53 protein-coding genes, 4 tRNA genes and 1 other RNA gene (1 of these 58 cut by a window edge) are annotated in these 56,416 nt (G+C 61.3%); 36 read left to right on the top strand and 22 right to left on the bottom strand.

The window, feature by feature from the left end:
- The 4 genes from DWB85_RS08095 to DWB85_RS08080 all read right to left on the bottom strand — a co-directional run.
- A protein-coding gene (locus DWB85_RS08095) for a circularly permuted type 2 ATP-grasp protein (protein ID WP_117953714.1) crosses the window boundary here: on the bottom strand, positions 1-1,380 show its 5' portion. The gene continues 1,191 nt to the left of window position 1, outside the view; the window shows 1,380 of its 2,571 coding nt (coding positions 1-1,380); the start codon lies at positions 1,378-1,380; its stop codon lies beyond the left edge, outside the window.
- Between the two features lie 66 nt (positions 1,381-1,446).
- A complete protein-coding gene (locus tag DWB85_RS08090) occupies positions 1,447-4,800 on the bottom strand; it encodes a transglutaminase family protein (RefSeq protein WP_117953713.1) in 3,354 nt (1,117 codons plus the stop codon).
- Between the two features lie 44 nt (positions 4,801-4,844).
- Positions 4,845-5,783: an alpha-E domain-containing protein gene (locus DWB85_RS08085; protein WP_117953712.1), complete on the bottom strand. Its 939-nt coding sequence runs from the start codon at positions 5,781-5,783 to the stop codon at positions 4,845-4,847.
- Positions 5,780-7,228, bottom strand: coding sequence for a circularly permuted type 2 ATP-grasp protein (locus tag DWB85_RS08080; RefSeq protein WP_117953711.1), 1,449 nt, complete (start codon positions 7,226-7,228; stop codon positions 5,780-5,782). Before DWB85_RS08080 ends, DWB85_RS08085 begins: the two co-directional genes overlap by 4 nt.
- A 196-nt stretch (positions 7,229-7,424) precedes the next feature.
- Here DWB85_RS08080 and glyA point away from each other — a divergent pair, with 196 nt between their 5' ends.
- From glyA to thiL, 8 genes are all read left to right on the top strand, one after another.
- Positions 7,425-8,687 carry a serine hydroxymethyltransferase gene (gene glyA, locus DWB85_RS08075; RefSeq protein WP_117953710.1) on the top strand — a complete coding sequence of 421 codons (1,263 nt, stop codon included), beginning with the start codon at positions 7,425-7,427 and terminating at the stop codon, positions 8,685-8,687.
- 387 nt (positions 8,688-9,074) lie between these two features.
- Positions 9,075-9,539 carry a transcriptional regulator NrdR gene (gene nrdR, locus DWB85_RS08070; protein ID WP_117953709.1) on the top strand — a complete coding sequence of 155 codons (465 nt, stop codon included), beginning with the start codon at positions 9,075-9,077 and terminating at the stop codon, positions 9,537-9,539.
- A gap of 9 nt (positions 9,540-9,548) precedes the next feature.
- Entirely contained in the window at positions 9,549-10,670 is a 1,122-nt protein-coding gene (gene ribD / locus DWB85_RS08065; RefSeq protein WP_117953708.1) for a bifunctional diaminohydroxyphosphoribosylaminopyrimidine deaminase/5-amino-6-(5-phosphoribosylamino)uracil reductase RibD, read from the top strand.
- A gap of 52 nt (positions 10,671-10,722) precedes the next feature.
- Positions 10,723-11,379 (top strand): riboflavin synthase, encoded by a 657-nt coding sequence (locus tag DWB85_RS08060; RefSeq protein WP_117953707.1) that lies wholly within the window; start codon positions 10,723-10,725, stop codon positions 11,377-11,379.
- 188 nt (positions 11,380-11,567) lie between these two features.
- On the top strand, positions 11,568-12,677 hold the full coding sequence (gene ribB / locus DWB85_RS08055; RefSeq protein ID WP_117953706.1) for a 3,4-dihydroxy-2-butanone-4-phosphate synthase: 1,110 nt from the start codon (positions 11,568-11,570) through the stop codon (positions 12,675-12,677).
- 133 nt (positions 12,678-12,810) lie between these two features.
- Positions 12,811-13,284, top strand: a complete 474-nt coding sequence (gene ribH / locus DWB85_RS08050) for a 6,7-dimethyl-8-ribityllumazine synthase (RefSeq protein ID WP_117953705.1) — start codon at positions 12,811-12,813, stop codon at positions 13,282-13,284.
- A gap of 14 nt (positions 13,285-13,298) precedes the next feature.
- Entirely contained in the window at positions 13,299-13,757 is a 459-nt protein-coding gene (gene nusB / locus DWB85_RS08045; protein ID WP_117953704.1) for a transcription antitermination factor NusB, read from the top strand.
- A gap of 302 nt (positions 13,758-14,059) precedes the next feature.
- Positions 14,060-14,983, top strand: a complete 924-nt coding sequence (thiL, locus tag DWB85_RS08040; RefSeq protein ID WP_117953703.1) for a thiamine-phosphate kinase — start codon at positions 14,060-14,062, stop codon at positions 14,981-14,983.
- On the opposite strand, the gene DWB85_RS08035 is transcribed toward thiL, so the two are convergent.
- Positions 14,980-16,515, bottom strand: a complete 1,536-nt coding sequence (locus tag DWB85_RS08035; RefSeq protein ID WP_117953702.1) for an HNH endonuclease signature motif containing protein — start codon at positions 16,513-16,515, stop codon at positions 14,980-14,982. The genes thiL and DWB85_RS08035 overlap by 4 nt on opposite strands.
- Positions 16,516-16,728: 213 nt before the next feature.
- On the opposite strand from DWB85_RS08035, the gene DWB85_RS08030 reads away from it, so the two are divergent.
- The 3 genes from DWB85_RS08030 (at position 16,729) to ribA (ending at position 18,783) form a co-directional block, all read left to right on the top strand.
- The gene (locus tag DWB85_RS08030) at positions 16,729-17,205 is read left to right on the top strand and encodes a phosphatidylglycerophosphatase A family protein (RefSeq protein WP_117953701.1); all 477 of its coding nucleotides are present in this window, start codon (positions 16,729-16,731) and stop codon (positions 17,203-17,205) included.
- A 254-nt stretch (positions 17,206-17,459) separates the two neighbouring features.
- Positions 17,460-18,011: a retropepsin-like aspartic protease family protein gene (locus DWB85_RS08025; RefSeq protein WP_162846058.1), complete on the top strand. Its 552-nt coding sequence runs from the start codon at positions 17,460-17,462 to the stop codon at positions 18,009-18,011.
- A gap of 175 nt (positions 18,012-18,186) precedes the next feature.
- Positions 18,187-18,783, top strand: a complete 597-nt coding sequence (gene ribA, locus DWB85_RS08020) for a GTP cyclohydrolase II (protein WP_117953699.1) — start codon at positions 18,187-18,189, stop codon at positions 18,781-18,783.
- Between the two features lie 160 nt (positions 18,784-18,943).
- Here ribA and DWB85_RS08015 read toward each other — a convergent pair whose 3' ends face one another.
- The gene (locus DWB85_RS08015) at positions 18,944-19,831 is read right to left on the bottom strand and encodes a polyprenyl synthetase family protein (RefSeq protein ID WP_239017259.1); all 888 of its coding nucleotides are present in this window, start codon (positions 19,829-19,831) and stop codon (positions 18,944-18,946) included.
- A 4-nt stretch (positions 19,832-19,835) separates the two neighbouring features.
- Positions 19,836-20,060 carry an exodeoxyribonuclease VII small subunit gene (gene xseB / locus DWB85_RS08010; protein WP_117953698.1) on the bottom strand — a complete coding sequence of 75 codons (225 nt, stop codon included), beginning with the start codon at positions 20,058-20,060 and terminating at the stop codon, positions 19,836-19,838.
- 237 nt (positions 20,061-20,297) lie between these two features.
- Between xseB and DWB85_RS08005 the strand changes: the two genes are divergently transcribed.
- From DWB85_RS08005 to DWB85_RS07960, 10 genes are all read left to right on the top strand, one after another.
- Positions 20,298-21,596, top strand: coding sequence for a lipopolysaccharide biosynthesis protein (locus tag DWB85_RS08005; protein WP_117953697.1), 1,299 nt, complete (start codon positions 20,298-20,300; stop codon positions 21,594-21,596).
- Between the two features lie 2 nt (positions 21,597-21,598).
- Positions 21,599-22,597: a UDP-N-acetylglucosamine 4,6-dehydratase (inverting) gene (gene pseB, locus DWB85_RS08000; RefSeq protein WP_117953696.1), complete on the top strand. Its 999-nt coding sequence runs from the start codon at positions 21,599-21,601 to the stop codon at positions 22,595-22,597.
- A complete protein-coding gene (gene pseC, locus DWB85_RS07995; protein ID WP_117953695.1) occupies positions 22,598-23,755 on the top strand; it encodes a UDP-4-amino-4,6-dideoxy-N-acetyl-beta-L-altrosamine transaminase in 1,158 nt (385 codons plus the stop codon).
- The gene (gene pseF, locus DWB85_RS07990) at positions 23,752-24,456 is read left to right on the top strand and encodes a pseudaminic acid cytidylyltransferase (protein ID WP_117953694.1); all 705 of its coding nucleotides are present in this window, start codon (positions 23,752-23,754) and stop codon (positions 24,454-24,456) included. Before pseC ends, pseF begins: the two co-directional genes overlap by 4 nt.
- Positions 24,453-25,088, top strand: coding sequence for a pseudaminic acid biosynthesis-associated methylase (locus DWB85_RS07985; protein WP_117953693.1), 636 nt, complete (start codon positions 24,453-24,455; stop codon positions 25,086-25,088). The genes pseF and DWB85_RS07985 overlap by 4 nt, the downstream gene beginning before the upstream one ends.
- Positions 25,085-26,203, top strand: a complete 1,119-nt coding sequence (gene pseG / locus DWB85_RS07980) for a UDP-2,4-diacetamido-2,4,6-trideoxy-beta-L-altropyranose hydrolase (protein ID WP_117953692.1) — start codon at positions 25,085-25,087, stop codon at positions 26,201-26,203. The genes DWB85_RS07985 and pseG overlap by 4 nt, the downstream gene beginning before the upstream one ends.
- A gap of 224 nt (positions 26,204-26,427) precedes the next feature.
- A complete protein-coding gene (gene pseH / locus DWB85_RS07975) occupies positions 26,428-26,940 on the top strand; it encodes a UDP-4-amino-4,6-dideoxy-N-acetyl-beta-L-altrosamine N-acetyltransferase (RefSeq protein WP_205422691.1) in 513 nt (170 codons plus the stop codon).
- 15 nt (positions 26,941-26,955) lie between these two features.
- Entirely contained in the window at positions 26,956-27,639 is a 684-nt protein-coding gene (locus tag DWB85_RS07970) for a formyl transferase (protein ID WP_117953691.1), read from the top strand.
- A gap of 6 nt (positions 27,640-27,645) precedes the next feature.
- Positions 27,646-28,692, top strand: coding sequence for a pseudaminic acid synthase (gene pseI, locus DWB85_RS07965; RefSeq protein WP_117953825.1), 1,047 nt, complete (start codon positions 27,646-27,648; stop codon positions 28,690-28,692).
- A complete protein-coding gene (locus DWB85_RS07960) occupies positions 28,685-29,350 on the top strand; it encodes a PIG-L deacetylase family protein (protein ID WP_117953690.1) in 666 nt (221 codons plus the stop codon). The genes pseI and DWB85_RS07960 overlap by 8 nt, the downstream gene beginning before the upstream one ends.
- Before the next feature lie 75 nt (positions 29,351-29,425).
- Here DWB85_RS07960 and DWB85_RS07955 read toward each other — a convergent pair whose 3' ends face one another.
- The 6 genes from DWB85_RS07955 to DWB85_RS07930 form a co-directional block, all read right to left on the bottom strand.
- Entirely contained in the window at positions 29,426-30,217 is a 792-nt protein-coding gene (locus tag DWB85_RS07955) for an FkbM family methyltransferase (RefSeq protein ID WP_117953689.1), read from the bottom strand.
- Positions 30,218-30,275: 58 nt separating this feature from the next.
- The gene (locus DWB85_RS19400; RefSeq protein ID WP_133300584.1) at positions 30,276-31,331 is read right to left on the bottom strand and encodes a polysialyltransferase family glycosyltransferase; all 1,056 of its coding nucleotides are present in this window, start codon (positions 31,329-31,331) and stop codon (positions 30,276-30,278) included.
- A gap of 58 nt (positions 31,332-31,389) precedes the next feature.
- Positions 31,390-32,490 (bottom strand): glycosyltransferase, encoded by a 1,101-nt coding sequence (locus DWB85_RS07945; RefSeq protein ID WP_117953687.1) that lies wholly within the window; start codon positions 32,488-32,490, stop codon positions 31,390-31,392.
- The gene (locus DWB85_RS07940) at positions 32,487-33,551 is read right to left on the bottom strand and encodes a UDP-N-acetylglucosamine 2-epimerase (protein ID WP_162846057.1); all 1,065 of its coding nucleotides are present in this window, start codon (positions 33,549-33,551) and stop codon (positions 32,487-32,489) included. Before DWB85_RS07940 ends, DWB85_RS07945 begins: the two co-directional genes overlap by 4 nt.
- 69 nt (positions 33,552-33,620) lie before the next feature.
- Positions 33,621-35,633 (bottom strand): 1-deoxy-D-xylulose-5-phosphate synthase, encoded by a 2,013-nt coding sequence (gene dxs, locus DWB85_RS07935; RefSeq protein WP_117953685.1) that lies wholly within the window; start codon positions 35,631-35,633, stop codon positions 33,621-33,623.
- 36 nt (positions 35,634-35,669) lie between these two features.
- Complete coding sequence (locus DWB85_RS07930) at positions 35,670-36,407, bottom strand: SGNH/GDSL hydrolase family protein (RefSeq protein ID WP_117953684.1); 738 nt, start codon at positions 36,405-36,407, stop codon at positions 35,670-35,672.
- 145 nt (positions 36,408-36,552) lie between these two features.
- Between DWB85_RS07930 and DWB85_RS07925 the strand changes: the two genes are divergently transcribed.
- Positions 36,553-37,773 (top strand): GGDEF domain-containing protein, encoded by a 1,221-nt coding sequence (locus DWB85_RS07925; RefSeq protein WP_117953683.1) that lies wholly within the window; start codon positions 36,553-36,555, stop codon positions 37,771-37,773.
- Here the strand turns inward: DWB85_RS07925 and hslR are convergent.
- Together hslR and yrfG are read right to left on the bottom strand one after the other, a co-directional pair.
- Entirely contained in the window at positions 37,757-38,152 is a 396-nt protein-coding gene (gene hslR, locus DWB85_RS07920; protein WP_117953682.1) for a ribosome-associated heat shock protein Hsp15, read from the bottom strand. The two genes, DWB85_RS07925 and hslR, sit on opposite strands and share 17 nt — an antisense overlap.
- A gap of 115 nt (positions 38,153-38,267) precedes the next feature.
- Entirely contained in the window at positions 38,268-38,930 is a 663-nt protein-coding gene (yrfG, locus tag DWB85_RS07915; protein WP_117953824.1) for a GMP/IMP nucleotidase, read from the bottom strand.
- Positions 38,931-39,034: 104 nt separating this feature from the next.
- Here yrfG and cysQ point away from each other — a divergent pair, with 104 nt between their 5' ends.
- The 3 genes from cysQ to DWB85_RS07900 all read left to right on the top strand — a co-directional run bounded on the left by cysQ (position 39,035) and on the right by DWB85_RS07900 (position 41,129).
- Positions 39,035-39,871: a 3'(2'),5'-bisphosphate nucleotidase CysQ gene (cysQ, locus tag DWB85_RS07910; protein ID WP_117953681.1), complete on the top strand. Its 837-nt coding sequence runs from the start codon at positions 39,035-39,037 to the stop codon at positions 39,869-39,871.
- A 95-nt stretch (positions 39,872-39,966) separates the two neighbouring features.
- Positions 39,967-40,218, top strand: a complete 252-nt coding sequence (locus DWB85_RS07905; protein ID WP_117953680.1) for a YdcH family protein — start codon at positions 39,967-39,969, stop codon at positions 40,216-40,218.
- Positions 40,219-40,232: 14 nt separating this feature from the next.
- A complete protein-coding gene (locus DWB85_RS07900; protein WP_117953679.1) occupies positions 40,233-41,129 on the top strand; it encodes an MBL fold metallo-hydrolase in 897 nt (298 codons plus the stop codon).
- Between the two features lie 206 nt (positions 41,130-41,335).
- On the opposite strand, the gene DWB85_RS07895 is transcribed toward DWB85_RS07900, so the two are convergent.
- Together DWB85_RS07895 and DWB85_RS07890 are read right to left on the bottom strand one after the other, a co-directional pair.
- Positions 41,336-41,800, bottom strand: a complete 465-nt coding sequence (locus DWB85_RS07895; protein WP_117953678.1) for a methylated-DNA--[protein]-cysteine S-methyltransferase — start codon at positions 41,798-41,800, stop codon at positions 41,336-41,338.
- Positions 41,797-43,212: an AlkA N-terminal domain-containing protein gene (locus DWB85_RS07890; RefSeq protein ID WP_117953677.1), complete on the bottom strand. Its 1,416-nt coding sequence runs from the start codon at positions 43,210-43,212 to the stop codon at positions 41,797-41,799. The genes DWB85_RS07895 and DWB85_RS07890 overlap by 4 nt, the downstream gene beginning before the upstream one ends.
- Positions 43,213-43,369: 157 nt before the next feature.
- Between DWB85_RS07890 and DWB85_RS07885 the strand changes: the two genes are divergently transcribed.
- The gene (locus tag DWB85_RS07885) at positions 43,370-44,611 is read left to right on the top strand and encodes a sterol desaturase family protein (RefSeq protein ID WP_117953676.1); all 1,242 of its coding nucleotides are present in this window, start codon (positions 43,370-43,372) and stop codon (positions 44,609-44,611) included.
- Between the two features lie 65 nt (positions 44,612-44,676).
- On the opposite strand, the gene DWB85_RS07880 is transcribed toward DWB85_RS07885, so the two are convergent.
- On the bottom strand, positions 44,677-46,239 hold the full coding sequence (locus tag DWB85_RS07880) for a cation:proton antiporter family protein (protein ID WP_117953675.1): 1,563 nt from the start codon (positions 46,237-46,239) through the stop codon (positions 44,677-44,679).
- A gap of 2 nt (positions 46,240-46,241) precedes the next feature.
- Entirely contained in the window at positions 46,242-46,586 is a 345-nt protein-coding gene (locus tag DWB85_RS07875) for a hypothetical protein (protein WP_117953674.1), read from the bottom strand.
- Between the two features lie 116 nt (positions 46,587-46,702).
- Between DWB85_RS07875 and birA the strand changes: the two genes are divergently transcribed.
- Both birA and DWB85_RS07865 read left to right on the top strand, forming a co-directional pair.
- A complete protein-coding gene (gene birA, locus DWB85_RS07870; protein WP_117953673.1) occupies positions 46,703-47,680 on the top strand; it encodes a bifunctional biotin--[acetyl-CoA-carboxylase] ligase/biotin operon repressor BirA in 978 nt (325 codons plus the stop codon).
- On the top strand, positions 47,677-48,417 hold the full coding sequence (locus DWB85_RS07865; protein ID WP_162846056.1) for a type III pantothenate kinase: 741 nt from the start codon (positions 47,677-47,679) through the stop codon (positions 48,415-48,417). The genes birA and DWB85_RS07865 overlap by 4 nt, the downstream gene beginning before the upstream one ends.
- Here DWB85_RS07865 and DWB85_RS07860 read toward each other — a convergent pair.
- From DWB85_RS07860 to DWB85_RS07850, 3 genes are read right to left on the bottom strand one after another with little or no spacing between them, the layout of a single operon-like run.
- Positions 48,407-50,356, bottom strand: a complete 1,950-nt coding sequence (locus DWB85_RS07860) for an acyltransferase family protein (RefSeq protein WP_117953671.1) — start codon at positions 50,354-50,356, stop codon at positions 48,407-48,409. The genes DWB85_RS07865 and DWB85_RS07860 overlap by 11 nt on opposite strands.
- A gap of 10 nt (positions 50,357-50,366) precedes the next feature.
- The gene (locus DWB85_RS07855; RefSeq protein ID WP_117953670.1) at positions 50,367-51,122 is read right to left on the bottom strand and encodes a Stf0 family sulfotransferase; all 756 of its coding nucleotides are present in this window, start codon (positions 51,120-51,122) and stop codon (positions 50,367-50,369) included.
- Positions 51,123-51,158: 36 nt separating this feature from the next.
- Positions 51,159-52,544 carry an ArnT family glycosyltransferase gene (locus tag DWB85_RS07850; RefSeq protein ID WP_162846055.1) on the bottom strand — a complete coding sequence of 462 codons (1,386 nt, stop codon included), beginning with the start codon at positions 52,542-52,544 and terminating at the stop codon, positions 51,159-51,161.
- A gap of 229 nt (positions 52,545-52,773) precedes the next feature.
- On the opposite strand from DWB85_RS07850, the gene DWB85_RS07845 reads away from it, so the two are divergent.
- The 8 genes from DWB85_RS07845 to DWB85_RS07810 form a co-directional block, all read left to right on the top strand.
- Positions 52,774-53,562 carry a hypothetical protein gene (locus DWB85_RS07845; RefSeq protein WP_133300583.1) on the top strand — a complete coding sequence of 263 codons (789 nt, stop codon included), beginning with the start codon at positions 52,774-52,776 and terminating at the stop codon, positions 53,560-53,562.
- Between the two features lie 317 nt (positions 53,563-53,879).
- Positions 53,880-54,812 (top strand): glycine-rich protein, encoded by a 933-nt coding sequence (locus DWB85_RS07840; RefSeq protein ID WP_117953667.1) that lies wholly within the window; start codon positions 53,880-53,882, stop codon positions 54,810-54,812.
- Positions 54,813-55,038: 226 nt separating this feature from the next.
- Positions 55,039-55,114, top strand: a tRNA-Thr gene (locus tag DWB85_RS07835).
- A gap of 172 nt (positions 55,115-55,286) precedes the next feature.
- Positions 55,287-55,370, top strand: a tRNA-Tyr gene (locus DWB85_RS07830).
- 49 nt (positions 55,371-55,419) lie between these two features.
- A non-coding RNA gene (locus DWB85_RS07825) (RtT sRNA) lies at positions 55,420-55,549 on the top strand.
- Between the two features lie 170 nt (positions 55,550-55,719).
- Positions 55,720-55,793 (top strand) — tRNA-Gly (locus tag DWB85_RS07820).
- 17 nt (positions 55,794-55,810) lie between these two features.
- Positions 55,811-55,886 (top strand) — tRNA-Thr (locus DWB85_RS07815).
- Positions 55,887-55,965: 79 nt separating this feature from the next.
- Positions 55,966-56,416: GTP-binding protein (locus DWB85_RS07810; protein ID WP_117953823.1), on the top strand; the 451-nt coding region annotated here is incomplete at its 3' end.

The raw sequence follows: 56,416 nt of genomic DNA, 5'->3' as shown, positions 1-56,416 counted from the left end.
TACCATGTAGGAACTGTCGGTGGCCACGGCGAAGGTGCGCAGCAGTTTGGGCCTGGGTTCCAGGGCAGTGCCGCTGAAGGCGGGGATGCAGGGCTTGGCCAGCCGCGGCTGGGCCACGTAGTGATAGCGGTGGCGATGGATGTCCGCCAGCAGGGCCTGCCTGCGGCTGGCGTCCAGGTCACCGCCGTAGACGCTGGCGTGGCCCCCCGCCCGCCAGGCGCGCTTGATGATCAGCTGGTCGATGTTCTGCACAATGTGGGCCAGGTCCCTGTCGTCACCGGCCCAGTAGGTCTGCACCGAGGCCAGGCGCAGTTCCCGGCCCAGCAGCTGGGTGGCGATGTTGGGCAGGTACTTCAGCAGGATGGCGTTTTCCAGCACGCCGCTGCCCAGGGGGTTGGCAATCACCAGGCGGCCGTTGCGCACGATCTCCAGCAATCCGGGTACCCCCAGCCGGGAGTCCGGGCGCAGTTCCACCGGGTCGCAGAACTCGTCATCCACCCGGCGCAGCAGCACCTCCACCCGTTTGAGGCCATCCAGGGACTTCATCCACAGGCAGCCGTTGCGCACTACCAGGTCGCCGCTCTGCACCAGTGACAGGCCCATGTAGTTGGCGAGGTAGGCGTGCTCGAAGTAGGTCTCGTTGTGGGCCCCGGGGGTCAGCAGGGCGATGCGGGGAATGTCGCCAGAGGGTGACAGGGAGCTCAGCTTCAGGCGCAGCCGCTGGTAGAAGCTGGCGATCCGGTGCACATGGCTGTCGCGGTAGAGGCTGGGAAAGACCCGCGACATCACCGTGCGGTTTTCCAGCACGTAGCCGGCGCCGGAGGGCGCCTGGGTGCGGTCAGAGAGCACGCACATGCTGCCGTCGGCCTGGCGCACCATGTCCACCGCGTGCAGGATCAGCTCATGCTCGCCGGGAATCTGCATACCCTGGCAGGCGCGCAGGAAACCGCCGTGGCTGAACAGGGCTTCCGGCGGCAGGGCGCCGTGGCGAATCAGGTCGCGGGGGCCGTACAGGTCGCGCAGGATCAGGTTGAACAGTTCCGACCGTTCCACCAGCCCGGCTTCAATGCGGGCCCAGTCCTCGCTGTCGATCACGTAGGGCACCGGATCCAGCGCCCAGCTGTTGCTGGCGCTGCCCGGTTTGCCGTAAATGTTGTAGCTGGCGCCATCGTCGCGGAGGATGCGGCGGGCCTTCTGCTCCCGCTGGCGCATGGCCGCCGCGCCCAGGTTGCCGATGCTGCCCAGCAGGTAGTCCCAGCCGGGCTTGAGGGCGCCGCTGGCGTCCCGGACGTCGTCCAGTACCCCGGGGCCAGGCTGGTACTCCAGCGGTTCTGCGGGCGTCGCCACCGGGCTTTGATTCATCGACTGTGACTGGTTCATAGGCCTCGTTTCTGGCACCGGGGCTGGCAGGCGGCCGGCCAATATACGCAATACCGGCCGGCGAGGCTAGCGTGGCCCGGGGCTGCGCATGTCCAGGATATAGGGGTACTCACCGGCGGGTTCCTCCGGCGGCGGCGCCATCGGCCGGGGTACCGTGCGGTTGGGGAAAAACTCGCGCAGCGCCGAAACCTCCGGCCTGGGGATAAACGGCCCCTGGCTGTGGCTCACCGTGTCGAAGCGGTTGCTGCGGCGGGATTCCGCTTCGAAAACATTGACCGGGAAGGTGTCGTAGCTGCGCCCGCCGGGGTGGGACACATGGTAGCTGCAGCCGCCCAGGGAGCGGCCATTCCAGGTGTCGATCAGGTCGAAGGTCAGCGGCACGTGCACCCCGATCAGCGGGTGCAGGGCCGAGGGAGGCTGCCAGGCCCGGTAGCGCACCCCGCCCACGTACTCGCCGTGGTTGCCGGTGGCACGCAGCGGCACCCGGCGGCCGTTGCAGGCCACCACATAGCGGCCATCGCTCATGTTGGTGCAGCGTATCTGCAGCCGCTCCACCGAGGAATCCACGTAGCGCGAGGTGCCGAAGCGGGTGGTTTCCTCCCCCAGCACGTGCCAGGGTTCCACCGCCCAGCGCAATTCCAGCTCGATGCCGTCCAGCATCACCCGGCCGTAGTGGGGGAAGCGGAATTCCTCGAAGGGCAGCAGCCACTCCAGCTCGAAGGCGAAACCGTGCTCGCGCAGGTCATTGACCACCTGCTTCATGTCCTCCCAGATGTAGTGGGGCAGCATGAAGCGGTCGTGCAACTCGGTGCCCCAGCGCACCAGGCGCTGGTGGTAGGGCTGTTGCCAGAAGCGCGCCACCAGGCAGCGCAGCAGCAGGGCCTGCAACAGCGCCATGCGCGGGTGGGGCGGCATCTCGAAGCCGCGGAACTCGAGAATCCCCAGCCGGCCGGCGGGGCCGGCGGGTGAATACAGCTTGTCGATACAGAATTCGGCCCGGTGGGTGTTGCCGGTGACGTCGATCAGCAGGTTGCGCAACAGGCGGTCCACCAGCCAGGGCTGGGGCACCTCGCCCTCGCTCATCTGGGAGAAGGCGACCTCCAGCTCGTAGAGCATCTCGTCCCGGCCCTCGTCCACCCGCGGGGCCTGGGAGGTGGGGCCGACAAACATGCCGGAAAACAGGTAGGACAGGCTGGGGTGGTGCTGCCAGAAGGTGATCAGGCTGCGCAGCAGGTCCGGGCGCCGCAGCAGCGGGCTGTCCGCCGGGGTGGCGCCGCCGAGGGTGATATGGTTGCCTCCGCCGGTGCCGGTGTGGCGGCCGTCGAGCATGAACTTCTCGGTGGACAGTCGCGCCAGCCGGGCCTCCTCGTACAGCGCGGTGGTGTTCGCCACCAGCTCCTCCCAGTTGTTGGCGGGGTGGACATTGACCTCGATGACGCCGGGATCGGGGGTGACCAGCAGCTTCTGCAGGCGCGGGTCCCGGGGCGGCTCGTAGCCCTCGATAATCACCGGCAGCTCGAGGTTGGCGGCGGCTGCCTCCACCGCCGCCACCAGTTCCACGTAGTCCTCCAGGTACTCCAGCGGCGGCATGAATACGTACAGCCTGCCCTCCCGGGCCTCGATGCACATGGCAGTGCGCACCACCGCCTCGTATTCGGGCTCCGGCAGCGGGGCGTCGGCCCTGTCGCCGGCGCTGTCGGGGAAGTGGATGTCCTCGCGTCTGGCCAGCGCCCCGCGCTTTTCAAAGGGGTCGCGCTGGGGCTGGAAATGGTCGGCTTTCTCCGCCCGTTCCGGCAGGTCGGACAGCGGCAGGCGCAGGCCCATGGGCGAATCACCGGGGATCAGGGTGATGCGCCCGCGTTTCATCGGCCACAGGCTGGAGTGCCAGTTTTGCCCGGCGACGGGCCAGCCGGTGGTGCGCGCCAGCGGCAGCACCATGCCCGAGGGGACCGCAAAACCGCGTTCGATCAGCCGGGCCAGGCGGCGCCGGTCCCGGCTGCTGCTGACCTTGTGCGCCAGGATGTCGATGTTTTTCGGCAGGTTCTGTTCCTGCACCAGGTAGTGCAGGGCGTCCTCGAATGCCGGCTGGCTGCAGGCCCGGGGCAGGCCCAGCAGGTCGCAGAGTTTTTCGCCAAAGCGTGTGCAGTCCCCGATGTCACGGCCGTAGTCCCGGTCCACCCGGGCCAGCAGCCTGTGGTCCTGCCACAGGGGTTCACCGTCCTTGCGCCAGAACACGCCCAGCGCCCAGCGGGGAACCTCCTCGCCGGGATACCACTTGCCCTGGCCATAGTGCAGCAGGCCCCGGGGCGCAAAGCGGTCGCGCAGGCGCAGCAGCAGGGTCTTGGCCAGGCTCAATTTTTCTGCCCCCAGGGCCTCGGTATTCCACTGCGCCGACTCCATATCGTCGATGGAGACAAAGGTCGGTTCGCCGCCCATGGTCAGGCCCACATCGTTGCTCTCCAGCACGCGGTCCACCGCGCAGCCCAGGGCGAGAATATGGGCCCACTGGCCGTCGCTGTAGGGCCGGGTGACCCGCGGGTCCTCGAGGATGCGGGTGACATTGTTACTGAAGTCGAATACCACCTCGCAGGGCTCGGTCGCGCCGACAATGGGGGCGGCGGATACCGGGTGCGGGGTGCAGGCCAGGGGGATATGCCCCTCGCTGGCGAACAGCCCGGAGGTGGGGTCCAGCCCGACCCAGCCAGCCCCCGGCAGGAACACCTCGCACCAGGCGTGGAGGTCGGTAAAGTCCTCTTCGGTGCCCGAGGGGCCGTCCAGGGATTTCTCGTCGGCCTTCAGCTGCACCAGGTAGCCCGAGGCGAAGCGGGAGGCCAGGCCCATATGGCGCAGAATCTGGGCCAGCAGCCAGGCGGAATCCCGGCAGGAGCCTCTCGCCAGTGCCAGGGTCTCCTCCGGGGGCTGGACCCCGGGTTCCATGCGCACCAGGTACTCGATTCTCTGCTCGATTTGCTGGTTGATGGCGACCAGGAAGTCGTTGACCGGGACTTCCCTGCGGTCAATGCCGCGCAGCAGTTCATCGAACAGGGGACCGTGGTGCTCCTTTTCCAGGTACGGCTGCAGCTCTTTCTTCAGCTGCTCCGGGTACTCGAAGGGGAATGTCCCGGCGTAGTCCTCGACGAAAAAATCGAAGGGGTTGATCACCGTCATGTCGGCGATCACCTCCACGTCCACCTCGAGGGCGCTGCACGTTTCCGGGAACACCAGTCGCGCCAGGTAGTTGCCGAAGGCGTCCTGCTGCCAGTTGATAAAATGCTCCCCGGGCCTGATCTTCAGGCTGTAGCTGTGAATAGCGGTGCGTGAATGGGGCGCGGGGCGCAGCCGCACGGTGTGCGGCGACAGGTGTACTGGCCGGTCGAAGCGATAGCTCGTCCGGTGGTTAATGGCTACCCGAATGGTCATTGCTGGTTCCGGCTCCCGCGCTAACGCGTGTGGGGTGATTGGGGCTAGGCGGTTTCCGCCAGAAACCAGCTCTGGTTGATGTTCTCGCCCAGGTGGTACAGGTCCAGCTGGATATCGTCGATAAACTGGTGCAGTTCCTCCCAGCTGGCCCGCTGGGGGTTAAAGCGCTTGAGGCGGCGCCGGGCCCGCTCCAGGCTCTTGAGTGCCTGGTCATTGTTTTTCAGTTGCTTGAGCTCGCCGCGAATACTGTTGAGGCAGAACTGCAGGGAGCGGGGCAGGGTCGGGTCCTTGAAAATGAACTCCACCGCGTGCCCCGCCTCCGGCAGCGGCCCGATATTGCGCCGGTAGGTGCTCATCGCCGACAGGCTCTGCAGCAGGCTGCCCCAGATCAGCGGGTCGATGGCGTGGTTGCTGCGCTCACTGCCCAGCAGGGCGCCGGCGCCGACATCGATGACGCGGGTCGTCATGTCTGCCCGCTCCAGCAGGTGGCCCAGGGCCATGAAACGAAAGGCGTTGTCGCGGCACATGGTGGTGAGCACCAGGCCGGCGACAATCTGGCAGCGGGCCTGAACCTGGTCCAGGAAGCGGTGCCGGTTGCGCCGCCCGATGGAGGTGTCGGCATTTTCCCGGGTGTACAGGTACAGCTCGTTGACGTGTTCCCACACTTCCTCCGGCAATACGTCGCGGGTGGTGCGCACGTTCTCCCGGGCCGCCTTGACCGACTGGCGGATACTGCCGACGTTGTCCTCGTCGGCGATCAGAAACTTGAGCACATTCTGCTCGTTGTAGACCCGGAAGCGGTTCTCGAAGACCTGCTGGCCGTCGAGGATGTCGACCAGCAGGTCCCAGCCCAGGCCGGCCCCCTCGGGGGTATCCATATACAGGTGACTGTAGGACTGGGTGAGGCGGGCGGTATCCTCGGCCCGTTCCATGTAGCGGGCCATCCAGTACAGGCGTTCAGCGACGCGGGAGAGCAGCCTCATGTCGACGCCTCCACGATCCAGGTATCCTTGCTGCCGCCACCCTGGGAGGAATTCACCACCAGCGAGCCCTTCACCAGGGCCACCCGGGTCAGGCCGCCGGGGGTGACCCAGGTGTCCCTGGCGGAGAGGATAAAGGGCCGCAGGTCCAGGTGCCGGGGCTCGACCCGGTCGTTGGCGTAGGTGGGCGCCGTGGACAGGGACAGGGTGGGCTGGGCGATGTAATTGCGCGGGTTGGCCTCGATCAGCCGGGCAAATTGCTGGCGTTTGGCTTTGCTGGCGTGGGGGCCGACCAGCAGGCCGTAGCCGCCGGACTCGTTGGCCGGCTTGACCACCAGTTTGTCCAGGTTGTTGAGCACGTACTCGCGGTCCTGGTCGTGCATACACAGGTAGGTCTTGACGCTGGCGATGGCCGGCTTCTCGTTCAGGTAATAGCGAATCATGTCGGGGACGAAGGCGTAGACCACCTTGTCGTCCGCCACCCCCGAGCCCGGGGCATTGGCGATGGCCACGTTGCCCGCTTTCCAGGCGCGCATGATGCCGGGTACGCCGAGCATGGAATCCGGGTTGAATACTTCCGGGTCGAGGAAGTCGTCGTCGATGCGCCGGTACACCACGTCCACCCGCTCGGCGCCGTCCACGGTGCGCATATACAGGCATTCGTCGTCGTCGACGAACAGGTCCGGACCCTCCACCAGCTCCGCGCCCATCCCCCGGGCCAGGAACGAGTGCTCGAAGTAGGCGGCGTTGTAGATGCCGGGGGTGAGGACCACGATGCAGGGGCGGCGCGTTTTGCGCGGGGACAGGGCCGCCAGGGTCGCGTGCAGGCGTGAAGGGTAGTCGTCCACCGGCTGGATGCTGTAATTTTCGAACAGTTCCGGCAGCACCCGCTTGGTGATTTCCCGGTTCTCCAGCATGTAGGACACCCCGGAGGGGACCCGCAGGTTGTCTTCCAGCACGTAGAACTTGCCGTCCTTGTCGCGCACCAGGTCGGTGCCGCAAATGTGGGCCCAGGCACCATAGAGCGGCGACATGCCGGCGCACTGGGCTTTATAGTTGCCGGATTCAAGCACCGTTTCCGCGGGTACGATGCCGTCCTTGAGGATCCTCTGCTTGTTGTAGACATCGTCGATAAAGCAGTTGAGGGCGCGGGTGCGCTGGGCCAGGCCCCTGCTGACCTTGGCCCAGTCGCTGCTTTTGATGATCCGCGGGATGATGTCGAAGGGCCAGGCGCGGTCGATATTTTCTCCCTCGGAATACACCGTGAACGAGACGCCCATGTCGTTGATGGCGAGTTCCGCGGCGGTGCGCCGGGCGGACATCTCCTCTTCCGACAGCGACTGCAGCAGGTTGACCGCCCGCCGCGCCACGACCCGCGGCTTGCCCGCCGCGGTGATCAGTTCATCGTAGAATGGCCCGGTGTCGTAGGCCTGCCAGCTGTTATTCATGTGCCCCCTGGGTAGTCCGCGGCGATATCCCATTGCCCTGTTGGCCTTGCAAACATTGTGCCCTGGTTAAGGGTATAGCCGATAAGCGTCAGGCCTGCAATGCGCTCTTCTGCCCCTGCCCCTTTTTCTGTAAAATGCCCGGCTTTCCAACCGGGGCCCGTCACAGGAAAGGGCCCACGCACGCCGGGAGCACCGCATGTTTGACAACAACATGACCATCAAGGGATTCGACGACGAGATATTCTCCGCCATTGCCGAGGAAGAGCGCCGCCAGGAGGAGCACATCGAGCTGATTGCCTCCGAGAACTACACCAGCCCCCGGGTGATGCAGGCACAGGGTACCGTGCTGACCAATAAATACGCCGAGGGCTACCCCGGCAAGCGCTACTACGGCGGCTGCGAGTACGTGGACAAGGCCGAGGACCTGGCCATCGAGCGGGTCAAGGCCCTGTTCGGCGCCGACTACGCCAACGTCCAGCCCCACTCCGGCTCCCAGGCCAACGCCGCCGTGTTCCTGGCCCTGCTGCAGCCCCACGACACCATTCTCGGTATGAGCCTGGCCGACGGCGGCCACCTCACCCACGGCGCCAAGCCCAACTTCTCCGGCAAGACCTACCACGCCGTGCAGTACGGCCTGAACCCGGACACCGGTGTGGTGGACTACGACCAGGTGGAAGCCCTGGCCCTGGAGCACAAGCCGAAGATGATCATCGCCGGTTTTTCCGCCTACTCCCAGGTCATGGACTGGGCCCGCTTCCGCGAGATCGCCGACAAGGTCGACGCCTACCTGATGGTGGACATGGCCCACGTGGCCGGCCTGGTGGCCGCGGGCGTCTACCCCAACCCGGTGCCCTACGCCGACGTGGTGACCTCCACCACCCACAAGACCCTGCGCGGCCCCCGCGGCGGCATCATCCTGGCCCGGGCCAACGAGGAACTGGAGAAGAAGTTCAACTCCGCCGTGTTCCCGGGCGGCCAGGGCGGCCCGCTGATGCACGTGATCGCCGCCAAGGCGGTATCCTTCAAGGAAGCCGCCAGCCCCGAGTTCGCCGAGTACCAGAAGCAGGTCGTGAAGAACGCCAAGGCCATGGCCGCCACCTTTATCGAACGCGGCATCAACATCGTCTCTGGCGGCACCGAGAACCACCTGATGCTGGTGGACCTGATCGGCAAGCCCTACACCGGCAAGGACGCCGACGCCGCCCTGGGCGAGGCCAACATCACGGTGAACAAGAACGCCGTACCCAATGACCCGCGCTCTCCCTTTATTACCTCGGGACTGCGGGTCGGCACCCCGGCCATCACCACCCGCGGCTTTGGCGAGCAAGAAACCGTGCAGCTGACCCACTGGATGTGCGACGTGCTGGAGTCGCTGGAGCAGGGTAATTCCGCGGAGGTGATTGCCGAGGTGAAGGGCAAGGTGCTGGAGATCTGCGCCCGTTTCCCGGTTTATAAATAGCTCACCCAGCTTCGTTATTCCGCGGACAAGGTGAATTGCGCTGCAAGCGCAAGAGAAGGTGCCCTGGGGTACAAGGTGAATTGCGCTGCAAGCGCAAGAGAAGGTGCCCTGGGGTAAGCCGGAATCCATAAAAGGTCGCGCGAGCGGCCTCTTTCAGTCTATGGACCCCGGCTTTCGCCGGGGTGACGTTCCATGAGGGTTTGACATGCTGGAAGCACCATGGGCTCTCTCGGTTTTTATAGTCATCCCGGCGTGCCCCAGGGCACGCCGGGATCCATCCACCAGACTTCCGCCCATTACCAATCTGGCATCTACGCTTTCCTGCCACTGGCGTAGCCACCCCCAAATCATGTTAAAGTTCAGCAACTTAGCCAAAGAGAACTGACCATGCACTGCCCATTCTGCGCCGCCGAGGATACCAAGGTGATCGATTCGCGGCTCGTTGCCGAGGGGGACCAGGTGCGCCGCCGCCGTCAGTGCCTGAGTTGCAGCGAGCGCTTTACCACCTACGAGGTGGCGGAACTGGTGATGCCGCGCATTATCAAGCAGGACGGTACCCGGGAGCCGTTCAACGAGGAAAAGCTGCGCGCCGGCTTTACCCGCGCCCTGGAGAAGCGCCCGGTCTCCACCGAGGACATCGAGGCGGTGATCAACAAGATCAAGAACGCCCTGCGGGCTACCGGCGAGCGCGAGCTGCAGTCCGCGTTTCTCGGCGAGCTGGTGATCGACAACCTGAAGAAGCTGGACAAGGTGGCCTACGTGCGCTTTGCCTCGGTGTATCGCAGCTTCGAGGATATCTCCGAGTTCCGGGACGCCATCGAACTGCTGGAATCCGAACCCCGGTCAGACTGAGCCCTGTCCATGCCTACCGAGCTCGATACCCGGATGATGGCCCGCGCTCTGCAACTGGCGCGCCGGGGCCAGTATTCCGCCATGCCCAATCCCCATGTGGGCTGCGTGCTGGTGCGCGACGGCCAGGTGATCGGCGAGGGCTTCACCCGGCCCGCCGGGGGCAACCATGCCGAGATCGAGGCGCTGCAGGCGGCGGGTGATGCGCAGGGTGCGACGGCCTACGTCACCCTGGAGCCCTGCTCCCATACCGGCAAAACCGGCCCCTGCGCCGATGCCCTGGTGGCCGCCGGGGTGAGCCGGGTGGTGGTGGCGATGGAGGACCCCAATCCACAGGTGGCGGGCGCCGGGCTGGCAAAACTGCGCGCCGCCGGGCTGCAGGTCGAGGTGGGTTTGCTGGCCGCCGACGCGGGCAGGGTGATTCCCGGGTTTATCGCCCGGATGAGCCGTGGCCGGGGCCGGGTGCGGGCCAAGCTGGCCATGTCGCTGGATGGCCGCACCGCCATGGCATCCGGCGAGAGCCAGTGGATAACCGGCCCCGCGGCCCGGGCCGACGTGCAGCGCCTGCGGGCGATGAGTTGCGCGCTGGTTACCGGCATCGGCACCATACTGGCCGACGACTGCTCGCTGACAGTGCGTGCTGGTGAGCTTGACCTGCCGCCGGCAGAAGCGGCACTGGCCAGCCAGAAGCAGCCGCTGCGAGTGGTGCTGGATTCCCGCCTGCAGACCCCGCCGGGGGCGAAGGTGCTGGACCGCTCGGCGCCCACCCTGCTGTGCCGCGATGCGGCACTGCCGGCTTCCACCGACATCGCCGCCGCTGGCGCGGAGCAGCTGGCCCTGCAGCGGGGCGCGGCGGGCCTTGACCTGGCCGCGTTGCTGGCTGAACTGGGCGCGCGGCAAAGCAACGAAATTCTGGTAGAATGCGGCCCCCGTCTGGCAGGGGCGTTCCTGCAGGCCGGCCTGCTGGACGAGATAATCGTCTACATGGCGCCGGTGCTGATGGGCAGCGCCGCGCGGCCGCTACTGGAGCTGCCGCTGGAGCGCATGGCCGACAAGGTGCCGCTGGCGATTGCGGACATGCGCAGGGTCGGCGAGGACTGGCGGATTACCGCCATCCCGCGGTACCGCGGCTGAGTAGAACGCATCCGGAAATCCGGCAGCGTCGGATTAGCAACAAAGGCAGCTTATGTTTACAGGCATTATTCAGGCAGTCGGCGAGATCGCCGCCATGGAACCCTCCGGGGGTGACCTGCGCCTGCGCATCAATACCGGCAAGCTGGACCTGGGCGACGTGGCGCTGGGCGACAGTATTGCCGCCAACGGCGCCTGCCTGACGGTCATCGAGCTGCCCGGCGACGGCTACTGGGCTGACGTATCGGTGGAAACCTTGAATTTCACCACCCTGGGCGGGCTGAAAACCGGCGCCCGGGTCAACCTGGAAAAAGCCCTGACGCCGGCCAGCCGCCTCGGCGGGCACATCGTGTCCGGCCATGTTGACGGCGTGGGCGAAGTGGTCAGCCTGCACGAGGACGCTCGCTCCTGGCGTTTCGTACTGCGGGCGCCGGACGAGCTGGCAAAGTATATCGCCCACAAGGGCAGTATTACCGTGGACGGCACCAGCCTGACGGTAAACGCGGTGAACGGCGCCGAGTTTGAGCTGAACATTATTCCCCAGACCATGGCCGAAACCGTGTTTGCTGACTACAAGCCCGGTACCAGGGTGAACCTGGAAGTGGACGTCATTGCCCGCTACCTGGAGCGCCTGATGCAGGGTGACGCGGCGGCCAAACCCGGTGCAGGGTCACTTTCCCTGCAGACATTGACTGAGAACGGCTATACCTGACTCACGGTGATTCCGTCATCCCGGCGAACGCCGCGGTCCGACGTATCGGGATCCACTGTAGGAGTGGAATGAACTCAAACGAGTGATGGATCCCGGCCTGCGCCAGGATGACGATGCCGGATAGATGAAGACCCCGGCCTGCGCCGAGGAGACTACGGCGGGCTGACGAAAGCCCTGGACCATACAGAATGCAAGTAAACACAGTAGACGAATTAATCTCAGACCTCCGCCAGGGCCGCATGGTGGTGCTGGTGGACGACGATGCCGACAGCCATAACGAGGGCGTGGTCATGGTCGCCGCCGAGCACTGCGACGCCAAGCACGTCAACTTTATGGCCCGCCAGGCGCGGGGGCTGGTCTGCCTGACCCTCACCGAGGAGCGCTGCCGCCAGCTGGACCTGCCGCCGATGGTAGACGGCGCCATGGGGGAGAAATCCAACTTCACCCTGTCGATTGAGGCGGCGGTGGGTATTGATACCGGCATCTCTGCCGCCGACCGCGCCCATACCGTGCAGGCGGCGGTGGCGCCGCACGCGGTGCCGGCGGATATTGTCCAGCCGGGCCACATATTCCCGCTGACGGCGATGCCCGGGGGCGTGTTGACCCGTGCCGGCCACACCGAGGCGGCCAGTGATTACGCGCGCCTCGCCGGCCTGCTGCCGGCGGCGGTAATTGCCGATATCCTGACCCCGGAGGGTACCCTCGCCGATGGCCCCGCGCTGGCCGAGTTTGCCGCTGGCAACGGCCTGAAAATCGGCACCATCGCCGACCTGATCCACTTCCGGCTGGTCAACGAGCGGACCATTCGCCGGGTGCGCGAGGGCAGCATCGACACCGCCTACGGCGAATTCCAGCTGACCGCCTATCGCGACCAGAACGAGGGCGATGTGCACATTGCCCTGTCGCGCGGCACCATCACCGCCGACCAGCCCACTCTGGTGCGGGTGCATGTGCAGTCCGCTCTGCGGGATATGGTGAACAGTGAAGTGGACGGCCTGCCCAGCTGGAGCATGAGCCGTTGCCTGCGCAAGCTCGCGGAGGCCGAGCGGGGGGTGATTGTACTGCTGGCGCGGGATGAGGGCCCGGAGCAGATACTGGCCAGCATCGACCTGGCGCTGGGCGCAGCCCCGGCGGAGGCGCATGCCGCGCCCGACACCTACACCACGGTGGGCCTGGGCTCGCAGATATTGCGCGACCTGGGGGTGGGAAAAATTCATTTGATGGGCGCGCCGATCAAGTACAATGCGATTTCCGGCTTTGACCTCGAAGTGCTGGATTTCGTAAATCCAGAGGATTGAGCCCGCAGTCGTCATTCCCGCGCAAGTGGAGGTCCGGCGTTCCGGAATCCAGCGACACAGAATCAGTAACGGGCCCCCGCAATGGCAGAATACCGCCAGCGCGGTGGTGACGAGAATGTAAGGAAACAAGAACATGACTGACATCAAAACCATCGAAGGCGACTTCACTGGCGGCAAGGGCAACTACACCATCGTGGTCGGCCGCTGGAACAGCTTCGTCGTTGAGCACCTGCTGGAGGGCGCCATCGATTGCCTGCGCCGGCACGGCGTCAGCAAAAGCCAGATCACGATTGTGCGCGCACCGGGTGCGTTTGAGATCCCGCTGGTGTGCAAGAAAGTCGCTGCCAAAGGCGATGTCGACGCCATCATCGCCCTGGGCGCGGTGATTCGCGGTGGCACGCCTCACTTTGAGTACGTGGCGGGCGAGTGCACCAAGGGCCTGGCCATGGTGAGCATGGAGTACGGCGTGCCCACCGCCTTTGGCGTGCTGACCGTGGATACCATCGAGCAGGCGGTGGAGCGCTCGGGCACCAAGGCCGGCAACAAGGGCGAGGAAGCCGCCATGTCGGCCCTGGAGATGGTCAGCCTGATGAACAAGCTGGACTGATCAGGACGCAATAAATGAGCAAACAGGCCCCCAACAAGCCCCATAACACGCTGGCGGCGGAGCGCCGCAAGGCGCGTCACTACGGCATGCAGGCGCTGTATCAGTGGCTGATGGCCGACTCGCCGCTGAATGACATCGAGGCGGAGTTCCGCACCGAATACGACTTCGCCCACGTCGACCTCGAGTATTTCCAGGCCCTGCTGCACGGCGTGCCGAGCTGCGTGGACGAACTGGAGGCCATTTTCCAGCCCCTGCTGGACCGCGACATCGATGACCTGGACCCGATTGAGCGCACCTTGCTGCGTATGGGCACCTTTGAGCTGAAAGAGCGCATCGACGTGCCCTACAAGGTGGTGATCAACGAGGAAGTCGCCCTGGCCAAGAAGTTCGGCGCCAGCGAGAGCCACAAGTACATCAACGGCGTGCTGGACAAGGCCGCCCGCGAACTGCGCAAAGCGGAAACCGAAGCCTGAGCCACCGTCGTCATTCCGGCGTACCCCAGGGCACCCTCTCTTGCGCCTGTGGCGCAATTCACCTTGTACCCCAGGGCACCCTCTCTTGCGCCTGTGGCGCAATTCACCTTGTACCCCAGGGCACCCTCTCTTGCGCCTGTGGCGCAATTCACCTTGTACCCCAGGGCACCCTCTCTTGCGCCTGTGGCGCAATTCACCTTGGATGCCGGAATCTATCAGTCGCCGTCGCTCTGAAATATCCGTCCACCACGAAGGCAGCGAAGCGGCAACCCCAACCCCAGTGACTCTGAAAACCAGCCCTAATGCCCACCTCTGAATTCGACCTGATTTACCGCTATTTCTCCTCCCTGGGTGCCGGCCCCGCCGTCGACCTTTCGGTGGGCGATGACTGCGCCATCCTCCGCCTGCAGCCCGGCGAACGCCTGGCGACCTCGGTGGACACCATGGTCGAGGGCGTGCACTTCACCGGGGACATGTTCCCGGAGGACACCGGCTTTCGCGCCGTCTCGGTGGCGGCATCGGACCTGGCTGCCATGGGCGCCCGCCCCATCGGCATGACGGTGGCCCTGACCCTGCCTGAGGCCGACGAATTCTGGATTAACGCCTTCAGCCAGGGCCTGGCCCAGGCTGTTTCCGGGTACCGGCTGCCCCTGGTCGGCGGCGATACCACCCGCGGCCCGCTGACCATCACCGTGCAGGTACTCGGCGCGCTGCCCGCCGGCCTGGCCCTGCGCCGCGAGGGCGCCCGGCCCGGCGATGCGGTTTATGTGTCCGGCACCCTGGGCGATGCCGCCGCCGCCCTGGCGTTTCTGCAGGACCAGTGGCAGCCCGAACCCGAGGCCGCCGAGTACCTGCTGCAGCGCTACCACCGCCCGCAGGCCCGTATCGACCTGGGCCAGCAGCTGCTGGGCAAGGCCACCTCGGCCATCGACATCTCTGACGGCCTGCTGGCGGACGCCGGCCACATCGCCGCCGCCAGTGGCGTGGCGCTGCATATTGATCCAGACGCCATCCCGCTTTCAACCGCGCTGCAATCTCACGCTGAGCGTGACACTATCCTGCACTGGGCCCTGGCCGGCGGTGACGACTACGAACTCTGCTTCACCCTGCCGCCGGGCGAGCCGGCACCCACGGGCTGCTCCCGCATTGGCCAGGTGCAAGCCGGGCAGGGCGTGCACACCGGCCTCGGCGGGGACCTGCCGACGGGATTCCAGCACTTTAGCTAACCGCCACCCCGGCTTCTGCGCCCACCCGCGCTGACCTCTTCACCGGGGCCCTCACCCGCCTCGACAAACTGCAGTTCCACACCGGGCCGCCCCGTTTCCGCGGAAACGTCCTGCCGCACCTTCACATCAAAACACCCGCGATGCAGCTGCCGGTGGTGGAACCGACACAGCGTGGTCAGGTTTTCCAGGCTGGTTTCCCCACCCTCGGCCCAGTGTTGAATATGGTGCGCTTCCACATACACCGATTCATGACACCCCGGGTACTGGCACACCCCATCGCGCTCCTGCAGCGCCCGCCGAATTGGCGCTGGCACCACCCGTGAGCGCCGGCCCACGTTGAGCACCTGGCCCTGTTCGTCCTCCAGCACGGTCAACAGCGAGGCATCGCAACCGATTCGCCGCGCCGTGGCCGGCGACAGCCAGGGTTTGTCCTCGAAATGCGCCTTGCCGTGAGTGCAACACAGCCCCGATCGCTGCTCGCGCAGGGTATTCACATCCACATGCAGCACCACCTGGCAGCGCTCCGCGCCTGTGAGCCCCTGCAGGTCGCGGTAATCCGGCCCGGAGGCCAGAAAATGTTCCACCATGTTGACCAGCGCATCGGCCCGAATCTGGTTCATGTGCTGGGAAAACGTTTCCGCGGAAATTTTTTCCTCTGCCCGCTCAAAGGCGAGGTTCGCCGGCAGTTCACTGGCGCTTGATCCCGTGCCCGTATCCGCCGCCACATCAGCGCCTGCATCGCTAACTGCAGCAGCACTCGCAACCGAGGCATCATCCTCATCTTCAGTCCCGGCTTCGTCGCGCCCCGAGCCACTGCGCGCCAGAATCTTCCTCGCCACTGCCTGCATGCGCGCCTTCTGCGCTGCCTGCCAGTCCGCCTGCCGCTCCTCTTCCAGGGGGCGCGCCACCGCCTGCAGGGTTTTTGCCACCAGTTGTCCCTCTTCCGGCGGCAGCCGGGCGTGAATCACCCACATGCCGTCTTCATCCTGGAACCAGTACAATTCACGCTGCTGTTCCCGCTGGCGCTCCTCATTCCCCGGCGCCTCGTCAGGCGCAGCGCCCTCGTCAGCAGCAGAATCCGCTGAATCCTCCAGCAAACCCTGCAGTCCGGGCTCCGCCACCGGCTCATAGCGCGCCACCAGCTTCTCCAGATGACTGGCGCTGTTGCCCTGGGCCAGCATCACCAGAAAGCCCTGGTTCTCCGGCGTGGCGGCGCGGGTAATGGCGCGTACCTTGGAGTAACTGAGCTCGCCCGAGGAGAAGGCCTTGTCCACCTCACACAGGCCCGCCAGGCACCGCGCCACCCGCACCTTCTCCCGTGCCGCGCCGATATCCATGCCGCAGCGCGCCGCCAGCCAGTGGGCACAGCTGCGCATGGCGCCGCCTTCCTTCCAGCCGCCGCAGCGGTCGAACTCGGCAATCATCCGCAGCAGGCGATGGTTGGCCACATTGATCTGTGCCGCCAGCAGGGTAATCGCCTGCCCCAGGTTCGCGCCATCGCGCACGGATTCCACAACAGCTGGCAGGCTCATAAGCGCACCTCAGTAAAACTGTATATATATCCAGTATCCTAGCGCTGCACCCACCACACCACCAGCGCCGCAATCCATCAAATGTGACCACACCGGGCTGAGGGAGTGTTTCCCAATCCGCAGATGAGCCTGAGGGAGCCGGGCAGGTAATCCCTCAGGCTCATGTTCCAAGGCAAGAGGCTGACAGCCACCAAGCCCGTGTATACTCCCCCCATGACATCAACCGCCCAGCCCACGCCGTTCCGCTCGCCCGTGCAATTCCTGGCCTTTGGATTTGGCTCCGGCCTCTCCCCCAAAGCCCCGGGCACCGTCGGCACCCTGGCCGCCGTGCCCCTTTACTGGTTGCTCAGCCAGCTGAGCCTGGGCTACTACAGCCTGGCCATCCTGATCACCTGCGCCGTGGGCATCTGGATCTGCGGCGAGGCCAGCCGGCAGCTGGGCGTGCACGACCACGGCGGCATCGTCTGGGATGAGTTCGCCGGCTTTTTCGTCACCATGTGGGCGCTGCCCAATAGCTGGCCCTGGATCCTCGCCGGCTTCGTCGCCTTCCGCGTCTTCGATATCGCCAAACCCTGGCCCATCGGCCCGCTGGACAAGAAAGTCCACGGCGGCCTGGGCATCATGATCGACGACGTGGTCGCCGGCATCATGGCCTGCGCCTGCCTGCACCTCGCACTATGGTTACTCTAATGATCGATCCAGCGGCACAAATACGACCATCTTCATTCCGGTCCCCCAATGCGTCATTCCGGTCCCCCAATGCGTCATTCCGGCCCCCCAATGCGTCATTCCGGCCCCCTAAGCTGTCATCCCGGCGTACGCCGCGGTCCGACGTATCGGAATCCACCGCCCCTTGGGCTCTCACCCTCACCCTTATCCTGGCCCTATGTCTCACCCTACAAGCCAACGCCCAAGCCACCCCCCGGATCGACCTCGAAGGCCTGATGCCCAGCGCCGCCATCCTCCTCATCGACGGCGAGCGCAAGCTGTTGAAAAAGGGCCAGACCCACAACGGCGTCACCCTGATTTCGGCCTACTCCAATACCGCCACCCTCGAGGTCAACGGCAGCCAGATGGTCCTCGGGCTCTCCCGAAAAGTGGGCACTAACTACCAGCCGCCGCCGGCGCAGACAGTGACCATCCGCCGCGACGCCATGCTGCAGTACCAGGCCAACGCGCACATCAATGGCCGCCAGGTCCGGGTGCTGGTGGACACCGGCGCCAACGTGGTTGCCATCAACCAGTCCGAGGCGGCTCGCCTGGGCATCGACCTCGACAAGGCCCAGCCGGCCCGGGTGGAAACCGCCTCCGGGGTCGCCCGGGCCTGGTCGGTGAATTTACGATCGGTCAGTGTGGGCGGCATCAAGGTCAACAACGTGCCGGCCACCGTGGTCGAGGGTGAATTCCCGGCCATGGTGCTCTTAGGCATGACCTACCTGCGCCATGTAAAACTTGAGGAAAATCAGGGGATTCTGACCTTGAGCCGGACCCACTAGGTAATCTCGTGGATATCCATGCGCTATCATCCAACTGCGATTATCTGGATGATGGCCGGTAACGCAATCGAAGGATAAATTCCATTAGAGTACGCTCCCAGGCCACCGCTGGCGGGTAGTCCCATTCCCCGGCAAACCTGTTAGAATACGCGCCCCTTTGGTACGGATAAGCCCCTTGACCGCACGCTACGTAGAATCTTCCCGTCTCCCCACCGCCTGGGGCGACTGGGTCATGCACGGCTTTGAAGACGCGCAAAGCAACAAGGAGCACGTGGTGCTGACCATGGGCGACGTCAGCAATGGCGAGCCGGTACTGGCCAGAATCCACTCCGAATGCCTCACCGGCGACGCCCTGTTCAGCCTGCGCTGCGACTGCGGCCTGCAGCTGCACGCGGCGATGAAGGCGATTGCGGAAGAGGGCAGGGGCGCCATCTTCTACCTCCGCCAGGAAGGCCGCGGCATCGGCCTGCTGAACAAGATCAAGGCCTACAAACTGCAGGACGCCGGTGCCGACACCGTGGAAGCCAACGAACAATTGGGCTTCGGCGCCGACATGCGCGACTACAGCCTGCTCCGCCCCATGCTGGAGCACCTGAAGATCAAATCTGTACGTTTAATGACCAACAACCCGCGCAAAGTGGCAGCCATGGAAGAGCAGGGCGTGGAAGTCGTCGAACGCATCGCCCTCCACACCGGCAGCAACCCCCACAACGAAAAGTACCTCAGCACCAAGGCCGGCAAACTGGGCCATATGTTCGAAGCCCAGGGCTAGACCCAACCGTCATCCCCGCCTTTATTCCGTCATCCCCGCCTTTATTCCGTCATCCCGGCGAAAGCCGGGATCCACATCTTTTTGTCATTCCCGCGCAGGCGGTGGTCCCGGCACACCGGAGTCCAGCGACCTCAAGCAAGAGAGAGCAAGTAATGGATCTCTACCGATCCCTCCCCACAATATACCTCCCCAACTCCCGCAACATATCCGCCGACTCCCCAAACGCCTCCAGCGCCCCAAGCGCCTCATCCAGCAACCGCTGCGCCTCCGCCTTCGCCCCCTCCAAGCCCAACAATTTCACATAAGTAGGCTTATTGGCATCCGCATCCTTACCAGCCGTCTTCCCCAATGCCGCAGAATCCCCTTCCACGTCCAGAATGTCATCCACCACCTGAAACGCCAGGCCGATATTGCGCCCATAAGCGTCCAGCGCAGCAAGCTGCACCTCCGTGGCATTGGCCGCAATACCCCCCAGCGCCAGTGAGGCACGAATCAGCGCCCCGGTCTTCATCTCGTGCATGGCCCGCAGCTCCTCCAGGCTCATGTCAGAATCCACCGCCTGAATGTCCACATACTGCCCGCCGACCATGCCCTCAAAGCCCGAGGCCTTCGCTAACACCTTGATCATTCGAACTTTTTGCTCCGCCGAGAGCCCCGGCGCATCGGCCAGCAACTCAAAGGCGCGGGCCTGGAGCCCGTCCCCCACCAGGATCGCGGTAGCCTCATCGAAGGCCTTGTGCAGGCTGGGTCTGCCACGACGCATGTCGTCGTCGTCCATGGCGGGGAGGTCGTCGTGGATGAGGGAGTAGGTGTGGATGAGTTCGAGGGCGAGCGCCGGTGCTGTGTCGGCAGTGGTAGAGCCCGCCACTGCCTTCCAGGCGGCAAAAAAGAGCGTGGGGCGTACCTGCTTGCCGCCATTGCTGGTGGCGTAGCGGCCCGGTTCACCCATTCCAGATGCGGCGGAGTCAGTTGGCTCCCAGAGCGACGCCAGGTCGTCATTCAGCCTGGCGCGAAAGCTGCCCATTAATCCGTCCAGGGTGTTAGTCACGGGGCTAGTCTTGCTCAGCCTGCTGGCCCGGGGGTTCCTGCAGCAGTTCGTTCACTTTTTGCTCGGCGATCGCCAGTTCTTGCTGGGCGTCGCGGACGAGTTTTATCCCTTGCTCAAAGTTCTGCAAAGCACTTTCCAGCGATTGATCGGTGGACTCCAACCCTGCGACGAGCGACTCGAGGCGCTGCAGCTTGGAAGCGAAGTTTTTCGGTGTGGTTTTCGATGCCATAAGACCTGTTGAGGACGGAGAAAAAGGGATTAGTTGCCAGTATACCAGCGAGCAGGCGTTAGGGGATGGCTATCGTGTGTATTCCTCTGATAGTACTGGCCAACCCGTCTATAAATCAGTAGCTTAGGGGGCATTGGAAACGTCATAATTGAGAACACTAAGCCGCCGGTGGCTCCATCAAGGGCGAGTAGTGCCGGTGGTCTTTCAGGCCTTTGGTACAAGCGGGCAGAAAGTTGGATGTTATCGGTGCAGGGGCAACAATCAGCAGGGCGATCATCGTTGGTTTCGGGTACGTTGGTGTATCTCGGGGCCAACATACTCAATGCACTGATCCCTTTCATTCTACTGCCTGTCCTGACTCGCTACCTGCTCCCCGCAGAGTACGGTGAAGTCGCGATTTTCCAGGTGCTGCTATCGGCACTGATCGGCATCGTGGGGTTGAGTGTTTCTGGCGCCGCAGGCCGCAAATTTTACGATAGCGAGCACGATGAAGCGGAACTCGCGCAATTTATCGCCTCCTGTTTGCAAATATTGATGGTGAGCGCTGGAATCAGCCTGCTCGTGGCGCTGGCCTTCGCGGCACCGTTGGCCCAGTGGCTGGGGTTGGGACTGCACTGGGTTATCTGGGCAATCATCGTTGCGGCTGCCACCGGTGTGGCCCAGTTGCGCCTGAGCCAGTGGCAGGTGCGCAAGTTGCCGTGCCAATTCGGTGCTTTCCAGGTGGGCCAGAGTGCACTCAATTTCGGCTTGTCACTGCTGTTGGTGGTCGGGCTGCTCCTAGGTGCGGAGGGCAGGATCGGGGCGCAGATATTCAGCGCCTTGGCATTCGCGTTACTCGCGCTCTGGTCATTGTGGCGTGACGGTTTACTGGTGCGCTGGCGCCTGCGGCGTGATTATCTTGAGGAGGTGCTCAGGTTTGGCGTGCCATTAATGCCACATGTAGTAGGAAATATCCTGCTTATGTACTTCGACCGGTTTATCATTAACAGTGTGATCGGGATGTCCGCAGCGGGGCTTTATATGGTGGCCTTCCAGTTCTCGATGGCGGTAATGCTGGTATTCACGGCGCTGAACAATGCTTACGTGCCCTGGCTCTACGAGCGATTGAAGCGGGACGACGCGACCGAGAAGGGACGGATCGTGCGCAACACCTATCTCTGGTTTGTCGTGATACTCTGTGGTGCCGGCCTGAGTTTTGTGGTCGGTCCGCCTCTGCTGCGGTGGATTGCCGGCGACGAGTACGCCGCAGCCGGTGACGTCATCGGTATTCTGGTGCTCGGGCAGGCTTTCGGCGGGATGTACCTGATGGTGACTAATTATATTTTTTACTCGAAGAAAACCGGGGCATTAGCTCTCGCAACACTGGTAACAGGAGCGGTAAATATTCTATTACTGGTCGTGCTGGTCCCCTCCCATGGCATAATTGGTGCGGCGATAGCGTTCGCGCTGGCGATGGCATTGCGCTTTGGCCTCACGTGGTGGGTCGCGCAGCTCCGCCATCCGATGCCCTGGTTTCAATTGGTAAAGGCAGGCTAGGCATGTTCAAAGACGCAACAATTCTGGTAACCGGTGGCACGGGGTCCTTCGGCCACAAGTTTATACCCATGACACTGGAGCGATACAATCCCAAGAAAGTGATTGTGTTCTCCCGCGATGAAATGAAACAGTGGGAGATGGCCAAGTTATTTGCTGCCGATGACAGGCTGCGTTTTTTCATTGGCGATGTCCGCGACCGAGAGCGGCTCTACCGCGCCCTGGATGGTGTCGACTACGTTGTGCATGCCGCGGCGACCAAGATTGTACCCACCGCAGAATACAATCCCTTCGAGTGCGTGAAAACCAATGTGAACGGCGCCATGAACCTGATCGACGCCGCCATCGACAAACAGGTAAAGGGGGTGGTCGCGCTCTCGACCGACAAGGCCAGCAGCCCGGTCAACCTTTACGGGGCGACCAAGCTGGCATCCGATAAGCTCTTTGTCGCTGCGAATTCCTACTCGGGCGCTCACGAAACCCTCTTCTCGGTGGTGCGGTACGGGAATGTCATGGGCTCCCGCGGCTCGGTAATACCCTACTTCATGTCGCTCAAGGATTCCGGCGTATTGCCGATAACCGACCCGCGAATGACCCGTTTCATGATTACCCTCGAACAGGGGGTGGAACTGGTTTGGCATGCATTTGCAGATATGGTTGGCGGCGAAATCTACGTCAAGAAAATCCCTTCGATGAAGCTCGCGGAACTGGCCAGGGTGGTCGCCCCGCAGGCCCGGCATGAACTTATCGGTATTCGCCCCGGTGAAAAATTACACGAGCAGATGATCAGTTCTGAGGACTCCCACTTTACTTTCGAATACCCCGAGCATTTCAAAATTCTGCCGAATCTCAACGGCTGGGGTGGTAGCAAGGAGCGGATTAAGGACGGGATCAAGGTTGAGGAGGGTTTTGTCTATGCCAGCGACAGCAATCCTGCCTGGATGAGCGAAGCTGAACTCATGGCCTGGATAGAAGCCAACTATGCCGACATAGGTAATATCTGAATGATCCCTTACGGCAGGCAGTGTATCGAGCAATCGGACATCGACGCTGTAGTCGAAGTATTGCACTCCGACTTCCTGACCCAGGGGCCGAAAGTACCGGCCTTCGAAGGCGCGGTTGCCGACAGGGTGAATGCCCGTTATGGCTTCGCCGTCAACAGTGCGACTTCCGCGCTCCACCTCGCCTGTCTGGCCCTTGGGGTGGGGCCGGGTGATCGCGTCTGGACTTCACCGAATACCTTCGTTGCCTCTGCGAACTGCGCGCTCTATTGTGGCGCGACTGTAGATTTCGTCGATATCGACCCGTGGACCTACAATATGTGTGCGGAAACACTGGCCGAGCAACTGCAGCGGGCGCAGGCCGAAGGCTGCCTGCCCAAGGTCGTGATCCCGGTACACTTTGCTGGCCAGTCCTGTGACATGGCGGAAATACACGCACTGTCCGCGCAGTACGGGTTCTCAATCATTGAAGACGCTTCACACGCCATTGGCGCGAGCTATCGCGGGGAGCCGGTCGGCTGTGGCCGATTCAGCGATATCACGGTATTCAGTTTCCATCCGGTCAAGATCATCACTACCGCCGAGGGTGGGCTGACGGTGACCAATAGTGAAAAACTTGCGCAAACCATGGCCTTGCTGCGCTCCCAGGGCGTGACCCGGGATGAGGCGCTGATGACCGAGGCTGCGCACGGGCCCTGGTATTACCAGCAAATCGAACTCGGCTTCAACTACCGGATGACCGATATCCAGGCCGCGCTGGGCCTCAGCCAGTTGGGCAGGCTGGATCAGTACCTGTCGCGCCGCCACCAACTCGCCAGCCGCTATGACCAGGCTTTTGCGGACCTGCCGTTGACCTGCCCGTGGCAGCATCCCGACAGCGTCACCGCCTACCACCTGTATCCGGTGCGTATTCCCGGGCGCGAAGGGTGTGGCCGCAAGGAGGTATTCCAGCAGCTCAGGCAAGCAGGCATCGGCGTCAACGTCCACTACATCCCGGTTCACCTGCAGCCCTACTACCGGCGCCTGGGCTTTGCGCCGGGCGATTTTCCGGAAGCCGAAAAATACTATAGCGAGGCTATCAGCCTGCCGCTTTTCCCGGCACTGGGTGAAGATGAGCAAGATGCGGTGATCGCAGCGGTACGCGAGGTGGTGCGAACATGAACGTCGCTATCATTCCCGCGCGAGGAGGGAGCAAACGAATTCCGCGGAAAAATATCAAACCATTTTGCGGAAAGCCCATTATTACCTGGTCAATAGAGGCAGCACTTCTTAGCGGATGCTTCGACCGTGTTGTTGTTTCTACTGACAACAATGAGATTGCTGCGGTCGCGCGATCCGTCGGGGCAGAGGTGCCGTTCGAGCGACCTGCCGACCTATCAAATGACCACGCACCTACTATTCCAGTGATTGCACATGCAATCGAGTGGATAAAGCATAATTATGGCTCTGTTGACTACGCTTGTTGTATTTACGCTACTGCACCATTTGTTCGAGCGGAGGATTTGAATCGCGGACTTGGTGTTTTGGTGAATAGCGGCGCCAATTTCGCATTTACTGTCACCAGCTACGCTTCTCCAATTCAGCGGGCTGTTCGTATTAATAGTAAAAACCGTGTGGAAATGTTCAACCCAGAGAACTTTAGTTTCCGTTCGCAGGATATGGAGGAAGCGTTCCATGATGCAGCTCAGTTCTATTGGGGTCGCGCCGATGCATGGTTGGCAGAAGAAACAATTTTTTCGGCTAATGCCGCACCAGTGATTCTTCCTCGTTACCAGGTCCAGGATATTGATACTGATGAAGATTGGCTAAGGGCGGAGCTGATGTTCCAAAGTCTTAGTGCACGTGAAGTGGAGGGAACATGAGCTTCAAGACAGAACAAGAGGCTTTTTGGGCTGGCGAATTCGGAACGAAATACATCGAGCGGAATAAGGGTGATATCCTGAAGGCTGCTAACATCGATTTTTTTGCTAAGGCTTTGAGTAACACGCGTGGACTCCAAAGTTGCATAGAGTTTGGCGCCAATATCGGAATGAATATTAACGCGCTAAAACTACTTTACCCAGAGCTAGATGCACACGCGATTGAGATAAACAAGAACGCTGCTATCCAACTACGTGAAGTGATCGAGTCCGCTAATGTCTACGAATGCTCAATACTAGACTTTGTCCCTACGCGAATGTGGGATTTGGTTTTGGTAAAGGGTGTGCTCATTCATATCGAACCAAGCATGTTGCCTCAAGTTTATGAAAAGCTTGTTGCCTCCTGTGGTCGCTTTTTGCTGGTGGCAGAGTATTACAACCCTGTGCCAGTCTCCATTTCCTATCGTGGCCACAATGAACGCCTATTCAAGCGAGACTTTGCGGGTGAAATTCTCGAGAACTATCCGCAGATGGAATTGGTGGACTACGGGTTCGTTTATCGCCGCGACCCTAACTTTCCGCAGGATGATTTAACTTGGTTTCTGTTAGAGAAGTCCGCAGCAGTATTGGAATGAAATTCGCCATTCGAGTTGACGCTTCGCGGCTAATCGGCACCGGGCACGTTATGCGTTGCCTAGCATTGGCGGATTCGCTGGCGGCGCTTGGTGCAGATTGTCATTTTCTCTGTCGCGCTCTCGAAGGAAACCTCATCGACTATATCCGCAGAAAGGGTCATGCAGTCCATACACTGCAGAACGCACCTGCTGAAAAATCTGGTGTTGGTTGGAAGAATGAGTTAAATAATTATAACAGCACAGCCTACGGTCACTGGCTGGGTTGCGCCCAGGAGGATGATGCAACAGCCTGCCTCCGCATTCTCTCCAATTTGCATCCGGATTGGCTAATTGTTGACCATTATGCATTAGATGCTTGCTGGGAGCAGGCTGTGGCGCCGTTCGTTCAACAGTTAATGGTTATTGACGATCTAGCAGACCGTCCTCACAGTTGTGATCTTTTGCTAGATCAGAATCTTGGTCGTAGTGCTCAAGAGTACGAGTCACTAATACCTTCGCGGGCTTCAGTCCTTGTTGGGCCAAAATTCGCGTTACTGCGACCTGAGTTTGCAATGAGGAGGCAGGAGAGTCTCTCAAATCGTCAAAGTGGAAGACTGAGTCGACTACTTATCAGCATGGGAGGTGTCGACTATAAAAATGTTTCAGGTACATTGTTAGAGGCTCTCGAAAGTAGTTCTTTGGCAGGTGGTTTTCACATAACTATTGTCATGGGACGAAGTTCGCCTTGGCTAGATCGTTTACAATCGTTAGCCGCTCGCTCGTCCCTTCAAGTAGATGTTCTCGGCGATGTGGGAGATATGGCCCTTTTGATGGCGAACAGCGATTTGGCTATAGGGGCGGCCGGTACGAGTGCCTGGGAGCGATGTTGTTTGGGGTTACCAACTCTGATAACTGTTCTGGCGGATAATCAGATTGCGGGAGCGAAGGCTCTATGTTCTATCAAGGCAGCGCGCCTGATCAAGATTGACGAAACCTTATCTTCCCAGCTTAGCGACACGATTATGGATTTAGAAAAGCCAAATAGCCTTACTGCAATGAGTAACATGGCGCTAAGTATTACCGATGGTAAAGGGGTTGATAGGCTCGTGGGAGCACTAACGATTGGTCGCCACTGAGATAGCCAGTTTTTCATTGTAAAAGTAGTAATTTGAAGCCGTCAGTTCTAGAGGTCACGTATCTACAACTGGTTATTCTGAAAGTGAAATGAACTGAAGAACTTAGTAATAATATCGATTGAGGCAGGCTGTAGCTTAATCTTATAACACTTGAGCGTGGCAAGCAGAGGTTAGTTGGAAGTTTCTAATATTGCAGTCCAGCCAGCATTCCCTTTGGAGAATAGATGAATTTCTCAATTGGCGAAATCCGAAAAATGGAAGCTAATGACCTTGAGTTGGTCTGGCGTTGGCGGAACTCTGACCGCGTTAGGAGTTTTATGTTTTCTCAGAGAATAATTTCGTTTGAAGAGCATCTCGCCTGGTTTGAAAGATCCTCTAATGATCCTAGAAAACACTTGCTTATCTATGTCGAACGCGAACAACCTCTGGGATTTGTTCACTTCAGTGAGATTAGTGATGGAGGGATCGTGGAGTGGAGTTTTCATACCGCTCCTGATGCACGGAAAGGCGTGGGGTCAAAAATGGGAGAGGTCGCCATAGGATTTGCTTTTGAGCGGGCTGGTTTTCACAAAGTTTGCGGACAAGTGATTAGCTATAATCAACGATCTTTGGACTACCATATTCGCCTTGGTTTCAAGAAAGAAGGGATTCTGTTTGAGCAGTTTTATGACGGTAAAATCTATCATGATGTAGTTTGTTTTGGCCTTCTCCAATCGGGCTGGATTAGTCGATCTTAGCGAGGAACATTGCACATGAGCGTAGAGGTCTACATAGTGGCTAGTTGCAAGAAATGGCATAGCCAGGGATTCGATGATTTGGCTTCTGTTGTTCCCGGGAATTGGCTTATGGCAGAAACTCCGGAGGAACTGAAAGGTCAACTTGTGGCTGCCAAGCCTCGCTATATTTTTTTTCTCCATTGGAGTTGGATTGTTCCGGAGGAAATATGGGGACAATATGAGTGCGTTTGTTTTCATATGACCGACGTTCCCTTCGGGCGCGGTGGCTCACCGCTTCAGAATTTGATTGTAAGAGGTTTTAAGTCCACAAAGCTAAGTGCATTGCGGATGGTAGCAGAATTGGACGCTGGACCTGTTTACACCAAAAGGGACATGGTCCTTTCTGGAAGTGCTGAGGAAATCTATCTTCGAGCCAGCCTTATAAGCTTTGAGATTATCAGGTGGATGGTGGAGCGAAATCCCCTGCCTACAGAACAATCAGGGGAGGTAGTAACTTTTGAGCGAAGAAAGCCAGATCAAAGTGCGCTGCCCAATGGCAGTGACCTGGAATCACTGTATGACTATATTCGGATGCTAGATGCTGAAGGATATCCAAACGCGTTTCTTCAGCATGGTAAGTTTCGAATAGAATTTCGTTCGGCAGAGTTTGATGGAGAAATGATATCTGCATCAGTTCTAATAAAACCGGTTAGAGAGTGATTGGCGATGATAGTTAATATTGACGGTGTAGAAATAGGTCCTAATCGTCCTCCTTTTGTTATCGCCGAGTTATCAGCAAATCACAACGGCTCGCTAGAGCTTGCACTGAAAACGATTGCTGAAGCGAAGCGAAGGGGGGCGTCAGCGATAAAGCTGCAGAGTTATACCGCGGATACAATGACGATTGACTGTGATAATCCAGAATTTTTGATAAAGGTTGGCCCATGGAAAGGTTACAAGCTTTATGATCTATACGTCGAGGCGCAAACGCCCTTTGAATGGCATCGGGCGATGATAGAGTGCGCAAGGGAGGTCGGTATTACTGCGTTTTCAACCGCTTTTGATGAGTCTGCAGTGGATCTTCTGGAAGATTTAAATGTGCCGGCATACAAAATTGCCTCCTTCGAAATTACTGATCTACCCTTAATAGAGTATGTCGCACTTACAGGTAAGCCTTTAATTATGTCTACAGGTATGGCAAGCCGAGAAGAAATAGAAGAGGCTGTCAATACGGCGAGGTCAGCGGGTTGTCAGCAAATAGTACTACTCCATTGTATCAGTAGCTATCCAGCCCCGATAGAGCAAGCGAACTTGGCTCAAATAAGAGAGCTAGGTGAAACGTTTGGAGTGGTTCCGGGCCTCTCCGACCATACACTAGGCACAACGGTTTCTGTTGCCGCAGTGGCACGGGGGGCTTGTCTAATCGAAAAGCATTTTACATTGGACCGGTCTTTAGGGGGGGCTGATAGCGGTTTCTCCATCGAACCTGAAGAACTTGAAAAATTGTGCGTTGAGACTCGGGCTGCATGGTCCGCAGTAGGTTCTGTTTCCTACACCCGCCAACAATCGGAGGAAAAAAATAGGATTTTCCGCCGTTCAATATACTTCGTGCGTGATATGGGCGTGGGAGATATGGTTACGGAAACGGACATTCGTCGAATTCGACCTGGATTAGGACTGCCACCCAAATATTTCGATACGCTGCTAGGTAAGACTCTGAAAAAGAGAGTTAAACGAGGTACTCCAGTAAGTTGGGAGTGCTTCCATGAATAAGCTTGTACTGGTAGTGGCGGCACATCCAGATGATGAAGTTTTGGGTTGTGGGGGCACTATAGCCCGCCACGTAGATGAGGGCGATTCAGTTTTTACCGTATTTATGGCGGATGGAGTCAGTTCTCGATTAGTTACAACGGGCATTGAAAATAGGCTTTCGGCAGAGAAAGCGGCCAAAGATATACTGGGGATAAGCCAGTCTTTCAATTTGGGTTTCCCGGACAACAGCATGGACACCATACCTTTTCTTGATATTGTAAAAAGGCTGGAATCTGTTGCGGCTCAAGTAGACCCGCAAATCATATACACCCATCATATTGGAGATTTGAATATTGATCATAGGATAACTCAGCAGGCTGTTCTTACTGCATTTCGGCCACTTCCAGGAGCCAGAGTGAAGGAAATACTTGCTTTTGAAGTTATGTCGAGTAGTGAGTGGAATGCCGCGGAGCAGTCTCCGTTTCACCCCAATTATTATGTTGATATAACAGGCTATATAGAAAGAAAGCTGGACGCGTTGTTGGCCTATGAGTTGGAGATGCGAGACCCGCCACACAGCCGCAGTATCGAGCATCTTGAAGCGTTGTCCAAGCATAGAGGCCACTCGATTGGAGTGCCCGCCGCAGAAGCATTCATTTTGCTGAGGCAGTTACGTTAAGACCTGATGCCAATTAATTGTATTTGGAAGCTTTTGTGAACTGTAATTTCTGCCTAGAGTTTACGCAAATGGCTGTCAAGATCGTCGTTGATTGTTTGCCTTGGCTGAGCAGGTTCTCGAGAGGTAGATATTTTCTCCCTGAAACCATTCATGGGGGAATCCGTTCGAGCCGTTATAAAAGCTGCGAGTACATCCAGGATTAATGTCTTCGTGCAGTTCGACGATCATGGTGTCCACCATAGGTAGCCAAGCCTCCGTGGCGGATAATACTTCTTTTTCTGCGCCTTCTATGTCGATTTTAAGAATATCAACATGACTGATGTCGTGCTCTTTGATGATTGCGTCTACCGTTATACCGGGAACTGATCCTAATGATGTTTGATCCAAGGCCTGTGGATCATCAGAATGCTTGGTAACGAAGGCCCAACTTCCGGCGCCGGGATCAAAGATTTCAATTGGTTCAAGGCAATGCCATAGGGCGGCTCTAATTGCGATAATTTGCGGATAGTATTTGATGTTCGATAATAAGAGCTCAAAGTTTTTTGCTTCGGGTTCAACAGCTATAATTTTCGCATCGGGGTACTCGTTGGCGAAAAAAATGGCAGCTAGACCGATATTCGCTCCTGCGTCAATTATTGTACGGACCGGCTGTTTTGCATAGAAGTCATAGTCTCGATAAATAAACATCTGGCGAAAGGTTGGAATGTCAGAGCTATTTACTCTCAATTCAATTGGATGGGCTACGCCCTTCACAGTCTTTTTTAAGTAATAGGTCCTTTTGGTCAGAAACCCCGCAAGAGCCAATAACGTCCCATTTAGCCCTAACACTTGAAAATAGTAGGTAATTCTTTTAATGGTGGTGAGCATATCTAGAACTTAAACGCTTTCTGATTAGAGGGACGCGATCGGGCTGAGCATCATATAATTACCTGCCATTGGAGTAATCCCGGTGCTCGGCATACTTGTTAAATAAGGCTCTGCATTCCTCATCCAGATCGTCTAAGGTGCTTGAATTCCAGTCTGTGCGTACTGCGATCGATCGAATGTCGAATAGAGCGCTTCCGAAAATCAGGCTGGACGAGTAAAAGCTCCAAACTTCGCAGAATTCTCCTGCAGATCCAGCTAATAGCTCTTCCACAGGTCCAGGGTATTCTATAGTTCTTAGTCCTAGTTTTTCGTATTTTCCAGGCTCTTCCGCGGGATGCAGTTTTAATACTGGATTCTTCCCGGCTTGCCGCACTTCTTTTGCAATGCGTTCAACGCCACTTATTTCCTGCTCAATTGTATACGTATTATATTCGGTGAACGGCTGGGTGAGAATCAGGGCTGTGTTCGGATCAATGTGGAATTTTGTATTTTTTAAGCGGAACCCCTCGGTAAACATTTGCTTGTATGTCTCTGCGACTTTCAGGTCCAACACAGGTTTTCCCTGTTTGAAGTTAAATAACCCTGCGCGTACACCACCAAAAACAGGGAGATGTCGCCATAAGAACCAATAGGCTGTGAATAGTATGTTTCTGGCGATAGCGTTAGTCGTGACTCGAGAGGCTTCTTCCTGGAGAACTTTTGAAGCGTTGTAAGATCCTATGCCCTCGTCCAAAACCACCGGATAAAATCTCCGAGCATGCCTTAAGGATGCTGAGCTAAAAAATAAGCTTGCCATGGTCGGTGAGCATACGGGTATTTGCTTGCGCTTGGTCAGACCCCTGAGAGCGGAAAATATTGGTAGTGTAAGCAGTGTGATCGGCCAACTGATGGAAGGCTTTAACTCGAACTGACCATCTTCAACATAGGTAAGTTCAAAATTTCCCTGTTGATATTGGGCTCGATGCAAGATTTCGCGATTCCATGGTCCATTTGAAACTATTACTAGTACTTTCAAGGGCGCTTCAGAGGTCGGAACTATTGAGGCGTATGCCATCAGGGCGGCTAGGTGAAGCGGAGAAACAATTTTATAGCCAATTATGTCGAATTCTTCCAACATAAGTTCGTGTACGCGCTTGGACCGGTGCCGATTATTGTGCCTTCGATTCCACATGCTACGCACTTCGTTCTCTGCCAAGTGTACTGAATAGGTTAAGCAAGTGGGCTAGGTACCGGGCGGCAATGTTTTCCCATTTTAGTGCGGACTCGTTATGTTCAATGATCGGGTCCCGTAGTTGCTGCTCAAGGCTGTATGCCAACCCATCTCCGTCGCCTGGCACGTAAGTCAGGCCGCTACTGAGTGAGAGGTAGTCCAAAATGTTCGACACTCTAGAGGCGACAATGGGCCGCTCACAGGCAATATACTCCGAAAGCTTGCACGGATGACAGGTCTCCGCCAGCGCTGTGGCAGCATAGGGAATTAAGCATACGTCGCCGGCGCCAATAACCACGGGCATTTTTTCATGTGGCAGGCGTCCGAGGTATTTGACCCGCGGGTGGGCTGACGTGACGCTGTCCAGCCCGGGGCCGGCAACCAGGAGCGTTGTTTCCACTCCCTGCCCGGACAAGCTATCCATCGCGGCTAGCACTGCGTCGCGGTCGAAACGATCATTGATGCTGCCGATGTATACGAGATATCGCGACCCGTCAGGCAAGCCCAACTCCCGCTGGCATTCGGCTTTGTCCCGCGGGTAAAAAATGCCGCTATCCACTGCCTGTTCGGCGACCAGTGTGCGGGCACAGCGGCTTGCGACCAAGCCAGCCAGTTTTTCGCTGTCACACACGACCAGCGCTGCTGACTCAAGGGCTCGATTGTACATCCATTTCATGCCGAGAATGCGATTGCTGCCGAAATCTTCGTAGTTGTGATAGAGGTCAAATACGAACGGGATGCCGAGCCGTCGAGCGACTCTCGCTCCGAGGTAGCCGATGTGGCTGTCGCCGCTGGCTACTATAGTGTCAGGTCGGAAGGTGTCGAGCTGGCGGCGCAGCGCGGTGACAAAATTATTACGCAGCGTAAACAGCGGGTAGGATTCGAGTGTGAGGTTATCCTCCGCGACCACTGCGGGTTGGCCCACCCCGTAGTCCATTGCCAGCACCGAAACCCGGTGCCCGTGGTTCGCCCATTGCCTCGGGAAATGGTAGAGGCGGCCGAAGCGCTCGAGCACCAGGTCGTGCGAGGTATAGTGGCGCTTGCAGAGCAGGAGAATATTCAAGCCGGGGTTCCCGCTTCGCGCCCGTGGTACTGCGCCAGGGCGGAGACGATGACAGCGCTGGGCGAGTGGTGATCGAAGATCATTTGGCCGGTGGTGAAATCGGGCAGACGGTCCAGCGTATCGTTGATTATTTCTCGGTCATAGTTGCAGATTACCGAGTTGGCGCCAATACCCTCCTGCCGCTCACTGGCCGCCCGCATGATGATGCACGGTTTACCGAGGTAAAAGCACTCTTCCTGGTTACTGCCGCCGTCGGTGATTACAAACAGTGCCTGTTTGACCAGTTTTATGAACTGGAAGTAGCTGTAGCGCGGTCGTAGCTCTATATTGTCAATGGTTTCCAGGTTGGCCAGTAGCCCGTATTCTTTGAGTTTGTTCTCGGTGGGTTTGTGGAGAATAAACAGCAACTTGCCGCGTTTGCTGACTTCGGCGAGCAAAGCCAGTATCTCGCGTAGCTTCTTCTCGGAGAAAATATTCTCGAAGCGGTGTAGTGAAACGACGCCGTAATCGCCATCTGGGATCTCGATTTCGGCGGCGTTGACTGCCCTCTGGCTGATCCGCAGTGCGTCCAGCAGGGTGTTGTGGGCGGTGTTCACCTTGTCGCCGGAATATTGCTCCAGGTTCGCCAGCGCCCAATCCCCCGGCGCGAAGTAGATGTTCGACAGGCGGAACGTGAGCAAGCGGGTAATTTCCTCGGGAAAGGGATGAAACAGCCTGAAAGAGCGCAACCCCGACTCCACATGGGCGGATTTCTGCCCAGACAGTCGGGCCAGTAGCGCTCCAAGTAGCGTTGAGAAGGTATCCCCATGATTCAGTACCACGCCGCCCTTGTCTCCCTGCCAGACTTTATCGCGGTTCCAGAGCGTGAAAAACACGATGCGGATGGACCAGAACAGCATCTGCACGATGCCGGTAATATCCCGGCCCTTATATAGGGTGATGTCGGGCTCTTTAATGCCGAACTCTTCACGGATGTTGTTCACTGTGGCCTGGTGTTGGCCGCTGAAAATGAAGTTGTAGGGGATGTTGCGGTTCTGGAGCTCCACCATTACCGGGGCCATTTTGATCAGCTGGGCTTTGGTGCCTAGGAAGATGTGGATCATTTGGGGTTGGGGTGGCCGGAGTGTGCTTCAGGGCCGCTGGATTCCGGCTTTCGCCGGAATGACGGTGGGGTGGGGCGGTGGCGCATCTGCGGTCGTTTGTTGGGCAGAAGTCTGTGACTTGGCTGATGCCTGGGTGGGGGCTGGAGCCAGCGGAAGTTGCGCCAGGCGGGCGTTAACCGCCGCGGTTATTCCCTGGCCATCCAGCCCCAGGGCCGCCAGCTGGGCTTTATGCTCCCCGTGCTCAATGTACTCATCGGGTATACCCAGGTGCAGTACATGGGTGTGCAGGTTCTCCCGTGAGAGAAGCTCGCTTACCGCTGCACCGGCACCGCCGGCAATCGCGTTTTCCTCTACTGTAACCAGTAAGTCGTGGGACTGCGCCAGCTCGGCCACGCGGGCTTCATCCAGCGGCTTGACCCAGCGCATATCCACCAGGGTGGCGCCCAGCGTTTCCGCGGCCTCTGTTGCCGCGGGCAGCAGGGTGCCGAAGTTGAGAATGGCGACCCGGGTGCCCTCGCGGAGGGTGACGGACTTGCCTATTTCCATCGAAGCCATTTCCGCGGAAATGTGTGCGCCGGTGCCGGTTCCCCGGGGGTACCTCACCGCGGCCGGCCCCGGGTGCTGAAACGCCGTATACAGCATCTGCCGGCACTCGCTCTCGTCGCTCGGCGCGCCAATCACCATGTTGGGGACGCAGCGCAGGTAGCTTAAGTCGAAGGCGCCGTGGTGGGTGGGGCCGTCCTGGCCGACCAGGCCTGCACGGTCGATGCCGAAGGTCACGTCCAGGTTTTGCAGGGCTACGTCGTGAATCAGCTGGTCATAGCCGCGCTGCAGGAAGGTGGAGTAGATGGCCACCACCGGCTTGAGGCCGTCGCAGGCCATGCCGGCGGCCAGGGTGACGGCGTGTTGTTCGGCGATCGCCACATCGTAGTAGCGGTCGGGGAAGCGGCGGGCGAAGTCGACCATGCCGGAGCCTTCGCACATGGCGGGGGTGATGCCCACCAGGCGCTCATCCTGCTCCGCCATGTCGCACAGCCACTGGCCGAATACGTCCTGGTACTTGGGCGCTTTCGGTTGGGCGGGCTCGGGGGCCTGCGGGCCTTTGGGCTTGGGTTCCACCTTGTTCAGGGCGTGATAGCCCACCGGGTCTTCCTCGGCGGGGGCAAAGCCCTTGCCCTTCACGGTGCGGATGTGGAGGAACTGGGGGCCCTCCAGGTCCTTCATGTTTTCCAGGGTTTTAACCAGCTGCGGCAGGTCGTGGCCATCCAGCGGGCCGATGTAGTGAAAACCCAGCTCCTCGAAGAGGGTGCTGGGGGCCACCATGCCTTTCATGTGCTCTTCGGTGCGCTTGGCCCATTCCCAGAGAAAGCTGAACTTCTGCAGCAGGCTCTTGGAGCGCTCGCGCATGCCCAGGTAGGTCTTGGTGGCCCAGATTTTGGCGAAGTAGTTGGCCATACCGCCGGTGTTGTGGCCGATGGACATCTGGTTGTCGTTGAGGATGACCAGCATGTTGGGGCGTTCGTGGCCGGCGTGGGCCAGGGCCTCGAAGGCCATGCCGCCGGTGATGGCGCCGTCGCCGATGACCGCCACGGTCTTGCGCTCGCTGCCCTGCTGGCGGGCGGCCAGGGCCATGCCCATGGCGGCGGAAATGCTGGTGGAGGAGTGGCCGACGCCAAAGGTGTCGTAGTCGCTTTCGGAGCGCTTGGGAAAGCCGGAAAGCCCGCCCGCCTGGCGCATGCTGTGCATCTGCTGCATGCGGCCGGTGAGGATCTTGTGCGGGTAGGTCTGGTGGCCCACGTCCCACACGATGCGGTCTTCCGGGGTGTTGAACACGTGGTGCAGGGCGATGGTGAGCTCCACCACGCCGAGGCCGGCGCCAAAGTGCCCGCCGGACTGGCCCACGCTGTACAGCAGGTAGGCCCGCAGCTCGTCCGCCAGCTGCAGCAGCTCGTCGCTGTCCAGCGCGTGCAGGCTGCGGCCCTGGTCAATGGCGGTCAGCAGCGGCGTAACTGGCTGTGAGGTGGGGATTTCCGAAAACATGGGCCAATTCTATCCCATATCCGGGCGCATGTGGCCTCAGCTTTTGGACATATTGAGGGTTTCTGCCGCGCCGTCCAGGGCGGTCTGCAGCAGCACCGAGAGGCGCAGATAGCCGTGTTCGTTGAGGTTGATGCCGTCGGCCCGGTAGTAGGCCGGGTTGGGGCGGCCGTCTGGCTTCACCAGCAGGCGGTTGGCGTCCAGGATTTTCACCTGCTCCAGGGAGGCGGCCCAGTCATGCAGCAGGCGGGTGGTTTCCTCCACGGTTCGGTCGTCGGCTGCGTACAGGGGGGTTTTCAGCGGAGTGATTACATAGAAGGTGCTGTCCGCCGCGTGATAGCGATTCAATTCCACCAGTTCCTCGATGCCCTGGGCCAGGTTCTCGGCCGTTTTGTTAGCGCGAATGCGGAATTCGCTGCTGCTGGGCAGCAGGACCACCGCCCCCGGGCGGTAAAAGCCGATCAGCCGTTCGTAGTTGTGTATAAGGTCATCCACAGTGGCATCGCCGAGTCCGCGCATCAGTACCGGCTGGGGAGCCAGCAGGTCTTCCAGGCCGCGCCACAGCTTTACCCGGCGTCCGCCCACCACCACCACGGGCTGGTCCGGCAGCTTGCTGGCCCGGTCCTTGCGGGCGTAGGCGTCGACCTCTGCCGCCCAGGCATCGGGCGAACTGTTGAGGGTGGCCACAGTATCCCGTGACACCAGGTAGACCAGGTGCACAACCGGTATCAGCAGCAGCACCAGGCAGGTGATGCGCAGTGTTCGCCAGGAAATCACAGGAAGGTCCTGTCCCCTTTTGTTTTGCCCCAGTGTCGCTGAAACAGTCACATTGAGCAATAAATGACCCATTCAGGGTGTGACCCAGGTCGCAGCTTCTGTTGGTAAGTGTATGATTTTGCGGGGTGAGATGTAGGATAAGTGGATGATTTACCAGCGCCACATTCCCCGGGAGGAGCTGTTCGCCGCCCAGCTTGAGATGCTCATGCAGAATGGGCAGCTGGCGACGGTGACCTCGCACCTGATCGGCGTGGCGGCCACCATGGCCATTTTCTGGCCCTTCCTGGAGATCACCACCATCCTGCTGTGGGCGGCGGCATTCCTTATCCTGCTGCTGCTGCGCTCCCTGCAAATGAGCAATGCGCTGGTCAACCGCAGCTACCTCACCCGCCCGGGCGCGGTGTACTTCAAGCTGGTGCTGGGGGCGGCCGCCACCGGGGCGGTGTGGTCGGCGGTGTATATCTTTGCCGCCCATTACGTGCCCATTACCATGCAGTACACCTTCCTGCTGCTGATCCTGATGATTACCGCGATCTCGCTGGGTTTCTCGGTGATTATCCGCGAGTACTTTATCGCCTACCTGTTCTGTGCCATCTGGCCGATCGCCTGGTGGAGCCTGGCCCATTACTGGGAGCAGCCATACAACCTGGTTATCGGGCTGTCGCTGCTGGCCTTTTGCGCCGTGCTGGTGGTGGTGTCGGACCGGGTGTACCGCTCTTTCCGCAACATGATCGCGCTGAACTGGGAGCGGGAAACCATGGCCCAGGAGCTGGGCGACTTGACCAACTCCCTGCGCGACCGGAACCGCCAGTTGCGCGATGCCCGGCGCCAGCTCACTGACCTGGCCAACGTGGACGAACTTACCGGCCTGGGTAATCGCCGGCTGGTGAACAGCGCCCTCAAGGACGAGATCAACCGGGCCCGGCGCAGCGGTGCCTGCCTGTCGGTGATCCTGCTGGATGTGGACTACTTCAAGAACTACAACGACACCTACGGTCACCCGGCGGGGGACAAGGTACTGCAGCGGCTGGCGGATGTGATGCAGCGCGCCACCGCCCGGGCCGGTGAAGTGGTGGCCCGCTATGGCGGCGAGGAATTTATCCTGGTGCTGCCCGGTGCGTCCCAGGAGTCGGCGCTGCGCACCGCCCACCGCCTGAAAGAACTGGTGGAGCAGGAAAAGATCACCCACGAGACCTCCTCGGCGGCGCCCCACATTACCGTCAGTCAGGGCGTGGTGACGGTCCAGCCGGAAGGCGATGTGCTGCCCTCGGAAGTGATTTCCCGGGCGGACAATGCGCTGTATGAAGCCAAGAAGGCGGGCAGGAACCGGATTGTGGTGGCGCGGCCCCTCACTGCCCCTGCTTGAAGCGGTGAATCTGCCGTCGCTGCTTCTTGGTCGGCCGGCGCTCCGGGCGGTCGATCATGCCGCCGGCGGCCTTGCGCGCGGCGGCCTCTGACTCCCGTTTCTGGATACTGGCCGCGCTCTCCTCGTACAGCAGCCGGGCCTCGGGCGCGCCCCGGCGTTGGTCGGACAGGGCCTTGATTTCAATCACTTTTTCGTCCCAGCCCTGGCGGATCTGCAGGGTGTCGCCGACGGCAATCTCCCTGGAGACTTTCACCCGCTGCCCTCCGAGGTGGACCTTGCCGCCCTCGATGGCGGCCTTGGCCAGGCTGCGGGTCTTGAAGAAGCGGGCCGCCCACAGCCACTTGTCCAGGCGCAGTTTGTCGCCCTGAAATTCGCTCACGGCTTGCTCCGGCTCATGGCTTACTCCGGCTCATGGCTTACTCTGGCTCATGGCTTACTCTGGCTCATGGCTTACTCCGGCTCATGGCTGTTCCTCGCTCATGGCTGTTCCTCGCTCAAGGCTGTTCCTCCGGCATGATCTCATCGAAGTGGTGGATGCCCGGAAACAGGGTGTCGATGCGCTTTTGCCGCTGGCTGTCGGGCTGCAGCAGGGTCAGCAGATGGGCGATGCCATACTCCCGGGCCGACTCCAGCACCCGCTCGGTATCGTCAATCAGCAGGGTCTTTTCCGGGGCGAAGGGGTGCAGCTGCTGCAGGCTGTGCCAGAAGGCCTGGGCTTCCTTGGGTGCGTTCAACTCGTGCGACACCACCACCCGGTCGAACCAGCCGGTAATGTCGATGTAATCCATCTTGATGTCCAGGGTCTTGCGGTGGGCATTGGTCACCATCACCACGTCCCGGTGCGAGGCGTGCAGCCGGCTGAGGAATTCCACCGCGTGGGGGCGCACGTTCACCATGTGCCGCAGTTCCCGCTTGATGGCGGGAATATCCAGCTGCAGGCGCTCTGACCAGTAGTCCAGGGAGTACCACTCGAGGCTGCCCTGGTCGATGCTGAAGGCCGTGTGCAGGCGCTCGCTGGACTCCTCCGGGCTGAGGCCGTGGGTGCTGGCGTAGACCTCAGGGATGTGCTGCATCCAGAAATAATTATCGAAATGCAGGTCCAGCAGGGTGCCGTCCATGTCCAGCAGTACAGTGTCGATGCTGTTCCAGTCAATCATGCGGTGGCCGGGTTCACGGGGAAGGCAGATTATGCCCTGTCCGGCGGCGGCGCGCATCCTGTCACCACAGGGCGTATAATGCGCGGCTTTTCAGAGGAGCTGACGTGCGCGATTTACCGGGTCTGGTCCAGCCGCTGCTGGCGCTCTGCCGCCAGGCGGGGCAGGCTATCTGCGATCACTACCACGCCCCGGGGGCGGACGAGTACCAGGCCAAGGGCGACGAGTCGCCGCTTACCCGGGCGGATATCGAGTCCCACCACATTCTGGTCGATGGCCTGGCGGCAATGACTCCCGAGCTGCCGGTGCTGTCGGAGGAATCCAGCGAGGCGGACAAGGCCCGGCGCAGCGACTGGCCGGTATTCTGGCTGGTGGACCCGCTGGACGGCACCAGGGAGTTCCTCGCCCGCACCGGTGAATTCACTATCAACATTGCCCTGGTCGATGACCATGCGCCGGTACTGGGAGTTATCTACCTGCCGCTCGCCGGCGAGGCCTATGTCGGTATTCCCGGCCAGTTCGCGCGCAAATATGTCGCCCCGGACTGGCACGCTGTCGAGCTGGCCGCCCGGCCCCTGGAAGATGGAAACGCGATGACCATTCTCGCCAGCCGCCGCCACCGCGGTCCGCGGCTGCAGTCCTCCCTGGACTGGCTGGAGCAGGAGTGGGGCGACCTGGAGCGGGACAACAGCGGCAGCGCGCTCAAGTTCTGCCAGCTGGCGGCGGGGGAGGGCGACTTCTATCCCCGCTACTCGCCCTGCTGCGAGTGGGACACGGCGGCGGGGCAGGCCCTGCTGGAGGCCGCCGGCGGCGCCCTGCTGGGGCTCGATGGTGAGCCCCTGCGCTACAACCAGCGCGATACCCTGTTAAGCCCCCATTTTCTCGCCATCGCCGACCCGGGTCATGCGATCTGGCAGCAATTGCTGGCGCGGGAAGCGGACTGAGGTCGGCGGCAGCAGAAGAATGCTTGTGCCGCTACTGCAACTGGGTATAGTGTTGCATTCTGATCTAATCCAGCTCGCTGTAGATTAATGACTGCATGACCGACACCAGCAACACAGGCGATACCGGGGACAACGGCCAGGAGGCCGCCAACGAGGTGATGACCCCGGCCATGCGCCTGCTGGACTTGCAGACCCAGCACCGGGCCCTGGACAGCCGTATCCACGAGATGCACCAGCACCCCTACCAGAACCAGATTCTGCTGCAGCGCCTGAAAAAGGAGAAGCTGCGCCTCAAGGACGCCATCGAGCACCTGAAAGACGAGATGATCCCCGACCTCAACGCCTGAACCAGGAAGCAAGCATGAACAAGACTCTCTCCCTAGTAGCCGGCCTCGCCATGACGCTGGCAGCCAGTGTGTGCCTGGCGGCGGATGAACAGGCCAGGACGGTTACAATCACCCCGATCAAGGGTCCGCTGTACATGCTGGCCGGACAGGGCGGACGGGTGGTCGCCTCGGTGGGTGAGGACGGCGTATTGCTGGTGGACAACGACTACCCGGCCTGGTCCGCGGCCTACGCCGCCGCCCTGAAGAAAATCGACGCCGCGGCAGGCGCTCCCCGGTTTATGCTCAACACCCACTGGCACAATGACCACACCGGCAACAACGGCTTCTGGGCGGAGCAGGGGGCGCTGGTCATGGCCCACGAGAATATCTACCAGCGCATGAGCACCCGCCAGGACATGCCGGCCCTGGGCTCGGTGGTTGAGCCCAGCCCCGCCATTGCCCTGCCGGTGGTCACCTACGCCGACTCCATCGCGCTGCGTTTCAACGGCGATGTCATCCAGGTGCAGCACTTCCCCCACGGCCACACCGACGGCGACTCGGTGATGTTCTTCACCGCACAGAACGTGGTCCACGTGGGCGACCTGTACTTCGCCGGCGCCTTCCCCTTTGTCGACCTGGACTCCGGCGGTGATGTGCAGGGCTACATCGGCAACGTGGAGCAGGTGCTGGCGATGATCGACGACGACACCATCATCGTGCCCGGGCATGCCAGGACGGTGAAAAATAAACAGGAATACCAGGCCTGGATCAATGCCATCAAGGCCTCGGTGAGCGAGATCAGCGCCCGGCTGGAGGCCGGCAAGACAGTGGACGAAGTGATAGCCAAGGGCCTGGGGGCGGACTTCGCGCCCTACGGCCAGGGCTTTATCAAGGAAGCGTTCTGGATACGCACGGTGACGGCGGGGCTGTGAGCTGAACCAGGGTCATCCCGGCCCTACTCAGTCATCCCGGCGAACGCCGGGATCCACCTGGCAGAGAATCGCACTGACTGATAGTTATTATGGATTCCGGCGTTCGCCGGAATGACAAAGAGCTGCGGAATGACAAAGCGCTGCGGAATGACAAAGCGCTGCGGAATAACGAGGGGGAGTTAAAGTCGCGAAGATAACGAGTGGAGCTAAATCGCCCCTTCCAGCCGCAGCAATATTTTCTTCGCCTCCAGCCCCCCGGCAAAGCCGGTCAGCGAACCATCGCTGCCAATCACCCGGTGACAGGGCACCACAATCGGCAGCGGGTTGCGTCCGTTGGCGGCGCCCACGGCGCGCACGGCTTTGGGCTTGTCCAGCGCACAGGCTATATCCCGGTAGCTGCGCAGCTCGCCGTAGGGGATGGTGGCCAGGGCCGCCCACACGCTGCGCTGGAACGCGGTACCCGCCGCTGACAGCGGCAGGTCGAAGTTGCGCCGCTCGCCGGCGAAGTACTCCCCGAGCTGGCGGGCACAGGCTGCGAGCACCGGGTCGCGCCGCTCCTCGCCCGCGGGTTCGGCGGGTTGCAGGTTTTGCCATTCGATGGCAGTCAGGTGCTGGCCGTCGGAGACCAGCCGCAAGCGGCCCACGGGGCTGTCCAGGTACTGGTAATTCATGGGCTGTAATTCCTCCAGAGCAGATTGGCGGCGTAGGAGCGCCAGGGGCGCCAGTGTTGCGCCGCGTCCTTGAGTGTGCCCGCGCTGCCGGCCAGGGCGGCCCAGCTGCGTTCCAGCCCCAGGTCACCGGCGGGAAATACGTCCGGGTCGCCGGCGCCGCGCACCGCGACCATGGCCACGGTCCAGGGGCCAACGCCCTTCAGTGCCGCCAGCGCTTCCAGGTCCAGCTGCTCCTCGCGGCCGGCAAAGTGCCGGCACAGGCTGCGCAGGGTCTCCCGCCGGCGTGCGGGCATGGGGAAATGCTGGTCTGGCAGGGCGGCGATATCGGCCGCCGCGGGAAAGCCAGTCACACCGTCCCCGGCGCAGGCCGCGGCCAGCCGCGAGAGCACGGTGCGGGCCGCCGCGGTGCTCACCTGCTGGCCGACAATGGCCCGCACCGCGGCTTCGTACAGGCTCCAGTGGCCCGGTGAGCGCGCCCCCGGCGATTTCTCAGCCAGCGGTGCCAGCGCCGGGTCGCCCTGCAGGCGGGCGGTAATTTGCGCGGGGTTGGCGTCCAGGTCGAACATGCGCCGCAGCTGCACCACCAGGCCCAGCAACTGGCTGTTGTCGGCCACTTGCAGCTGCAATTCCAGGGCATTTTTGCCGGGCAGGGGGCTCACCTGCAGCCAGCCCGGGCCCGCCGCGGTGCGAAACTGTCGGCGATAGTGGTTCTCCGTCACTTCCTCCACGCCCGCCACCGCGTGGTGGGCGAGAAAGTCGACCACCCCCGGCCAGTCGTAGGGGGGACGGTACTGCAGCTGCAGGCGGATGCCGGCCTCCGGTGGCTGTTTCTTCCTGCCGCGCAGGTCGCCGGGGGTCAGTCCGAAGTGGGCTTTTACCGCACTGTTGAAGCGGCGCACGCTGCCGAAGCCCGCGGCAAAGGCCACTTCGGTCAGGGGCAGGGCGGTCTCGGCGAGGAGCTTGTTGGCAAACAGCAGCCGCTGGTTGAGGGCCACCGCCTGCGGCGATACGCCCAGTTCCTGCTGGAACAGCTTGCGCAGGTAGCGCTCGCCGATGCCCAGCCGTGCGGCCAGGTCGGCCAGATTGCCGTCGGCCAGCGCCCCTTCCTCGATAAGCCTGAGGGCTCTCGCCACCGTGGTGGAGGTGCCCCGCCAGGCGGGGCTGCCGGGGGCGGACTCGGGGCGGCAGCGCAGGCAGGGCCGGTAACCGGCCGCCGCCGCCTGGGAGGCGAGGCGGAAGTAACGGACGTTCTTCTCCGCTGGCAGGCGGGCGGGGCAGATCGGCCGGCAATATATGCCCGTGGTTTTCACCGCCAGGAAAAATTCACCGTCAAAGCGCCGGTCGCGGGCCAGCCTGGCCCGGCGGCAGAGCTCCGGGTCGAGTTGTTTGGCGCTGTTGTGATGGCTGCTCATGGGCGCACTATAGCCCTGGCCGCCGCCTCGCACTAGCCACAATCGGCCCTGGATTGTGCAGCTGTAATTATCCGCCGCTGGTATTAGAATATTCCGCTTATGCGAACAAGTGCCAGCCTGCCCCCGATGCTCGACTGGCCGCAGTAGCTGGAGTGTTATGGACTTAGTGGTTTACGCCGTGCCGTTTTTCCTCCTCGCCATGCTGGTGGAGCTGGTCTACGGTGTGTATCGGGGGCGCAATACCTACCGTCTCAATGACTCGGTGAGCAGCCTGTTCCTGGGCGTGCTCAGCCAGGCCCGGCGCTTCATTACCCTCGGGGTGGGCGGCTATGTCTATCACCTGGTCAGCGAGTATTGGTCCATGCCGCAACTGGACAGCACCGCCTGGTGGACCTGGCTGCTGGCCTTTGTGCTCTATGACTTCTGCTACTACTGGCTGCACCGCCTGGGCCACGAGCGCAGCATTCTGTGGGCGGCCCACGTGGCCCACCACCAGAGCGAGGAATACAACCTCACCACCGCCCTGCGCCAGACCAGCACTGGCTTCCTGCTCAGCTGGATTTTCTACATTCCCCTGTTTGTGCTCGGCATTCCGGCGGAAGTGGTGGTGACGGTGGGCTCGCTGAACCTGCTGTACCAGTTCTGGGTGCATACCGAGCACCTGCCCAAGCTCGGCTGGTACGAGTGGCTATTCATCACCCCCTCCAACCACCGGGTGCACCACGCCCAGAACGACATCTACATGGATCGCAATTACGGCGGTGTGTTTATTCTCTGGGACCGGCTGTTTGGCACCTTCCAGGAGGAACTGGACGAGGAGCCGGTGATTTTTGGCATTCGCGGCCCCCTGCGCAGCTTCAATCCCTGGCACGCCCTGACCCATGTCTACGCGGACATGATCAGCGACAGCTGGCACACCCGGCGCTGGCGCGACAAGCTGCGGGTCTGGGTGGCACGCACTGGCTGGCAGCCGGCGGATGTGGCGCCCCGGCACAAGAACGACCTGTCGACCTTTGCAAAGTACAACCCTGCGGTGCCGGCGCTGGTGGCCTGGTACAGCTTCTTCCAGCTGGTGGTTGCAGTGGCTTTCCTCGGCTGGATGCAGGCGACCGGGCTCGGCTACTGGTCCGGCGTGGCCTGCTGGGCCCTGCTGCTCGCCACTACCATGACCACGACGTTCTGGCTGGAAGCGCGGACTGCGGATGCGGTCGTCCGCTGGGAGTGGCTGCGGCTGGGGGGGCTGGGGGTGTTGCTGGCGTTGGCCCTGCAGGGCGGGGCGGCCCCAGGCCTGGTCGCTGTTGGCGTGCTGTATGTGGTATTCAATATCGGCTTCCTGCGACAGCTGTCCGCGAGTGTCCAGGTGCCCGGGGAAGCAGTGGCGCCTGCCGCTGTCCCTTAGTCCAGCATCATCCCGGCAATAGGCCAGCAAGCGGGCGGCCAAGCGCTCCAGGGTTTCAGCGCCATTTAAAGTTCCCGGTGGGGCAATTGCGCCACCGCGTGTTCGGCGAAACCGGCGCCGGCCTGGGCGTAGAGGTTGAAGGTGGAGAAACCGTGCTTTTCCAGCTCCCGCGCCTCCTCGGCGAAACGCACCACGGCGGCAATGCGCCCGCTGTAACCCAGGTCCCGGAGCAGGGCGCCCACCAGCATGTTCTCCTGGTGGTGGGTCAGGGCCAGCAGCACCAGTTCCACTTCCCCGAGTTTGACCTGGTGCCAGAAGTCCGGGTCGGAGGCGTCGGCAGTCACCACCCGCCGGTGTTTGCGGGTATGCTCCCCCAGCTTGCGTTCGTTGAGGTCCACGCCCAGCACTTCATAGCCGTGGGCCTCGGCGATGGCATCGTAAGCGCCGGTACCGATATTACCCAGGCCCAGCACGATAATCCGCGCGCCGCGGGTGTCGGGCCGACTGGCCTGCACCGTGCGGGATTCAAAGCGCAGCCAGAAGTCGTGATAGCGGCGGTACAGCTGGTGGGCGCGTTTACTCAGCGGCGAGGAAAGGACAAAACTGGTGGCAATGGCCAGCGAGATGGCCCCGGCCCACTCGCTGCCAATCCAGCCGGCCCCGGCGGCGACGGCAACCACCACCAGGCCGAACTCGCTGAAATTACCCATCATGCTGGCACTGAGCAGGGCGGTCCGCGGCGCGGTGTGGAACAGGGTCATCAGCGGGAAATACAACAACACCTTCACCGAGGCCAGCGCGCCCAGCGCCAGGGCGAGTATCAGTACCTCCTGCCGCGGCCAGCCGTCCAGGCCGATGGTGAGGAAAAAGCCCACCAGGAACAGGTCTTTGAAGTTCATCAGGTTGCGGTACAGCTCCTTGGATTTCTGGGTGCCGGCGAGCAGGCCGCCGATGACCAGCGCACCCAGGTCGCCCTTGATGTCCACCGCTTCAAACAGGGCCGCGCCGCCCAGGGCCAGGGCCAGGCCGAACAGGGTGAACAACTCGCCGTGGCCGGCTTTCTCCATCAACCGGGTAATGGGCTGGCGCAGGGGCCAGAGCAGCAGCAGCGCCAGGGCCTCCGGTGGCGGTACGGTGCCCTTGGTGGCGGAGAGGAACAGCACCGCCGCCAGGTCCTGTATCACCAGGATGCCGATGGCCAGGTTGGCGTGCCGCGAGGACATCTCGCCGCGTTCCTGCAGGACCTGGATAACGAACACGGTGCTGGAGAAGGTCAGGGCGAAGGCGATCACCAGCCACTCGTTCAGCGACAGCCCCAGCCCCGGCAGCAGTAGCCCGGCGAGCCACAGCAGGCCCATGAAAAACAGCTGCATGGCCGCCATGTGGATAATGGTGGTGCCCCAGACCCTGACCTTGAGCAGCTCCGCCGGGTTGAGCTTGAGACCGATGGTAAACAGCAGCAGGGTAACCCCCAGGTCGGCCAGTGAGTGCAGCAGGTTGCCGGCCTGGATATCGGTTTCGTGAAGGATGAAGCCCGCCGCCAGGTAGCCGATCAGGGCGGGCAGGCCCAGTGCGCGGCTGGCCAGTCCGCAGGCGAGGGCAATGAGGATGATGAGAGGGTCGAGCATATTCAGTTACCGGGCCTGCTGCGCAGCTGCCAGAGCACCAGCGAGCACAGCAGCACGGTGATGATATCCAGCGCCAGCCCCGCCTGCTGTAAGGGCATCAGCGCTACGCCACTGCCAAGGGAATAAAACGCGACCGTCGTACACAGGGCAATGGCCACGAACAGGGTAAAACGCGACTGCCCGAACAGCCCCAGCCCGGTGATCAGGTAAACCGCGCCCAGGATGAGCGCGGTAACGGCCTGCTCGTCGAGCTCGCGAAACCACAGCGATGCCGCGCGACCGGCACCCGACAGGGTAACCAGGCTGGCGGCGAGCAGGCGCAGGGTGGCGATGAGGTGATCTGGCATGGGGAGGAATGTACCACTTTTATCGGTCAATGTAGCATTAACTGGCGCCGGTCAGGGTGCTGCCCCGTCCCTTGCTTCTGCTATGATGCAGCCAATCCTGAAATACAAGGTTTTCCATGGCCAATACCTCCCTGTTACCCCTGCTTGCCAACGGCGACATCGTGTCGGGCCAGGCGCTGGCCGACGCCCTCGGTGTCAGCCGCACCGCGGTGTGGAAGCAGCTGAAGAACCTGGACGAACTGGGGCTGCAGATCGAGTCGGTCAAGGGCCAGGGCTACCGCATTCCCGGGGGGGTCGAACTGCTCGCTGCGGACAGGGTGTTGCCCGGCCTGTCGCCCCTGTCCCGGCAACTGCTGTCGGCACTGGACCTGCGCGACATTGTTGGCTCCACCAACGCCGAGGCCATGGCGCAGATAGCCGCGGGCAGCGGCTCGGGCTATGTCTGCAGCGCTGAGCAACAGAGCGCCGGCCGCGGGCGCCGGGGGCGCACCTGGGTAAGCCCCTACGGGCGCAACCTGTATCTGTCGGCGGTCTGGGAATATGAGCAGGGCGCGGCGGTACTCGAGGGGATGAGCCTGGCGGTGGGCGTGGTGGTGGCCCGGGCCCTGGCGAGCTGCGGTGTACCGCCGGTGCAGCTCAAGTGGCCCAATGACCTCTTGTACCGGGGCGCCAAGTTCGGCGGCATCCTGCTGGAGATGACCGGCGACCCCGCCGGGGCCTGCCAGGTGGTGGTGGGCATCGGCCTCAACGTGGACATGCCCGGCGCTACCGCCACCGGAATCGACCAGGCCTGGACCGACGTGGCGCGCATCTGCGGCGGCCAGGCGCCCCCGCGCAATGCGCTGCTGGCGGCGCTGCTGGATGAGCTGCTGCCCATGCTGGCCAGTTTCGAAAAAACCGGGTTTGTGGCCTGGCGGGATGAATGGCAGGGCCTGGACGCCTTTGCCGGTGTCGACGTGGTGCTGCATAGCGGCAGCCACAAGATGGCGGGCAAGGCCTGCGGCGTGGACGAGCGCGGCGCGCTGCAGCTGCAGACTACCACCGGCTTCCAGTCCATCTTCGGCGGCGAGATTTCCCTGAGGCCGGCCCCGTGAGCCTGTGCCTGCAACTGGATGTGGGCAACAGCAGCGTCAAGTGGCGCCTGCTGGCGGGGGGCGAGCTCTGCGACCGCGGTCGCTTCGTTCGCGATGATGACGCGGCGAAAGCCCGGCTGCTGGAGAAGATCGACGTCGGGGCCAGCGTCTGGGTGTCCAGCGTGGCCGGCCCGCAGTTTGAGCGCGAGTTCGCCACCCTGGTCGAGCAACGGACCGGAATTAGCCCCTGGTTTGCCCGCAGCGGCCATAGCGCCGGGGGTGTTGCCAACAGCTATGCCGAGCCCGCGCGCATGGGGGTGGACCGCTGGCTGGCCATGCTGGGGGCGCGCCAGCATACGCGGGACCGGCTGTGTGTGGTCGACGCCGGCTCGGCCCTGACCATCGACCTGGTCAGCGCCGCCGGGCAGCACGAGGGCGGCTATATCATCCCCGGGCCCGCGCTGATGGAGCGGGCCCTGCTGCTGGATACGGACCGGGTGCGCTTTGACGAGGAGGTGAGCTATGGCCTGGCCCCCGGGACCTCCACCGCGGAAGCGGTACGCCACGGTATCGCCCTGGCCCAGGTGGGGGCGATCGCCACCGCCCTCGCCCAGGGTGACGGGGACGCGCCGGTGCTGTTTTTTTGCGGCGGCGCCGGCGAGACTCTGATGCAGCTGCTGGATCGTGGCGGCACTCACGTCCCCGACCTGGTATTCGAGGGCCTGGCGGTGCTGGCGGCGGAGTCGGCTAGGGGCTGATCAGGCGCGCGCTACCGTCGCCGCTTTGCTTCAGCTGCAGGCGCTCACCGAGATAGCGGGAGCCGGCCATACTCAGGTGGCCCGGGTCGCGATAGAGGATCTCGCCGTTTTGCATGCCGTGGCACTTCCCTCGATCACAGAATGCCGCCGCGGTGTCCCATAGCCAGGTGCCCGGGTTGTTCCGCCATACCGTTTCAACGATCTCGCGGTACGCGCGGCTGCGTGCGCGGTAGCGCTTTTCGGGGGTGGCGCAGGGCCGGGGCTCGAAGTGCGTCAGCCGCAGGGGGCGGGTATCAACGCAGGCCTGGGGGTGAAAGCCCAGGCCGGGCCAGTCGATGACCAGCACCACTTGCTTGCCCGTCGCGGTCAGCCGTTTGACGGCGGCATCCAGACCCGCCGCGAAATTCTCACTGTTGCTCAGCCGTTGCGGCTTCGCCGGGTCGCGCAGGCGGTAGCGGCCCAGGCGCTGGTTCAGGTAGGGGGGGCCCATGGAGGACAGGAACACCGTGGTGATGTCCGCATTGTTGCTGGCCCAGTCCAGATTGCCCGCGGTGACCTCGCGGCAGTGGTCGCGGTTGCCGGAATCCATGATCTCTATGCCGTATAAAGGCGGGCAGCCGCCTTCACCGAGGCGGATGACGCCGGTACTGCTGTGCCGGTAGTGATGGGCCAGGGCGAAAAAGGTATTGGTGCTGTGGCTGTCTCCCAGTACGGCAATGCCAGCGGGCTTGCCGTCGTGCAGGCATTTGCCGGGGGCCGCCGTGCCCAGGTCGCAGTGCCTGGGGTGCCCCGGCCCGGGTTCCGGCCACTGGAACACCGCAGCGGCTTGATTGAATTCCGCAGTGCGCTGGGGAAGCCCCTCCAGCCTGGTGATCGCCAGGCCGGCGAGGCCGAGGGAAAACAGGCCGGCCAGTAAGTAAAGCGGAGTAAAACGACCCGGGTGGTAGCGCAGCCGCTGTTCCACCAGCCGGTAGCTGAGCCAGGCCAGCAGTGCGCTGACCAGGACCGCCCCCAGGCGAATCACCGCTGCAGGTTCGCCCTGCTCCATGATCCGGCAGAAGGTCAGCAGCGGCCAGTGCCAGAGGTAGAGGGGGAAGCTGATCTTGCCGATGAACACCAGGGGGCGGCTGGCGAGCAGCCGGTTGATCGCGGTTCCAGGGGCGGACAGTATCAGCAGCGCCGCCCCCAGGGTCGGCAGCAGCGCCCACCAGCCGGGAAAGATCGCCTGCCGGTTGATCAGCAGCACGGCGGCAAGCAGCAGCACCAGTCCGGCCAGCGCCAGCCCATTGCCGGGCGGGCGGGAGCCGGCCCGTGCTCCCGGTATCGCCAGCAGCGCCCCCAGCAGTAATTCCCAGGCCCGGAACTGGGGCAGGAAGAAGCTCGCCGCCCGGTCGCCGGTCACCAGGATGTTGAGGCAGAAAGACGTGCCCAGCAGGCCCAATACCAGCAACAGGATTGGTAGCTGCAGTCGGGCCCCAACCAACAGGAGCAGTGGCCACAGCAGGTAGAACTGCTCCTCCACCCCCAGGGACCAGAGGTGCAGCAGGGGTTTGAGGCGGCTGTCGGTGTCGAAGTAACCGGCCTCGGTCCAGAACAGAATGTTGGGGGCGAACACCGCCGAGGCCGCCGTCTGCCGGCCCAGGGCGGTGTACTCGGCAGGCAACAGCAGCCACCAGCCCGCCACCAGACAGAAAGTCACGACCAGCAGCAGCGCGGGAATAATGCGCTGGATGCGACGGCGGTAGAATTCCAGCGCGGAGAACTCCCCCCGGGCCTGGCCGTCGACAATAATCCCGGTGATCAGGTAGCCGGAAATCACAAAGAACACATCGACACCGACAAAGCCGCCGGGCAGCAGGGCGGGGAAGGCGTGGTAAATCACCACCGCGATAATTGAAAAAGCGCGCAGGCCGTCGATATCGGGGCGGTAGCCGGTCATGGTTGCGTCATCAGTCCATCCGGGTGAAGGGCCGGGTCAGGGGACTGTCAACCAGATCCTGGTAGTTCAGCACTGCGACGGACAGGTCCTGCTGGCCAACCTTGTGCAGCCCCGGTTCGACGTCCTGTGCCGGTGTTGCTATCCCGAGGAAGTCGCAGATACCGGCCATGGTGGGCTGCAGATTATCGGCCAGGTCCTCGTAGTCAATGTCCAGTACCGGCCTGGCGCCGAGCATGGCCAGCACCTGCTCCGCTTCCTGCTCGAGCTGCCGCTGGCGGCTGGCAAAGGCCTGCGGTGAAATATCCACTGCCACCCGGCGGTTTTTGCCGCCGCCCATGTCCGAGTGAATGGCGCCGCCGGCGTGCATGACCTGCTCCGACACATAGCGGCGCAGGGCATTGCGGCGGCGCAGGTGGATAAAGCGAATATCGGGGCGGGCGATTGCCGCCCGCAGTGCCGCCTGCCAGCGGCTGTTGAGAAAATCCTGGTAAATGATTTTCAGCCCCACCGCCGCTTGCGGCCGCGCGAGGGCGTCCCGCAGAAAGGCGGCCGGGTCGGCGTTGCGGGCCTGCAGCAAGTGCTCTGACCTGGCCTGGCGCTGGGCCGGGCTGGCGGTGAGCGGGTCGAAATCATCCCTCAGCCCGCGCACCTGCCCCGGCAGGAACAGCTCGCCGTGACAGCAGATACCGTCGATGCTGTTGAGCGTCCGGACCAGCAGGGTGCTGCCGGTGCGCGGTGCGCTGAGAATGAAAAACCTGCTGGGCATGGCTAGGGCCTGTTCACACTACCTGAGTTGGCCCTGCTAGTCAGCGGCGGGCGTTGTCGTTGCTGTTTTTGTGGCATGGTGTCGCGCCAGGGACCGTGTGCGCAGCGTTTTCAGGTACTCGCAGGCCTGCCAGATAAAGAACACGGCAGTGAGGTACAGCTCCGGACGCAGCGGCACGGAATAACGGGGCTCGGCCTGGGTCAGGACATACACCGCGCTTATGGCAAGCACAGCGGCATAGGTGATGACGGGTAGCGTGACGCTGGGCAGTGTTGATCTGTCACAGATGACCAGTAGCGCGCCCAGCAGGCTGCATATCAGCAGCCAGGGGTGCAGGGTGTGCATGATCGAATAGGAGACCAGTGCCGGGGTGGATATATGGTAGAGGGAATATAAAACCGTATTGAAGTAGATGTCGCCCTGGTCGGTAAGCAAGTTCCACTGCCACAACTGATTAGGCTTGCCTGTCGCATACCAGGTGAGCATCTCTACTGGCGCTTCCGAGAATCTCTGGCCAAGCTCGGCAAAAAACGTGGCGTAGCTGTCGGAGACGCCGGCGCCGGGTACTACCACGCCGGCCTCCGGGTCGAGGACTGAAGCCTTCCACTTTTCATGGTAGTGGGGGTAAAGGCCCACGGTCAGGTTGGCCAGCAGACGGTCTCCGCTGCTGGAACTGCCCTCCGGGACCACAATGGCTGAGCGCAGTGACCACAGGGACGCGGTGACTACCAGCGGCAACAGTAACAGGCTCGCCTTTCCGAGGTTCAGGCGGTGGTCGCTCTCGTCGTTGCTTTGCGCGCGGAACAGCCACAGCCCCAGGGCGACTGCCGGTGCCACCACCAGGCAGACCGGATTAACCATGTAGGAGGTGGCGAGAGCGACTCCGCACATGAGGTAGTCAGCAGCTTTCTGCAAAAGCAGTGCTCTGGCCAGAAAGTAAATGGCGGCGAGGAGGGTGAAGCCGAACAGGGTTTCTGTCAGCGCGTAGGAGCCCAGGCTGACATGGTGCGGTGAAAACGCCAGCAGGGTTGCCGGCAGCAATGGCCAGTAACCCGGCATGAACATCCGGCCCAGTAAAAACAGCAACCATATGGCACCGGCCGCCACGGCGACCTGGCTATGGAGTATCCAGTCATAGGCTTCCACATTGAAGGAGCCCGCAAGTTGCAGGTTGGCCGCCAGAAACGCCGGATAGCCGGGGGCCCAGTAGTTGTCCGGTGTTGGATTGTCGCTACGCTCTTTTGAAAAGGTACCGTGCTCGACCAGGTTGATCGCATACTGGTAGTAGTAGGCTGCATCCCCCTGCACCGGGTCGATAAAAAAGGTCTCGCTGTTGTAGGCCAGCCGCAACAGCGCCCCGCAGGCCACAATGGCGAGGGCCGCGACGCTCAGCCCCCGGGCGGGCTTTTTGCTAGTATTCAATTGATTCCCAGGCCTCTGATTTTTAATCGGATTACCATAATTGCTCGGCCAGTTGATAGCCAGCCATGGCTGACGAAAAGCGGAATTATCCGGCGGTGATGGCGCGCCCAATGGCGCAAGCCAGATATAACCAGAAGGAATTTCTGTGCATAGCTGGATGCTATTGGACAGGCCGGCGCTGATGTCTGACACTAGGGCTACGCGCAAATGGAAAAGGGATTAATTGGTGGTGAGTATGAAAACGATTCTCAGTGGTGTGGCGGTGCTGGTCAGCGTGGTATCCATAGCGGCTATGGCGGCACCGACCTTACAGATCAAGGGCGGGCGCACATCGCTGGTCCTGGCTGATGAGGCCCGGGACGCGCTGGCAGCGGCAGGCTGCGAGCTGCAGCGGGTAAAGCCGGCGGTGGTCAAGCCCGGCGCTGAGCGTATCCGCTTCCCCGTGGGCGGTGGCGCCCTGGATCTCGGTGCCCTGCTGGGCGAGGTGGAGCACAAGGGCGGCATTACCATCAGCTGCCCGGATATGGTCGATCCCAATGATATCAATGTCGTGACCCTGGAGAACCTGCGGATCGAGGCCCTTGATCCCACCAGTACCGATGACCTTGATCCCAACGGTAGCGATGACATTGACCCCAACAATGCCGATGACCCCAACGATGTGCCGGTGATTACCGCCCTGGCCTCGGTGGATAACAACCTCTTCGATCGTATCGATTTCCTGCTGCCGGGCGAGGCGGGCATAGAAGTGGCCGGCGATGGAGGCAAGCTGAAACTCAAGGGCTACGGCCTGACTCTGGCGCCAGAAGCGGCCGAGTTCCTCAATAACCATCTCGGCACCAGCCTGGAGCCGGAGCTGGTCGTGGGCGACGCCGCCAGCCAGGTCAATATCCGCAGGGAAGAGTCGGCGGACGATGACGATGAAGGTCCCGGCAATTCCCAGGGTAAGGGCAAGGACGATGACGAAGACGAAGACGAAGACGAAGACGAGGATGAGGATGAGCCCGAAGGCGATTAGCCAGCTGTTGCAGTCCACTGAAGCCCCGCTGGATGCGGGGCTTTTTGTCTCCTGATTGCCACGGTCATCCAGATCAGCGTGTCGGAGTCGTTAAAGGCCACTGTCTCAGCGCCGAGCCGCTCCAGTCGGCCTCCCGGGATGCTACAACAACCGGGTTGTCCGACGTCCGGATGAGCCTGCCGTTGTGTTATTTAAGTGATAATCCCCCAATTTTTCTCACGGAGTATGAATTTGTAACTGTTGCAGGTTTGAGCCCGCGACCTACTGAGGTAAGGTACCGATAAAATTCTACCAATAACTGCAAAGGGAGTTGCGCGATGCGCTGTACACAGGGATTTCTCGCTGGCCTGGCACTGGTTGCCGGTTCAGCCTTCGGGGTGACGGACACTTATACCTATACCGGCGCCGCCGAGTCGTTTGTCGTACCCAGTGGGGTGACCACCATCACGATTGAAGCCTGGGGCGCCCAGGGCGGGATGAGCGATCCGGTCAGCGATAATCTGGGCGGTTACGCCACCGGTGAGCTGGCCGTGACGCCCGGGGATGTGTTGCACATCTATGTTGGCGGCCAGCCTGTTGGCGAGGCCGGTGGCTTCAACGGCGGCGGCGCCGGCGACAGCGCAGGCGCCGGCGGTGGCGGTGCCTCTGATGTCCGTACGGCTGGAAATACGCTCAATGACCGTGTGCTGGTTGCCGGCGGCGGCGGCGGTGGCGGTGAATGGAATGGGCAGCCTGTTATCGGCGGTGTCGGCGGTGGCCTGACCGGGGGCAACGGTTCGCGAGATATCACCAACGCGGGTGGCGAGGGCGGTACCCAGGTCGGCAGCGGTAATGGCACCTGTGTGTCTTTTAATAATCCCATTGTCAGCGGTGCCTTTGGCATTGGCGGGACCACCGCGGGCGTGGGCTGTGGCTGTGAGGGCTATGGTGGCGGCGGCGGTTGGTATGGTGGGGCCGCCAGCGGTAACTGCCGCGGGGGTGGCGGTGGTTCGTCCTATATCGACGCTGTTGTAAACGGATCCACGACTCCCGGGGTTCGCCTGGGTGATGGCGAGGTAAGATTGACTTACACCGTTGACCCCGTTGACCCCGTTGACCCCGTTGACCCCGTTGACCCCGTTGACCCCGTTGACCCCGTTGACCCCGTTGATGCCGCCGCTGTGAAGCCTGTTCCAGTCATGCCGTTTTCTGGTCTCGCGGTACTGGTTCTTGGCCTGCTGGCGGTAGCGCGGCGCAAATTTGCGGGCTGATAGCTTTGGGAGGTTTCCCAGGGTCTCGCAAGAGGCCCTTTCAAGAGGCCCTTTCAAGAGGCCCTTTCAAGAGGCCCTTTTTAGAGGCCCTTTTTTGTGCCTGTGCAGCGGTGGCCTATTGCATCCCCCCATGGCTTTCCCTACAATTGCCGGCCGTTGAGACAGGTGCATATAGGCAGGGTATTCTTCCTTCTATATATACACCGTCTTCACAGGTCTGGATCAGGCTGGCGTAGCTCAGTAGGTAGAGCAGCTGATTTGTAATCAGCCGGTCGGGGGTTCGATTCCTCTCGCCAGCTCCATTCCATCCCCGCTTTTTCCATAATTACTGCGGCCGGAGAGCGCTTCTCCGGGGTTTTTGGCTGTTCGCCAGGCGGCTGGCGGGCTGGATCAGAAAGTGTGCGTAAGTCGATCATTTTATTGGAAGAAGCGGTTGACATTGATGGAGGGCATCCGGACAATATGCCGCCTTCCGGAGGGGTTCCCGAGTGGCCAAAGGGATCAGACTGTAAATCTGACGCGAAAGCTTCGGTGGTTCGAATCCACCCCCCTCCACCATTTACAAAGGGTGGTTTGCTGCTCCAGTTTGGCGGCGACTACTATCGAAGCCCCCGATATCAGGGGGTGGATTTGAACCACGTGGTTCGACGGAGCAGCGCAGCTGCGACGAGCGCCGCCAGAGGCGGCGACCCGGAGGGCGAGCGGCGCAGCCGCGAGTCATCCACCCCCCGGAGCCTACAGTTTGGCACAGGGCTGGATTGAGCAAAGGTCGGGTATGGGTGGGGCAATGCGGCGCAGCCGCGAGCGATCCACCCAGGGCTCAAAGCCCGAATATGGTTGAAGTGGAGAGGTTTATGCCTCTCAGTGTATCTAACATGCTGATACACAAACAAAAGTTTAGCGGTACGCGGGTATAGTTCAATGGTAGAACCTCAGCCTTCCAAGCTGATGATGCGGGTTCGATTCCCGCTACCCGCTCCAGAGTTAGGAGGTTCAGGGCTCATATAGCTCAGTCGGTAGAGCACTTCCTTGGTAAGGAAGAGGTCACCGGTTCAAGTCCGGTTATGAGCTCCACTTCTGAAGTTTGGTAAGTGGTTTTTAACTAAAGCGGTTCAATGCAAGGCTACGGCCGGTGTCATAGGAGATTGTCGTAATGGCAAAGGAAACATTCGAACGTACTAAGCCCCACGTCAACGTGGGCACCATTGGTCACGTTGACCACGGTAAGACTACCCTGACAGCGGCCCTGACCCGGGTGTGTGCTGAAGTATGGGGTGGTGAAGCGGTAGCCTTCGACGGCATCGACAACGCACCGGAAGAGCGTGAGCGCGGTATCACCATCGCCACCTCGCACGTTGAGTACGATTCTCCCGAGCGCCACTACGCCCACGTGGACTGCCCCGGACACGCCGACTACGTGAAGAACATGATCACCGGTGCGGCGCAGATGGACGGCGCCATCCTGGTGTGTGGCGCCACCGATGGCCCCATGCCCCAGACCCGCGAGCACATCCTGCTGTCTCGCCAGGTAGGCGTACCCTACATCGTGGTATTCCTGAACAAGGCTGACCTGCTGGCGGAAGACTGCGGCGGCGCCGATTCGG

The sequence above is a fragment of the Seongchinamella sediminis genome, from assembly GCF_003457605.1.
Lineage (GTDB): Bacteria > Pseudomonadota > Gammaproteobacteria > Pseudomonadales > Halieaceae > Halioglobus > Halioglobus sediminis.
The sequence above is the reverse complement of the archived record's forward strand: the minus strand, read 5'-3'. Positions and strand labels throughout refer to the sequence as shown.

What these genes read in the sequence shown, in the direction of transcription:
- DWB85_RS07905 (WP_117953680.1), top strand. Translation starts at nt 39,967, where the DNA reads ATGACCGACACCAGCAACACAGGCGATACCGGGGACAACGGCCAGGAG.
- thiL (WP_117953703.1), top strand. Translation starts at nt 14,060, where the DNA reads ATGCCCACCTCTGAATTCGACCTGATTTACCGCTATTTCTCCTCCCTG.
- DWB85_RS07875 (WP_117953674.1), bottom strand. Translation starts at nt 46,586, where the DNA reads ATGCCAGATCACCTCATCGCCACCCTGCGCCTGCTCGCCGCCAGCCTG.
- DWB85_RS08085 (WP_117953712.1), bottom strand. Translation starts at nt 5,783, where the DNA reads ATGAGGCTGCTCTCCCGCGTCGCTGAACGCCTGTACTGGATGGCCCGC.
- DWB85_RS08090 (WP_117953713.1), bottom strand. Translation starts at nt 4,800, where the DNA reads ATGACCATTCGGGTAGCCATTAACCACCGGACGAGCTATCGCTTCGAC.
- DWB85_RS07855 (WP_117953670.1), bottom strand. Translation starts at nt 51,122, where the DNA reads ATGCCCAGCAGGTTTTTCATTCTCAGCGCACCGCGCACCGGCAGCACC.
- ribD (WP_117953708.1), top strand. Translation starts at nt 9,549, where the DNA reads ATGCCTACCGAGCTCGATACCCGGATGATGGCCCGCGCTCTGCAACTG.
- DWB85_RS07925 (WP_117953683.1), top strand. Translation starts at nt 36,553, where the DNA reads ATGATTTACCAGCGCCACATTCCCCGGGAGGAGCTGTTCGCCGCCCAG.
- nrdR (WP_117953709.1), top strand. Translation starts at nt 9,075, where the DNA reads ATGCACTGCCCATTCTGCGCCGCCGAGGATACCAAGGTGATCGATTCG.
- DWB85_RS08025 (WP_162846058.1), top strand. Translation starts at nt 17,460, where the DNA reads ATGCCCAGCGCCGCCATCCTCCTCATCGACGGCGAGCGCAAGCTGTTG.
- pseI (WP_117953825.1), top strand. Translation starts at nt 27,646, where the DNA reads ATGATAGTTAATATTGACGGTGTAGAAATAGGTCCTAATCGTCCTCCT.
- DWB85_RS08030 (WP_117953701.1), top strand. Translation starts at nt 16,729, where the DNA reads ATGACATCAACCGCCCAGCCCACGCCGTTCCGCTCGCCCGTGCAATTC.
- nusB (WP_117953704.1), top strand. Translation starts at nt 13,299, where the DNA reads ATGAGCAAACAGGCCCCCAACAAGCCCCATAACACGCTGGCGGCGGAG.
- pseF (WP_117953694.1), top strand. Translation starts at nt 23,752, where the DNA reads ATGAACGTCGCTATCATTCCCGCGCGAGGAGGGAGCAAACGAATTCCG.
- DWB85_RS07960 (WP_117953690.1), top strand. Translation starts at nt 28,685, where the DNA reads ATGAATAAGCTTGTACTGGTAGTGGCGGCACATCCAGATGATGAAGTT.
- pseC (WP_117953695.1), top strand. Translation starts at nt 22,598, where the DNA reads ATGATCCCTTACGGCAGGCAGTGTATCGAGCAATCGGACATCGACGCT.
- DWB85_RS07970 (WP_117953691.1), top strand. Translation starts at nt 26,956, where the DNA reads ATGAGCGTAGAGGTCTACATAGTGGCTAGTTGCAAGAAATGGCATAGC.
- birA (WP_117953673.1), top strand. Translation starts at nt 46,703, where the DNA reads ATGGCCAATACCTCCCTGTTACCCCTGCTTGCCAACGGCGACATCGTG.
- DWB85_RS07885 (WP_117953676.1), top strand. Translation starts at nt 43,370, where the DNA reads ATGGACTTAGTGGTTTACGCCGTGCCGTTTTTCCTCCTCGCCATGCTG.
- DWB85_RS07880 (WP_117953675.1), bottom strand. Translation starts at nt 46,239, where the DNA reads ATGCTCGACCCTCTCATCATCCTCATTGCCCTCGCCTGCGGACTGGCC.
- pseB (WP_117953696.1), top strand. Translation starts at nt 21,599, where the DNA reads ATGTTCAAAGACGCAACAATTCTGGTAACCGGTGGCACGGGGTCCTTC.
- pseH (WP_205422691.1), top strand. Translation starts at nt 26,428, where the DNA reads ATGAATTTCTCAATTGGCGAAATCCGAAAAATGGAAGCTAATGACCTT.
- DWB85_RS07860 (WP_117953671.1), bottom strand. Translation starts at nt 50,356, where the DNA reads ATGACCGGCTACCGCCCCGATATCGACGGCCTGCGCGCTTTTTCAATT.
- ribB (WP_117953706.1), top strand. Translation starts at nt 11,568, where the DNA reads ATGCAAGTAAACACAGTAGACGAATTAATCTCAGACCTCCGCCAGGGC.
- dxs (WP_117953685.1), bottom strand. Translation starts at nt 35,633, where the DNA reads ATGTTTTCGGAAATCCCCACCTCACAGCCAGTTACGCCGCTGCTGACC.
- xseB (WP_117953698.1), bottom strand. Translation starts at nt 20,060, where the DNA reads ATGGCATCGAAAACCACACCGAAAAACTTCGCTTCCAAGCTGCAGCGC.
- DWB85_RS07955 (WP_117953689.1), bottom strand. Translation starts at nt 30,217, where the DNA reads ATGCTCACCACCATTAAAAGAATTACCTACTATTTTCAAGTGTTAGGG.
- DWB85_RS08035 (WP_117953702.1), bottom strand. Translation starts at nt 16,515, where the DNA reads ATGAGCCTGCCAGCTGTTGTGGAATCCGTGCGCGATGGCGCGAACCTG.
- DWB85_RS08005 (WP_117953697.1), top strand. Translation starts at nt 20,298, where the DNA reads ATGTTATCGGTGCAGGGGCAACAATCAGCAGGGCGATCATCGTTGGTT.
- DWB85_RS08080 (WP_117953711.1), bottom strand. Translation starts at nt 7,228, where the DNA reads ATGAATAACAGCTGGCAGGCCTACGACACCGGGCCATTCTACGATGAA.
- DWB85_RS07895 (WP_117953678.1), bottom strand. Translation starts at nt 41,800, where the DNA reads ATGAATTACCAGTACCTGGACAGCCCCGTGGGCCGCTTGCGGCTGGTC.
- DWB85_RS08060 (WP_117953707.1), top strand. Translation starts at nt 10,723, where the DNA reads ATGTTTACAGGCATTATTCAGGCAGTCGGCGAGATCGCCGCCATGGAA.
- DWB85_RS07900 (WP_117953679.1), top strand. Translation starts at nt 40,233, where the DNA reads ATGAACAAGACTCTCTCCCTAGTAGCCGGCCTCGCCATGACGCTGGCA.
- ribH (WP_117953705.1), top strand. Translation starts at nt 12,811, where the DNA reads ATGACTGACATCAAAACCATCGAAGGCGACTTCACTGGCGGCAAGGGC.
- DWB85_RS07840 (WP_117953667.1), top strand. Translation starts at nt 53,880, where the DNA reads ATGCGCTGTACACAGGGATTTCTCGCTGGCCTGGCACTGGTTGCCGGT.
- glyA (WP_117953710.1), top strand. Translation starts at nt 7,425, where the DNA reads ATGTTTGACAACAACATGACCATCAAGGGATTCGACGACGAGATATTC.
- DWB85_RS07890 (WP_117953677.1), bottom strand. Translation starts at nt 43,212, where the DNA reads ATGAGCAGCCATCACAACAGCGCCAAACAACTCGACCCGGAGCTCTGC.
- pseG (WP_117953692.1), top strand. Translation starts at nt 25,085, where the DNA reads ATGAAATTCGCCATTCGAGTTGACGCTTCGCGGCTAATCGGCACCGGG.
- yrfG (WP_117953824.1), bottom strand. Translation starts at nt 38,930, where the DNA reads ATGATTGACTGGAACAGCATCGACACTGTACTGCTGGACATGGACGGC.
- DWB85_RS07940 (WP_162846057.1), bottom strand. Translation starts at nt 33,551, where the DNA reads ATGGCCCCGGTAATGGTGGAGCTCCAGAACCGCAACATCCCCTACAAC.
- DWB85_RS07985 (WP_117953693.1), top strand. Translation starts at nt 24,453, where the DNA reads ATGAGCTTCAAGACAGAACAAGAGGCTTTTTGGGCTGGCGAATTCGGA.